The sequence below is a fragment of the Sphingomonas sp. So64.6b genome (assembly GCF_014171475.1).
GTDB classification, from domain to species: Bacteria; Pseudomonadota; Alphaproteobacteria; order Sphingomonadales; family Sphingomonadaceae; genus Sphingomonas; species Sphingomonas alpina_A.
The window spans coordinates 2,852,095-2,907,456 of sequence record NZ_CP048817.1; the positions used below are offsets into that span (position 1 = coordinate 2,852,095).

General features: G+C 61.1%; 60 protein-coding genes and 2 pseudogenes (2 of these 62 cut by a window edge). 22 read left to right on the forward strand and 40 right to left on the reverse strand.

What is annotated here, in order from left to right; all coding sequences use genetic code 11:
* On the reverse strand, positions 1–117 hold the 5' portion of the coding sequence (locus G4G27_RS13675) for a transglycosylase domain-containing protein (protein ID WP_183109172.1). Its footprint begins 2,424 nt before the window's first position; the window shows 117 of its 2,541 coding nt (coding positions 1–117); the start codon lies at positions 115–117; its stop codon lies off the left edge, out of view.
* Positions 118–498: 381 nt separating this feature from the next.
* On the opposite strand from G4G27_RS13675, the gene G4G27_RS13680 reads away from it, so the two are divergent.
* Together G4G27_RS13680 and G4G27_RS13685 are read left to right on the forward strand one after the other, a co-directional pair.
* Positions 499–1,158 (forward strand): TMEM175 family protein, encoded by a 660-nt coding sequence (locus tag G4G27_RS13680; RefSeq protein WP_183109173.1) that lies wholly within the window; start codon positions 499–501, stop codon positions 1,156–1,158.
* A gap of 30 nt (positions 1,159–1,188) precedes the next feature.
* Complete coding sequence (locus G4G27_RS13685) at positions 1,189–1,776, forward strand: DUF4126 domain-containing protein (RefSeq protein WP_183109174.1); 588 nt, start codon at positions 1,189–1,191, stop codon at positions 1,774–1,776.
* Positions 1,777–1,915: 139 nt separating this feature from the next.
* Here G4G27_RS13685 and G4G27_RS13690 read toward each other — a convergent pair whose 3' ends face one another.
* The 6 genes from G4G27_RS13690 to G4G27_RS13710 all read right to left on the reverse strand — a co-directional run bounded on the left by G4G27_RS13690 (position 1,916) and on the right by G4G27_RS13710 (position 5,625).
* The gene (locus G4G27_RS13690) at positions 1,916–3,118 is read right to left on the reverse strand and encodes a hypothetical protein (RefSeq protein WP_183109175.1); all 1,203 of its coding nucleotides are present in this window, start codon (positions 3,116–3,118) and stop codon (positions 1,916–1,918) included.
* An 82-nt stretch (positions 3,119–3,200) separates the two neighbouring features.
* On the reverse strand, positions 3,201–3,626 hold the full coding sequence (locus G4G27_RS13695; protein WP_183109176.1) for a glycine zipper 2TM domain-containing protein: 426 nt from the start codon (positions 3,624–3,626) through the stop codon (positions 3,201–3,203).
* 108 nt (positions 3,627–3,734) lie between these two features.
* Positions 3,735–4,148 carry a hypothetical protein gene (locus G4G27_RS13700; protein ID WP_244624333.1) on the reverse strand — a complete coding sequence of 138 codons (414 nt, stop codon included), beginning with the start codon at positions 4,146–4,148 and terminating at the stop codon, positions 3,735–3,737.
* 118 nt (positions 4,149–4,266) lie between these two features.
* Positions 4,267–4,476: a hypothetical protein gene (locus tag G4G27_RS24010; RefSeq protein WP_202049573.1), complete on the reverse strand. Its 210-nt coding sequence runs from the start codon at positions 4,474–4,476 to the stop codon at positions 4,267–4,269.
* Positions 4,473–5,351 (reverse strand): suppressor of fused domain protein, encoded by an 879-nt coding sequence (locus G4G27_RS13705; protein ID WP_202049574.1) that lies wholly within the window; start codon positions 5,349–5,351, stop codon positions 4,473–4,475. Before G4G27_RS13705 ends, G4G27_RS24010 begins: the two co-directional genes overlap by 4 nt.
* 10 nt (positions 5,352–5,361) lie before the next feature.
* The gene (locus G4G27_RS13710; RefSeq protein WP_183109177.1) at positions 5,362–5,625 is read right to left on the reverse strand and encodes a hypothetical protein; all 264 of its coding nucleotides are present in this window, start codon (positions 5,623–5,625) and stop codon (positions 5,362–5,364) included.
* Between the two features lie 149 nt (positions 5,626–5,774).
* Here G4G27_RS13710 and G4G27_RS13715 point away from each other — a divergent pair, with 149 nt between their 5' ends.
* Positions 5,775–7,655, forward strand: coding sequence for a methyl-accepting chemotaxis protein (locus tag G4G27_RS13715; protein WP_183109178.1), 1,881 nt, complete (start codon positions 5,775–5,777; stop codon positions 7,653–7,655).
* Between the two features lie 145 nt (positions 7,656–7,800).
* Positions 7,801–8,895, forward strand: coding sequence for a phosphatidylinositol-specific phospholipase C1-like protein (locus tag G4G27_RS13720; RefSeq protein WP_183109179.1), 1,095 nt, complete (start codon positions 7,801–7,803; stop codon positions 8,893–8,895).
* Between the two features lie 81 nt (positions 8,896–8,976).
* On the opposite strand, the gene G4G27_RS13725 is transcribed toward G4G27_RS13720, so the two are convergent.
* Both G4G27_RS13725 and G4G27_RS13730 read right to left on the reverse strand, forming a co-directional pair.
* Positions 8,977–9,438: a hypothetical protein gene (locus tag G4G27_RS13725; RefSeq protein ID WP_183109180.1), complete on the reverse strand. Its 462-nt coding sequence runs from the start codon at positions 9,436–9,438 to the stop codon at positions 8,977–8,979.
* Between the two features lie 186 nt (positions 9,439–9,624).
* The gene (locus G4G27_RS13730) at positions 9,625–11,070 is read right to left on the reverse strand and encodes a hypothetical protein (RefSeq protein WP_183109181.1); all 1,446 of its coding nucleotides are present in this window, start codon (positions 11,068–11,070) and stop codon (positions 9,625–9,627) included.
* Positions 11,071–11,133: 63 nt separating this feature from the next.
* Here G4G27_RS13730 and G4G27_RS24175 point away from each other — a divergent pair, with 63 nt between their 5' ends.
* The gene (locus G4G27_RS24175; protein WP_244624334.1) at positions 11,134–11,454 is read left to right on the forward strand and encodes a hypothetical protein; all 321 of its coding nucleotides are present in this window, start codon (positions 11,134–11,136) and stop codon (positions 11,452–11,454) included.
* A gap of 461 nt (positions 11,455–11,915) precedes the next feature.
* On the opposite strand, the gene G4G27_RS13740 is transcribed toward G4G27_RS24175, so the two are convergent.
* The 5 genes from G4G27_RS13740 to G4G27_RS13760 all read right to left on the reverse strand — a co-directional run bounded on the left by G4G27_RS13740 (position 11,916) and on the right by G4G27_RS13760 (position 14,690).
* Positions 11,916–12,746 (reverse strand): hypothetical protein, encoded by an 831-nt coding sequence (locus tag G4G27_RS13740; RefSeq protein ID WP_183109182.1) that lies wholly within the window; start codon positions 12,744–12,746, stop codon positions 11,916–11,918.
* A gap of 87 nt (positions 12,747–12,833) precedes the next feature.
* Positions 12,834–13,043, reverse strand: a complete 210-nt coding sequence (locus G4G27_RS13745) for a hypothetical protein (RefSeq protein WP_183109183.1) — start codon at positions 13,041–13,043, stop codon at positions 12,834–12,836.
* Between the two features lie 39 nt (positions 13,044–13,082).
* Positions 13,083–13,541 (reverse strand): PA2169 family four-helix-bundle protein, encoded by a 459-nt coding sequence (locus G4G27_RS13750; protein WP_183109184.1) that lies wholly within the window; start codon positions 13,539–13,541, stop codon positions 13,083–13,085.
* Positions 13,542–13,776: 235 nt separating this feature from the next.
* Positions 13,777–14,292: a DUF3237 domain-containing protein gene (locus G4G27_RS13755; protein ID WP_183109185.1), complete on the reverse strand. Its 516-nt coding sequence runs from the start codon at positions 14,290–14,292 to the stop codon at positions 13,777–13,779.
* Positions 14,289–14,690, reverse strand: coding sequence for a nuclear transport factor 2 family protein (locus G4G27_RS13760; protein WP_183109186.1), 402 nt, complete (start codon positions 14,688–14,690; stop codon positions 14,289–14,291). Before G4G27_RS13760 ends, G4G27_RS13755 begins: the two co-directional genes overlap by 4 nt.
* 223 nt (positions 14,691–14,913) lie before the next feature.
* Here G4G27_RS13760 and G4G27_RS13765 point away from each other — a divergent pair, with 223 nt between their 5' ends.
* Positions 14,914–15,414 carry a helix-turn-helix domain-containing protein gene (locus tag G4G27_RS13765; RefSeq protein ID WP_183109187.1) on the forward strand — a complete coding sequence of 167 codons (501 nt, stop codon included), beginning with the start codon at positions 14,914–14,916 and terminating at the stop codon, positions 15,412–15,414.
* 190 nt (positions 15,415–15,604) lie between these two features.
* Here the strand turns inward: G4G27_RS13765 and G4G27_RS13770 are convergent, their stop codons facing one another.
* Positions 15,605–15,973 (reverse strand): hypothetical protein, encoded by a 369-nt coding sequence (locus tag G4G27_RS13770; protein ID WP_183109188.1) that lies wholly within the window; start codon positions 15,971–15,973, stop codon positions 15,605–15,607.
* 304 nt (positions 15,974–16,277) lie between these two features.
* On the opposite strand from G4G27_RS13770, the gene G4G27_RS13775 reads away from it, so the two are divergent.
* The gene (locus G4G27_RS13775) at positions 16,278–17,189 is read left to right on the forward strand and encodes a hypothetical protein (RefSeq protein WP_183109189.1); all 912 of its coding nucleotides are present in this window, start codon (positions 16,278–16,280) and stop codon (positions 17,187–17,189) included.
* A 121-nt stretch (positions 17,190–17,310) separates the two neighbouring features.
* Here G4G27_RS13775 and G4G27_RS13780 read toward each other — a convergent pair whose 3' ends face one another.
* Positions 17,311–17,808: a hypothetical protein gene (locus tag G4G27_RS13780; RefSeq protein ID WP_183109190.1), complete on the reverse strand. Its 498-nt coding sequence runs from the start codon at positions 17,806–17,808 to the stop codon at positions 17,311–17,313.
* A gap of 446 nt (positions 17,809–18,254) precedes the next feature.
* Between G4G27_RS13780 and G4G27_RS13785 the strand changes: the two genes are divergently transcribed.
* On the forward strand, positions 18,255–20,153 hold the full coding sequence (locus G4G27_RS13785; protein ID WP_183109191.1) for a hypothetical protein: 1,899 nt from the start codon (positions 18,255–18,257) through the stop codon (positions 20,151–20,153).
* A gap of 1 nt (position 20,154) precedes the next feature.
* Positions 20,155–20,943: an ImmA/IrrE family metallo-endopeptidase gene (locus G4G27_RS13790; RefSeq protein WP_183109192.1), complete on the forward strand. Its 789-nt coding sequence runs from the start codon at positions 20,155–20,157 to the stop codon at positions 20,941–20,943.
* Between the two features lie 3 nt (positions 20,944–20,946).
* Here G4G27_RS13790 and G4G27_RS13795 read toward each other — a convergent pair.
* A pseudogene (locus tag G4G27_RS13795) lies at positions 20,947–21,311 on the reverse strand (hypothetical protein); the annotation flags it as partial.
* A 240-nt stretch (positions 21,312–21,551) separates the two neighbouring features.
* Here G4G27_RS13795 and G4G27_RS13800 point away from each other — a divergent pair.
* Both G4G27_RS13800 and G4G27_RS13805 read left to right on the forward strand, forming a co-directional pair.
* Positions 21,552–22,673: an MBL fold metallo-hydrolase gene (locus tag G4G27_RS13800; protein ID WP_183109193.1), complete on the forward strand. Its 1,122-nt coding sequence runs from the start codon at positions 21,552–21,554 to the stop codon at positions 22,671–22,673.
* A gap of 57 nt (positions 22,674–22,730) precedes the next feature.
* The gene (locus G4G27_RS13805; protein ID WP_183109194.1) at positions 22,731–23,738 is read left to right on the forward strand and encodes an MBL fold metallo-hydrolase; all 1,008 of its coding nucleotides are present in this window, start codon (positions 22,731–22,733) and stop codon (positions 23,736–23,738) included.
* 99 nt (positions 23,739–23,837) lie between these two features.
* On the opposite strand, the gene G4G27_RS13810 is transcribed toward G4G27_RS13805, so the two are convergent.
* Positions 23,838–24,113: a helix-turn-helix domain-containing protein gene (locus tag G4G27_RS13810; RefSeq protein WP_183109195.1), complete on the reverse strand. Its 276-nt coding sequence runs from the start codon at positions 24,111–24,113 to the stop codon at positions 23,838–23,840.
* 493 nt (positions 24,114–24,606) lie between these two features.
* On the opposite strand from G4G27_RS13810, the gene G4G27_RS13815 reads away from it, so the two are divergent.
* Both G4G27_RS13815 and G4G27_RS13820 read left to right on the forward strand, forming a co-directional pair.
* Complete coding sequence (locus G4G27_RS13815; RefSeq protein WP_183109196.1) at positions 24,607–25,533, forward strand: hypothetical protein; 927 nt, start codon at positions 24,607–24,609, stop codon at positions 25,531–25,533.
* Between the two features lie 252 nt (positions 25,534–25,785).
* The gene (locus G4G27_RS13820; protein ID WP_202049575.1) at positions 25,786–26,031 is read left to right on the forward strand and encodes a hypothetical protein; all 246 of its coding nucleotides are present in this window, start codon (positions 25,786–25,788) and stop codon (positions 26,029–26,031) included.
* A 76-nt stretch (positions 26,032–26,107) separates the two neighbouring features.
* Here G4G27_RS13820 and G4G27_RS13825 read toward each other — a convergent pair whose 3' ends face one another.
* The 4 genes from G4G27_RS13825 to G4G27_RS13840 form a co-directional block, all read right to left on the reverse strand.
* Positions 26,108–26,704 (reverse strand): hypothetical protein, encoded by a 597-nt coding sequence (locus tag G4G27_RS13825; protein ID WP_183109197.1) that lies wholly within the window; start codon positions 26,702–26,704, stop codon positions 26,108–26,110.
* A gap of 468 nt (positions 26,705–27,172) precedes the next feature.
* Positions 27,173–27,829, reverse strand: coding sequence for a hypothetical protein (locus tag G4G27_RS13830; protein ID WP_183109198.1), 657 nt, complete (start codon positions 27,827–27,829; stop codon positions 27,173–27,175).
* A 10-nt stretch (positions 27,830–27,839) separates the two neighbouring features.
* On the reverse strand, positions 27,840–28,433 hold the full coding sequence (locus G4G27_RS13835; protein WP_183109199.1) for a Swt1 family HEPN domain-containing protein: 594 nt from the start codon (positions 28,431–28,433) through the stop codon (positions 27,840–27,842).
* Positions 28,430–28,909: a DUF5343 domain-containing protein gene (locus G4G27_RS13840; RefSeq protein ID WP_183109200.1), complete on the reverse strand. Its 480-nt coding sequence runs from the start codon at positions 28,907–28,909 to the stop codon at positions 28,430–28,432. The genes G4G27_RS13835 and G4G27_RS13840 overlap by 4 nt, the downstream gene beginning before the upstream one ends.
* Before the next feature lie 523 nt (positions 28,910–29,432).
* Here G4G27_RS13840 and G4G27_RS13845 point away from each other — a divergent pair.
* Positions 29,433–30,092, forward strand: a complete 660-nt coding sequence (locus tag G4G27_RS13845; protein ID WP_183109201.1) for a hypothetical protein — start codon at positions 29,433–29,435, stop codon at positions 30,090–30,092.
* A 3-nt stretch (positions 30,093–30,095) separates the two neighbouring features.
* Here G4G27_RS13845 and G4G27_RS13850 read toward each other — a convergent pair.
* The 4 genes and pseudogenes from G4G27_RS13850 to uvrA form a co-directional block, all read right to left on the reverse strand.
* A pseudogene (locus tag G4G27_RS13850) lies at positions 30,096–30,560 on the reverse strand (ATP-binding cassette domain-containing protein); the annotation flags it as partial.
* A gap of 26 nt (positions 30,561–30,586) precedes the next feature.
* Complete coding sequence (locus G4G27_RS13855; protein ID WP_183109202.1) at positions 30,587–30,787, reverse strand: hypothetical protein; 201 nt, start codon at positions 30,785–30,787, stop codon at positions 30,587–30,589.
* Complete coding sequence (locus tag G4G27_RS13860; protein ID WP_183109203.1) at positions 30,762–31,316, reverse strand: hypothetical protein; 555 nt, start codon at positions 31,314–31,316, stop codon at positions 30,762–30,764. Before G4G27_RS13860 ends, G4G27_RS13855 begins: the two co-directional genes overlap by 26 nt.
* Positions 31,317–31,379: 63 nt before the next feature.
* Positions 31,380–34,445: an excinuclease ABC subunit UvrA gene (uvrA, locus tag G4G27_RS13865; protein ID WP_183109204.1), complete on the reverse strand. Its 3,066-nt coding sequence runs from the start codon at positions 34,443–34,445 to the stop codon at positions 31,380–31,382.
* 194 nt (positions 34,446–34,639) lie between these two features.
* Between uvrA and G4G27_RS13870 the strand changes: the two genes are divergently transcribed.
* Positions 34,640–35,473 carry a hypothetical protein gene (locus tag G4G27_RS13870; protein WP_183109205.1) on the forward strand — a complete coding sequence of 278 codons (834 nt, stop codon included), beginning with the start codon at positions 34,640–34,642 and terminating at the stop codon, positions 35,471–35,473.
* A 60-nt stretch (positions 35,474–35,533) separates the two neighbouring features.
* Positions 35,534–35,881: a hypothetical protein gene (locus tag G4G27_RS13875; protein WP_183109206.1), complete on the forward strand. Its 348-nt coding sequence runs from the start codon at positions 35,534–35,536 to the stop codon at positions 35,879–35,881.
* 211 nt (positions 35,882–36,092) lie between these two features.
* Here the strand turns inward: G4G27_RS13875 and G4G27_RS13880 are convergent, their stop codons facing one another.
* The 6 genes from G4G27_RS13880 to G4G27_RS13905 form a co-directional block, all read right to left on the reverse strand.
* The gene (locus tag G4G27_RS13880) at positions 36,093–36,650 is read right to left on the reverse strand and encodes a cytochrome b (protein ID WP_183109207.1); all 558 of its coding nucleotides are present in this window, start codon (positions 36,648–36,650) and stop codon (positions 36,093–36,095) included.
* A 7-nt stretch (positions 36,651–36,657) separates the two neighbouring features.
* Entirely contained in the window at positions 36,658–37,437 is a 780-nt protein-coding gene (locus G4G27_RS13885) for a SapC family protein (RefSeq protein ID WP_183109208.1), read from the reverse strand.
* A gap of 110 nt (positions 37,438–37,547) precedes the next feature.
* Entirely contained in the window at positions 37,548–38,996 is a 1,449-nt protein-coding gene (locus G4G27_RS13890; protein ID WP_183109209.1) for an FAD-binding oxidoreductase, read from the reverse strand.
* 633 nt (positions 38,997–39,629) lie between these two features.
* Complete coding sequence (locus G4G27_RS13895; protein ID WP_183109210.1) at positions 39,630–40,370, reverse strand: hypothetical protein; 741 nt, start codon at positions 40,368–40,370, stop codon at positions 39,630–39,632.
* Between the two features lie 88 nt (positions 40,371–40,458).
* On the reverse strand, positions 40,459–40,845 hold the full coding sequence (locus G4G27_RS13900) for a hypothetical protein (protein ID WP_183109211.1): 387 nt from the start codon (positions 40,843–40,845) through the stop codon (positions 40,459–40,461).
* Between the two features lie 608 nt (positions 40,846–41,453).
* Positions 41,454–42,515, reverse strand: coding sequence for a DUF4274 domain-containing protein (locus G4G27_RS13905; RefSeq protein ID WP_183109212.1), 1,062 nt, complete (start codon positions 42,513–42,515; stop codon positions 41,454–41,456).
* A gap of 234 nt (positions 42,516–42,749) precedes the next feature.
* Here G4G27_RS13905 and G4G27_RS13910 point away from each other — a divergent pair, with 234 nt between their 5' ends.
* Positions 42,750–43,382: a hypothetical protein gene (locus G4G27_RS13910; protein WP_183109213.1), complete on the forward strand. Its 633-nt coding sequence runs from the start codon at positions 42,750–42,752 to the stop codon at positions 43,380–43,382.
* Positions 43,383–43,425: 43 nt separating this feature from the next.
* On the opposite strand, the gene asd is transcribed toward G4G27_RS13910, so the two are convergent.
* The 4 genes from asd to G4G27_RS13930 all read right to left on the reverse strand — a co-directional run bounded on the left by asd (position 43,426) and on the right by G4G27_RS13930 (position 48,537).
* Positions 43,426–44,277 carry an archaetidylserine decarboxylase gene (asd, locus tag G4G27_RS13915; protein ID WP_183109214.1) on the reverse strand — a complete coding sequence of 284 codons (852 nt, stop codon included), beginning with the start codon at positions 44,275–44,277 and terminating at the stop codon, positions 43,426–43,428.
* A 357-nt stretch (positions 44,278–44,634) separates the two neighbouring features.
* Positions 44,635–45,516: a helix-turn-helix transcriptional regulator gene (locus G4G27_RS13920; RefSeq protein WP_183109215.1), complete on the reverse strand. Its 882-nt coding sequence runs from the start codon at positions 45,514–45,516 to the stop codon at positions 44,635–44,637.
* Between the two features lie 164 nt (positions 45,517–45,680).
* Complete coding sequence (locus G4G27_RS13925) at positions 45,681–46,676, reverse strand: helix-turn-helix domain-containing protein (RefSeq protein ID WP_183109216.1); 996 nt, start codon at positions 46,674–46,676, stop codon at positions 45,681–45,683.
* A 277-nt stretch (positions 46,677–46,953) separates the two neighbouring features.
* On the reverse strand, positions 46,954–48,537 hold the full coding sequence (locus tag G4G27_RS13930; protein ID WP_183109217.1) for a carboxylesterase/lipase family protein: 1,584 nt from the start codon (positions 48,535–48,537) through the stop codon (positions 46,954–46,956).
* A gap of 219 nt (positions 48,538–48,756) precedes the next feature.
* Between G4G27_RS13930 and G4G27_RS13935 the strand changes: the two genes are divergently transcribed.
* The 5 genes from G4G27_RS13935 (at position 48,757) to G4G27_RS13955 (ending at position 51,826) form a co-directional block, all read left to right on the forward strand.
* Positions 48,757–49,116: a hypothetical protein gene (locus tag G4G27_RS13935; RefSeq protein WP_183109218.1), complete on the forward strand. Its 360-nt coding sequence runs from the start codon at positions 48,757–48,759 to the stop codon at positions 49,114–49,116.
* A 39-nt stretch (positions 49,117–49,155) separates the two neighbouring features.
* The gene (locus G4G27_RS13940; protein WP_183109219.1) at positions 49,156–49,476 is read left to right on the forward strand and encodes a hypothetical protein; all 321 of its coding nucleotides are present in this window, start codon (positions 49,156–49,158) and stop codon (positions 49,474–49,476) included.
* Positions 49,477–49,577: 101 nt separating this feature from the next.
* Positions 49,578–50,042, forward strand: a complete 465-nt coding sequence (locus tag G4G27_RS13945) for a hypothetical protein (RefSeq protein ID WP_244624335.1) — start codon at positions 49,578–49,580, stop codon at positions 50,040–50,042.
* Between the two features lie 123 nt (positions 50,043–50,165).
* Positions 50,166–51,614, forward strand: a complete 1,449-nt coding sequence (locus G4G27_RS13950) for a DEAD/DEAH box helicase (RefSeq protein ID WP_183109220.1) — start codon at positions 50,166–50,168, stop codon at positions 51,612–51,614.
* A gap of 26 nt (positions 51,615–51,640) precedes the next feature.
* Entirely contained in the window at positions 51,641–51,826 is a 186-nt protein-coding gene (locus G4G27_RS13955; protein ID WP_183113797.1) for a DUF1289 domain-containing protein, read from the forward strand.
* 199 nt (positions 51,827–52,025) lie between these two features.
* Here G4G27_RS13955 and G4G27_RS13960 read toward each other — a convergent pair whose 3' ends face one another.
* The 4 genes from G4G27_RS13960 to G4G27_RS13975 all read right to left on the reverse strand — a co-directional run.
* A complete protein-coding gene (locus G4G27_RS13960) occupies positions 52,026–52,550 on the reverse strand; it encodes a TIGR00645 family protein (RefSeq protein WP_183109221.1) in 525 nt (174 codons plus the stop codon).
* Between the two features lie 104 nt (positions 52,551–52,654).
* On the reverse strand, positions 52,655–53,272 hold the full coding sequence (locus G4G27_RS13965; RefSeq protein WP_183109222.1) for a glutathione S-transferase family protein: 618 nt from the start codon (positions 53,270–53,272) through the stop codon (positions 52,655–52,657).
* A 47-nt stretch (positions 53,273–53,319) separates the two neighbouring features.
* Entirely contained in the window at positions 53,320–54,195 is an 876-nt protein-coding gene (locus tag G4G27_RS13970) for a dienelactone hydrolase family protein (protein WP_183109223.1), read from the reverse strand.
* A gap of 52 nt (positions 54,196–54,247) precedes the next feature.
* Positions 54,248–55,362, reverse strand: partial view of an MBL fold metallo-hydrolase gene (locus G4G27_RS13975; protein ID WP_183109224.1) — the 3' portion only. The gene runs 1 nt beyond the window's last position; the window shows 1,115 of its 1,116 coding nt (coding positions 2–1,116); its start codon straddles the right edge of the window (only 2 of its three bases are visible, at positions 55,361–55,362); it ends in the stop codon at positions 54,248–54,250.

The following is a 55,362-nucleotide window of genomic DNA, read 5'->3' on the forward strand; positions in this document are numbered from 1 at the left end:
AAGGATCGCAAGCGTCTTGACCCACCAGCGCGCCCATGAGCGCTGAAGGAAGCCACGAAACCCGTCGACATCGCGACGCAGGCGGAATTTGACGCGGGGGGATTCGGTTGAGGCCATATAAGCTTTCAGCCTCTAGCAAGTTTGACGCGGCTTGCCAGCCGATGATTGGAACGGCCCGCCGCATTACTTGGCGTTTAGACTGCGCCTTCTCAATCCTCCCCCGGCAACCGGGAGAGGGGGACCATTTGCTTCTTCAGCAAATGGTGGAGGGGGCGGCTTCCACAAATGCCGCGCTTGCGGCCCAGCCCCCTCCACCCCTCGCCTTCGGCTCGCGGTCCCCAGTGTTGGGTCGATCGTGCCCCCGGCACGATCTTGGACTGCCGGGGGCAGTCCAACCCAACACTCCCGCTGCGCGAGCGAGGAATAGCTTGACCGCTTGCACCCTGCCCCGCCCCGGTTAAGTAATGCGAGCGACTCTCCCGGGGGGAAAAGCCGATCATGACGACACGCGCACAGGGCGACCGGCCGAGCGGCCCCGAGCACTCGCTCGAACGCCTGATCTTCTTCTCCGACGCGGTGTTCGCGATCGCCATCACCTTGCTGATCATTGAGGTGCATGTTCCCCACGTGCCCTACGGATCGCCGAATCATGCCTATCTCGAGGCGCTCCTGCATCTGACACCGAACTTCTTCGGGTTCATCGTCAGCTTCTTCGTGATCGGCGCGTTCTGGGCGGCGCATCACCGCATGTTCGGGCTCGCCGCGCATTATTCGGAGCGGCTGGTCGGCGCCAATCTGATGGTGCTGTGCCTGATCGTGTTCATGCCGTTCGCCACCGCATTCATGAGCGCCAATACCGGCGCGCTGGTGCCGTCCGCGCTTTATGCCGCGACACTGCTGCTGACCGGGCTGCTCAACCGCCGGCTGATGTTCATCGTGACCTCGGCGCCGGTGGTCGCCGCCGATGTCTCGCCCGAGATGATCGCTTATGTCCGCGCGCGCAGCGGGACGGTGATCTTCGGCGCACTGTGTGCGCTGCTGATCGCGTTCATCGACCCGCGCTTCAGCCAGTTGGGGTTGCTCACCATCCCGATCTGGCAGCGGCTGTTCCTGCGCCGGGTCGACCGGCAGGTCGCGCGCAAGGCGGCGGCGGCATGAGCCCGGCATGAGCTCGGCATGGGCCCCGGCATGAGTATCGTCGAGATCCTCGGCGTCGCGGCGAGCGTCAGCCTGCTTGCCGGGTGGCGGCTGTATCTGTGCGTGTTCGCGGTCGGTGTGGCGATGCGCACTGGCTGGGTCGCGTTGCCGGGTCATTTGTTGCAACTCGATGTGCTGGCCAATCCCTGGGTGCTGGGTGTCGCCGGCCTGCTCGCGGTGATCGAATTCGCCGCCGACAAGGTGATGTGGATCGATAGCGCGTGGGACGCGGTGCACACGCTGGTGCGGCCGGTCGGCGGTGCACTGCTGGCGCTGGCGATCGTCGATCCGAGCAAGCCCGAATGGCAAGTTATCGCGGTACTGCTCGGCGGCGGCGCGTCGCTGCTCACGCACAGCGCCAAGGCGGGAACGCGCGCAGTGGTCAATGCCAGCCCCGAACCGGTGAGCAATATCGTGGTATCGACCGGCGAAGATGTCGCGACCGGCGGACTGCTGGTACTCGCACTGGCCAATCCGATCGCGGCGGTGGTGATTGCGGTGGGAATATTGGGCGGCGCGATAGCGGCGCTGGTGGTACTCAGACGGATGTTGAGGAAGCTGATGCGGCGGGCATCCTGACTCCTCTCCCTGCAAGGGAAGGGTAGGGGGTGGGTCAGCGGCGGACGGGGCTCGAAGCCCCGTTCGGCGCTTTGCGCCGAACGACACGCTTCGCGATCGCACCCACCCCTACCCCCTCCCTTGCAGGGAGGGGAGAAGGTCAGGAACAGCTCGTCCCGCTCAGCACATACCGATAGCTCACCTCTTGCTTCCCCACCGTCCCGCGGAACCGCGTCATGTCGGTGCGGGTCGGATCGCACATGTCCGAGCCCTCCGCATACCACAGGTCCATATCGCGACCGCGCAGATGGCATTGGCTGACGAAGGGATCCGCGCTCGCCGCGCAGAGGCGCTGGCCCGCTGGTGTCGCTACCACGCTCGACCAGCCTTTACGGGGAACGAAGATCACGCCGGCGGGCACCGCAACCGGCGGCTTCTTCGCCGCTTCGGCGCGGGCGGCGACACGCTGGCGCAGGCCGGTCAACGCGTCGTCATATTTACGGCCGACCCAGCCGGTCAGCGTGACGCGATCGGCCTGAGCAGCGGCAACCAGCGCCTCGTCCTCGGGGGTGAGCGCCTCCCCCGCCTCGATCTTGACGCGGACGATGCGGAGCTGTTCGGCACGCGCCTGGTTGCGACGCTGTTCCAGCGCCAGTTCGATCCGGGCAAGCTCGTCGTCCTGCGGGCGCGCCGCGCGTAGCCAGGCGGGGATGCCGAGACCGGCGAGCGTGCTTTGCGGCACGACCATGTTGCCGATCGCCAGCGCCAGCGCGGCAAGCGGGACGACCAGGAACACCAGCCGCTCGAGCCTCGGCGCGGTGCGGCCGAACAGCCACATGGCGAGCAACGCGATCGGCGCGAGCAGGATCAGCCGCAGCGAGGGACCAAGCGAGATGTCGCCCTTCCCTTGTGCGAACAAGAACAACGGCAGCAGGAACGCAAGAAAGGTACGACCGAGCAGCCGGGCATAACCGAGCAGCGCGTCGCGCGCGCCATCGACGCCCTTCACCACGCCGACGCCGCCGCTGACCAGCAACATGCCGACGACATGAACCGGGCTGAGAAAGGCATAAAGCGCGCCCGCACCGAACAGCGCGATCAACCCATAATTGAGCTGTGGCCAGCCAAGGCTGCGAAAGATCGCGCCAACCAGGAGGATCGCGAACAGCGCCACGATCACCAATAGCAGCCGGCGATGTACGCTTTGTATCGAAGCGCCGGCGGCATCGAGCCCGTCGGACAGACCGGTACGGGTCTTGCCCCATAGCTCGACCGCGCGTTGTTTGATCGGACGCGCTGGAATGCGCCCGGTGGTCTGTGGCACGACTGCGCCGCTTCCGACGCTTGCTGGAAGATCGCTCATGTGCCGCACCCCTGCCCTGCCCCATCCCGTAATAGTACGGGACGGGGCAAGGGGTCAAAGCGCGGCTAGCCGAGCCTTAGCCTCAGCGGCAGCGAGCACCATTGCTGCCGCTCTTGTCGATAGCCTGGCCGGCAACCGCGCCGCCGATCGCGCCAAGCACGGTACCAAGCACTTCCGAACCACCGGGAGCGATGACGTTGCCGAGCACGCCGCCAGCGACGCCGCCGACGATCAGGCCAGTCGTGCCGTCGTTGCGGCGGCAATAATAGCGGCCGTCCTGGCCACGATAGACGCGGTCGTTGCGGGTCAGGCGGCGCTCGCGATAGCGGCGATTGTCCTCGCGATAATAACGCCCGGCATCATAGCCGTTATAGGCGGGATCGGGGCGGTTATAATCATACTGGCTATAGCTGCTGTAACGGGGGTCGGCCCCGCCATCGCCATAGGTTTCGCAGCCGGATACCAATAGGGCGCCCGCGGCGACCAGACCAAGCGTAAGTGCGCGCATGTCGTCTCTCCTGTTGTTATTATAGGCGTAATGCACGGTAAACGAATTCGTTGCGGGACGATCACATTAGCTGCGCGGGTCAAGACGGGCCGGACAAGTATCGGCGGTTCAGTTCGCCGCGCCGGTCTGTGAATTCATACCGCCGCGATCCTCGACCAGGCTTGGCGCGGAACCGGTTGCGGGGCGCAGCGCCTCGCGCTCGGCGGGAGATATGGGCGCATCCATATCGGGACGGAAATCGACCGGTGCCCGCGCATCACCATTCGGGCGCGGCTGGTCAAGCGCGAGGTCGGGCGCTTCATGCTCGGCCGAGCCGGGCGCTGCCCAAGCGGAGATCTGACGCCGCGCCAGCCAGCCGGCAACCGCCGCGCCGACGGTCAGCACAGCGGCGCCGATCGACAACATGGTCGATGTATTGAGCGCCGATCCGCGGCCTGCGGGCTTGCGCGCGGCCGGCTTTCGTGGAGCCTTGGCGCTAGCGCGTGTGGGGGTACGGGGTTTGGTCGTCTTGGTCGCGGCCATGATCGGGCTCCGGATCGTTCGAGGTTATCGCTTCAACGGGCGACAAGCGCGGCTGTTCCGGAAAAGAAACTCGCGCTGCTGGAACGGCCTGCCCCGATAGTGGATGCGTCCCGTCCGTCTAACCGATAGTTTCCACCACCTGCCCCAGAGCATCCTTGATCAGCGTCTGGCGGATGTCCCAGCGTACCGTTTCCAGGCCCGGCACGGTATAGGTGCCGGCGCTCGGGCGCAGCGTCGCGGCGAGTGCGTCGAGCGTCGCGCCGGTCAGGGACAGGTCGAGCTGTTCCTCCTCCGCGGTCACGGCATTGGCCTCACCCGGCGCGATCACGATGCGTTTCTCCGGACGAGCAGGCGCAATGGATTGCCGAACGGCAAGCGCAACCGGAGCAGCGCAACGATATTCTCGACATGTCCCGCGCCGATGGTGATGGTGGTGAGGTCCGCACGCAGCAAGCGGCTTTGCCGCGTCCAGCCAAGCGCGTCGTTGAACAACATGCCGGTCGAGGAACCGTCGCGCGCGGAACCCGCATCAAGCGCGGCACGGATCTCGGGCTGGTCGAGCAGCGACGCGCGCGACACATCGGTAATCCAGAGCGGCATGTGCGGCAGGAAAATGTCCAGCATCTTGCGCGCATTCCAGCGCTTGCCCGCCGCCTCTTCATCGACGGTCAGGCCGACCACCTGGATGAAGGCGACACGCCCATGCGGTGTCTCGATCGGCGGCACTTCCGGGTCGAAGACAAAGGCGAGCGAACCGATCAGCGTATCGGTCCCCAAGGCGATCGGGCCGTTGAGGTTCATCCAATGGCCGTCCTCGAAGACATTGCCGCTCTGATAGACATAACGCGCTAGGTTCTGCAGCAGGTTGAGCGCCCAAGCCGGTGGCTCCGTCTCGGCCGGATCGCAGGCGAGGCGGAAAGTCAGTTCGAGGCCATAGCCGCTGAACGCAGGGTCGTCAGACGCCTTGTCGTAAAGCTCGGACAGGCCGTAGCCGACGAAATGCCAGTGCGGCACCGGGTCGAGCCGCTTCCACGCACTGATCCCGTCGAGCGGGTCCTGCCCGCCCATCATCCAGCGCACCAGCGTGCCGTAATGCCTGGGTTCCTGGTCGGGGTAGAGCGGCGCGAAGGCGGCGGTGATCGCGTCCCAGCCGGGCGCGCTATCGTCTTGCAGGGTGTCTTGCGGGTCGTCCGGGGTGGTCATTGGCGCGGCCTCACTGATTGTCGAGCGGCCAGCGCGAGCGGGTCGCCTTGGCGCCGAGCGCGATCAGATCGTCATTGGGACTGTTCGCGCGGCTGAGGCTGACGCCGTCTGCGGAACGGATCGGTTCCTGCCAAGGCTCCTGATGGGCCACGGGCTCGCTGCCCTCATAGCTCTGGTTGCGCACGCGCTTCATGCGCCGCCACATCAACGGCATCGCGACAAAGGGAAACGCCACGCAGGCCACGATAATCAACAGCTGAAATACGTCGCCCATATCCGTCCCCGCTCGGTTGCAGCCGGAGGCTAGCGGGGGCTTGGGCGGTACTCAACGAGTGTTTGGTATCGCCGTAGTTGGCGGCGACACCGTAGTTCCCCTTGGCCTTCCATCGAACTGCATTAACCAATCGGGTGCAGGGATGGAGGATGTACGCAGCAGCCAAGGTCTTCACCATCGCATCCGCAGTCCGGCTGAGCAACGCTATGATGAATCGCGTTCTGGTCGGCGCGTTTGTCGTCGCGCTCGCCGGGTGCGCGCTGCTCGTCGGCGCGCTTGTCGGCCGCATGAACGACAATGCCGCGATCGCGCTTCACGATATGGTCGCCGGCACACTGAAGGCCAAGCTGGCCTCGATGGAGCAGAGCACTTTCTCGACCTCGCATTGGGATGCGGCGGCGGTCAATCTCTATGGCTCGCTGAACCAGCCCTGGGCGGTTTCAAACATCGCGTTGAACGCTTCGGTGCCGGAACATATCTATGTCACCGACGAGCGCGGCAATTCCCTGTTCGCCAGGCGATGGGACAAGGCGCGGGCATCATCGCTGGCGCAGGCCGCGCCCGCCGCGACCAAGGCGCTGATGGCGCTGATGCCGCACGACGCCAGGGCGTTGCGGTCGTTCCGGCGTGGCGTCGGGATCATCGCCAGCTATCACGGACGCCCGGCGATCATCGCCGGATCGGTCATCATGCCGGAATCAGCGGACATCGCGATGCCCGCAGGCCAGTTTCGATATCTGGTCAGCGTGCAGGAGATCGATGCCGATCTGTTGCAGGAATGGCAGCGGGCGTTCCGGATCGCGGGACTTTCCTGGCAGCGCGCGCCCTATGGCGCCGCCGGGGAATCGAGTCTTGTCGTCGATCCCGGCGGTTCGCCGGCGCTGGGGTATCTGACCTGGCGGCCCCCCACACCCGGTCGGGACGCGGTCGTGCAGCTTTGGCCGATGGCGGCCGCGGTGGCGCTGCTGTTCGTGCTCGCCGCGACGATCTCCACAACGATAATCTCCAGAAACCGCCATGTCCTGGAAGAGCGGAGCCGTGAGGCGCGTGCGAGTGCGCGCCTGGCGGAGGATGCGCGGCAGCGCGCCGACGCCGCGCTCGCACAGGCACATGTCGAGCGCGGACGGGCCGAGCATCTGGCGAAACGGGAAGTGGAGGAGCAGGTCCGCCACCAGGGCCAGCTGCGCGACTCCAATGCGCGCACCGCCGACCAGATCGAAGAGATGGTATCCACTCTGGCCGGCGACCTGATGCAAGCCGCGCGCAACCTGAAGGCCAGCGCCGACACGACGCTCGGCAGCGTTCATTCGCAGCGTGGGCACGCGCAGCGGATCACCATGAGCTCGCGCGCGGCGGCGGACTCGATCGGGGTGGTCATGGCCAGTGTCAGGGTGATCGGCAATGTGCTGAGCGACATCAGCGCGGAAACGGCGCGGACCCGGGATTCGATCCAGGATTCGGCCGACCGATCGGCGGTGGCGCGCAATGCCAATCAGGCGATGCGCGATCAGGTCGACATGATCGCCAAGACGGCAACGCAGATCGCCGGGATCACGACTCGCACCAAGCTGCTCGCCCTCAACGCCACGATCGAAGCGGCACGCGCCGGCGAGGCCGGGCGCGGCTTTGGCGTTGTTGCGGACGAGGTGAAGGCACTGGCGATGCAGACCGACCGGCTCAATGCCACGGTCGAAGCAAGCGTGTCGCAAATGGGCATGGCGGCGCGAGCCAGCTCCGATCTGAGCGACGGCGTTCGCCTGTCGCTCGAGGCACTCGCGCGATCGGCGGCGGCGACGTTGCAGATCGTAAACGACCAATGCGCGATGACCGAAAATGTCGGCCGCGATTCCCGCACCGTCGACGAGCAGGCGGACACTGTGATCGATGGCGCCGGCGCGTTCACCACGGCGCTCGACGATATCGGCGACCAGGCCGAGCTGACTCGCCGGAACGCCGGCCTGGTCCGTGACGGCGCCGAGCGACTGACCGCGACGCTGACGCAGTTCGTCGCTGAGTTGCGCGCGGCATAAGGCTGCCGCGGGGGCGGTGGGCAGATCGCGGACTTGAGGGCTGCTTGACCGACGCCGCCTGTTTGTGGAGGAGCGGTAAGAGAGAATTCGGGCATTGGCCCGGCGCATTGGCCCGGCGCACTACTATAGTCGGCGGAGAGAGCGGATGATCCTGTCCCTGATGTCATTGCTGGCAGCGGATGCGGCGCAGGCCGATGCACGCCCCGCCGGCGCACCGCCTGTTGCCATACGCAAGGGGCCGTTGCGGTCGAACGATATCAGCGTGGTCGGCACGCATAACAGTTACAAGCTGGCGATGCCGGCAAAGACCATGGCCATGGTCCGCGCGATGGATGCCAAGCTCGCGGACGCGCTCGATTATGCGCATCGGCCGCTGACCGAGCAGCTCGACGCGGGCGCGCGGCAGATCGAGATCGACGTCAATTACGATCCGCAGGGCGGGCATTATGCCAGGGGCTCGACCGACCCGGCCTTGCAACGTCCCGGATTCAAGGTGCTGCACATCCCGGGGATCGACAATTCGAGCAGTTGCGTGCTGCTGACTGAGTGCCTGACGATCCTCAGGCGCTGGTCGGATGCGCATCCGCGGCATGTGCCGATCCTGTTGTTGTTCAACGCCAAGGACGAGCAACTCGCCGCGCGCGGCGGGATCGACGCGCTGCCGTTCGACGCCGCGGCGTGGGACGCGCTCGATGCCGAGATCCGCTCGGTGCTGCCGGCGGACAAGCTGATCGTGCCCGACCAGGTGCAAGGCAAATACCCGACGCTGCGCGACGCGGTGCGCGGCGGCAACTGGCCAACACTGGACAAGGCGCGCGGGAAATTCCTGTTCGCGCTGGACGAAACGCCGGCCAAGGTCGCGGCCTATCGCGGCGCGCGGGCGTCGCTCGAGGGCCGAGTGTTCTTCATCAACACCGATGAGGACTCGCCCGCCGCCGCCTATCTGACGCTCAACGATCCGGTCGCGGAAGGCCAGCGTATCGCACGCGACGTCGCGGCGGGCTATCTGGTGCGCACCCGCGCCGACGCCGACACGAAGGAGGCGCGGGTCAACGACACGCGGCGGCGCGAGGCGGCGCTGGCGAGCGGGGCGCAATATGTCTCGACCGATTATATGTGGCCGGATGCGCGGTTTGCCGGTGGGTATGCGGTGCGGGTGCCGGGCGGGCTTGTCGCGCGGTGCAGTCCGGTGCGGCGAAAAGCTGACTGCACGGACAAGGATCTGGAGCGAAAGCGATAACGTCCGTCGATCATTACGATGGAGTTGTGATGTTGCCATGGCCAACGCATCGGGAATGGACAGAAGTATAGATAAATTACACTACGGACAATAATCATTCGCATCCGTCAAGACGATGACGCCAGCAATCGTTAGCCGCTTCATACCTTTTTTCGACATCTTGTAGTTCCTCACGTCTAAACGTGAAAAGCATATTGCCTTGTCAGTAAAGGTCCAATTGGAGCCGCCGTGTAATGGCTCGTCTTCAACATTATAGTTATCGCCCATCAGATAAACGCTCCGCCCAACATGCGGCTTCAGCGGATGTCCGGCCATGACCATGATGGCGGTCGTCTTTTTAGGCGTGAATTTTCCCCACAGCACTTCCTCGACCTCAAGCGCCACGAGCGTCTCGATACTGTGGCTGAGCAAGATGGCATCGTCAGCCCGGTCATCGGCATGATAGCCCAGAATCGCTACTATTTTTGCTTTGAGTAGAACATGATCACTATCCGCCGCCCGCGCCGGTGCCGAATGCAGCATCAATCCCGTTAGCAATGCCAAGATGCCAATCGATCGCCACATGGATTGCACAGTCCCAAAATGATCAAACCGCGTTAATTTATTGTTCCCGTTTTGTCCAGCGCTTATATTGCGCGGCCAGCTTCGGTCGTTATAGCCCGAAGCTGGCCACGACTTGGTCGAATCGCGACGCCATGAAGCGGGAGTCACAAATTCCCTGATCAACCCCTATTGATTGCCGGGACTGTATTGATCCGATTTGATCTGGAATCGTTCATAGCGGGTCTTGCCGTTCGGCCGCAGGCGACCGACTTCCACGGCCTTGAGCCGATCCCGCAAATTCTTGGGGTTGATGGCAATGCTTTCACGGTTGCGGCGCACTTCCCAGACTTTCGTGCCATCCGCGTTGATCACGTAACTCACTCTACCGTCGAGCGCGGAAGAGAAATCGGACTGGTTGGGCGCCTGCTCCTTGCTGGCCGGATGAACATGAACGATGACATCGCCGGGGCTGGTCGCGGGAATCCTGCCACCGTTTCGGCCCATCAGTCCGATCCATTTGACCCTGAAACGGCCGGGCCTGGCCGGGTCCGGGCCAATGACCATGGCTTTTTCCAGATCGGACGACTTGTCTTGCGTCTTGGCGGTTGCGGTCGCTTTGGCGATGCGCAGGACATAATCGGCGATGGCGGGATTGCGTGGATCATAGTTTGTAGATCCCGGCTTTTTGAGCTGCCGGGTGAGTTCATCATCAAGATCACGCTGCTCGAAGCGGCTTTTGGGCGGTGGTGGTATCTCCGGCAGGCCTTGCTTTCTGCGATCCCGGTTTTCCCGTTTCCGTTCATCCTTCTGTTTTTCCTCGGCATCCTTTTCGGCCTTGGTCTTGTCAGGAGGTGGTGCGAGCGGATTCCATGGACTGCCGTTAGCCAGCGCGAAATCCTCGTCCGACATATTGATATCCAGCGATTGGGGGCTGGTCTTCGGGGCCAGATCCGCAGCATCGGCTGCCTTCGCCTGTTGTCGCGGATCAGCCGGTGAGGCCGGAATGGCAATGTCAGCCGGCCCGTGTCCCGCAACGGTCGCCTGTGCCGGCGTTTCATCGGCAAAGCCGTCGAGATTTTCAGACTCGAACGGATGCGCGGATGATGTGCTCAGTGGATCGCTCTCACCGGATGCCCCCGCGACAACGGGCAGACGATGCGCCGGATCGGCCGGATCATAGGACGCGAAATGCGGCGTGGGTTGCGCTCCGTTCGCAACGCTGCGCCACACGGCATCATGACCTGTCGGCCGCCACACGCCCAAAGCCCTCACCGCGCGGTTCAGCGCTTCGTCGATCTCCGCATCGGTCGGGAGGCGCTTATCGCCGGTCAGGACCTTCAGGTCGGTGACCATCCGCGAATAGAGCTGCATGGTGATGCGCCGTTGCACCGCGCCGGCGTCCGACGCGACCGCCGGCGTCGAGAGCGGTGTCACGGACGGCGCGACAGCATCGTACGGCCGGTTCGTGATGGGTGGATCGGCTGGCCCGGCGTTAGCCAGATCATTGGCGGGCGGATCCTCGGTCGGCATGGACGTGCGGGTATCCGCCGTCGCCTGATCGGTCGGCTCGATCGGGTCGGCCGGCCTGTCGTGTTCGAAAGGTACCCGCATCAGTGTCTCCTGCAACTCCATGCGCGAAGGCGGCCGATCGGCTCATCCGGCGTGGTCTGGTGCAGCTGTAGCGGCGGGGTGGTGATGTTGAATCGGCACGGAGAACCGGCACGAAGAACCTGGCGTGGGCTTGGACACCATCACCATCATGCGCACGGTGATGCGATCGCCGGCGGCGGATTTGCCGAGCCGCGTCGCCTCGGCGAAATCAGGATAGGCGGCGCGCCAACGAAAGATCGTGTTGCGCGCGACGCCGAATACCTCGGCAAGCTCGCGATCGGCGAAGCCCTGGGCGTAGAGTTCGCGGACCTGGCGGACGTAATCGGGTTTGAAGGTCGAGGGGCGGGTTTCATGACCGCCGCGATAGCCGCAGTTAAACGGCGTTTGAATCTAGCGGCGCGATGAAGAGCAAGGGAGATATGAAACACCTCTTGTGTCGTATCTTCGGCGCGCGGCGGGCCTGAGAGATATAGGACACCGCATGTGTCATTTCTCCAGCGCGAGCGCCGTCACAGAATATTTTTATAATCAATATGTTATGCCGATTTATTGGTCGTTGAAGCAGAAGCGACAGGCGGCGGTTCACGATGATTGCAGTGATAGCATTGATTACAGTGCAAGACCTCGACTGTATCATCTCAGATCGCCGCTGATCAGTTGGCGAGGTGTGTTCGCCACCCCCCGGACGAAAGGTCCGCTGATCGTTGCGGAAGCGCTCGCTGCCTGTGCTCGGTCTTCGCGCCTTCCTGGGCGAAACCGAGTCCGCGCGTGCGTTGCTGCTGAGCGCGCTGAACACATCGGGGGCAGCCTCCGCACGGTAGGCTAACTGAATGGAGGGGCGGCACGGACGGTTTCGTAACGGAGCATCAGTATCGCTCGATTGTCGTATAGCCCATAGTTCGAATGAGGTGACGTTCGACCCGATGCTCGGCAACTGGCTTGCCGTCGCGACCGACCGCAGGTGTAAAACGCATGGCGGAAACATTTTTGCAGATGGACCGATCGGTGTCAGCGCTGCCGCCGCTTGATACGATCTTGCACTGATTCACTTTGCCATTAGTTCCGATCAAATAAAGCGAAACAATCTGGTACTCATTTTCAAGTCGGGCGTCGGACGGTACTTTCGGATAGGGGTTCTTTCTCTCGGAAGCTGACGGCACATAGGGCAAGGCAACCGCATGCGTCTGTATGAGATCCGCTTCCGCGGGATCGATGCCCCAAGTAACCAGCAGATCGTCATTGCATTTTTTCAACGCCGCCAAGCCCTTGGCGACACCGCCCAACGGCATGACGATCGGCGACGCCTTGCCCAGCGCCACGGCGACTTCGGCCGAAGCCGCCAAGCTCCGCAAGGTTTGGTTCCCCATTATGATCAGCGTGACACGTCCTCCTTTGCTGGACGGGCTGGTCGTGAAATTCTGCGTCTGGGGTATCTTGTCCGATGAAAATGTAAGCGTTGCCGATCCCGTCTTCAGCGAGCGACGGTGAACGCGATCGATAATGGCGAAATCAATGCCGTCACTCAGCGGCCAGGAACGGATAGCCAGTCCCAATTGCCCCTCGGGGCCAACATAGTCGCGGGTAAGTATGCAAGCCTGCGCCGCATAGTCCACGGTCCATTGCCCGGCCGGCCGCAAAGGCGCCGTAGGTTGGGTTGCGGCTTGCGCCAATAGCATTGCGATCGCTGCTTGAAGCATCCTTGTCCCCCGAGCCCTTTTGTTACAAGAGCTTCAGTCTTCATCGAGGATCGGATGCTGCCAGTCAATTCCGTACGGCTGAACCACTCACAATGCCGGACAAGGTGAATCGCGTCGCCGCGGCGAAATCAGAACAGGCGGCGTGCCAACGCGCGCCAACGAAAGATCGTATTGCGCGCGGTCGGAAATTTGAAACAGCGCGAATATGGGATGGGCGCACTCGGATTGATCAGCGCGCTCATTCTTCTGCTGGCGCCGGTCGAATCTCATGATGCCTGACGCATCGACCGGCAGCATGGGTGGTCACCCATGCCGCCGATCCGGGCTGGTTACGACTTAGTTGGTGCCCTGCAGCGCATGCTTCAGGTCGCGCATTTCGTCATGGCCCTGACGCACCGAGCCATAGGCGGTCTCGATCGCCGAGCGGGTTTCCGGCGACAGATCGGTATCGGCACGGGCGTCCTCGAACTTGGCCTTGATATGATCCTCGCCGCGTTCGACTTCGTTGACGATCGCCTTGTCGTCATTGCCGGTGACCGCGGCCTTGAGATTGAGGAACATGCGATGCGCACCGGCCAGGATCGTGCCGTCATCCTCCGGGTTGCCGCCGAGGCGCGAGACTTCGCCCTGCAGCGCGGTAACGACCTGGCGGCGCTCGCCGGCGCGCGCGGTGAACATTTCGGCATAGCGGCTGTTCTCCGCATCCTTCGCCGCCTCGGTATAACCATCGACGCTGTCGAGCGTGGTGGCGATCAGGCTGTTGAGGGTGCGGATGTCGTGGCTGGTATCGGTCATGAGGGTACGCTCCTAAATACTGGGAGCAGGGTTAACTGGCGGGCAGCGAAAAAGGTCCGGTTACAATGACATGCAGCGACGGAACGTCTCGTTTAGGGGTTACGCGTGCCACGATACAGGCAGGAAGCGCATACAAGCCTGTGATCGAGCGATCGCCGACATTACAGGCCTAGTATCAGGTAAATCGTCGCCGTAATTCACTTTCCTCCGGCGCCCTCGTCGTCGCACGGCAAGTTCAAAGAAGCTGATAGATCCGCCAGTCGATCCGGCCCGGCGACAATTCGTTATAACCGACAAGGGCGAGTTCGTTGACCCACGTGTAACGCTCGTCGGACGTCTCGAGCTTCGGTGTGGTCCGCAGATAGGTTTCGGCAAAAGGTAATCTCTCGCCGTTCGCCAGGCGCTGGCGGCCGTCGGGCGGAAATTTCGTGACCCCGCGTGATTCGAAATAGATCAGCGCGTCATCGTCGGTGCGGATCGCCCCGCGGATATCAAGCCGGCCGATCCCGTCGGTCCCGTGCACCGCCCAGTCGACACTGCCGGGCAAGAACGCGCCGCGCAGCCGGGGTCCATCGAGGCGCCCGCCTTTCCCGACATAGGGCGCGAGCGTGCCGCGCGGGGTCGGGATGATGAGCGGACGCTCCAGATCAACGCTGAGGTCGCAGAGATGCTCGACGGGAAGCGCGCCGAGCAATGGCGTGTCGAAGAGCGCTGCGGTGATTGGGGCGGCAGCGTTCGGGGCGGCGCTCATGCTGCGATCTCCATCGCGGCCTTCACCTGCGCATAATCGAAAAAGGTATCCTTGCGCGTGACCAGACCGTCATCGTCGATCTCGACGATATCGACGGCGCGGAATCCCCGGCGATCCTGGCCGGGAGGCTGAAAGGTCAGGGTCCAGTCGAGCGTCCAGTGCCGATCCCCAAGAAGGAGCCGATGGATCGCCGCGTCGAAGCCCGGATAGCGTTCGAAGATGCCGGAGAATTCGGCGAGCAGTGCGTCATGGCCGCGCACTTCGCCGCTGCGCCCATGCGCCTCAAAGGCCGACCCTTCGGCGTGCAGTGCGAGAATGGCGGCGGGGTCGTGCGACGTCCAGGCCGCGGCATAACGCTGTGCGATCGCGGCGACGTCCAGATTGGTGAGTTCAGGCACAATGACCTCCAGTTGCTATGGAGCCATCATACTGACTATGATTTTCATAGAGTCAAGTTGCTATGAAATTAAAAGAGACCCGTACGCCGCGCGATCAGCGCGTATTGCCGACGGTTGGTGACAGGACGGGGCTATCTGCTGATCGCAGCGCATTGCTTGCCAACACCGTGCCGCATTCCTATGATTTTCATAGATTCCGTGAATATGGAAAAGAAGCCAGGCGATGAAGCATGATCCGGCCCCATCCGACCGCACCCTGTGCCCGGTGGCGCGCGCACAGATGATCGTCGGGGATCGGTGGACGGTGATCGTGCTGCGCGAATTGTTCATGGGCAACAGCCGGTTCGAACAGATCCAGGCTCAGGCCGGCACCACACCGCAAATGCTCGCCGCCCGGCTCAAGAAACTTGAAGCCGAGGGGCTGGTGGAGCGGCGCCCGTATAGCACGCGCCCGCCGCGCCATGAATATTTCCTCACCGAGATGGGCCTTGCATTCCATCCCATACTGCTGGCGCTGCGCGCCTGGGGAGAGACCTGGATCAAATCCGCAGAGGAAGAGGTCGCGATACGCTATACGCACATCCCGTGCGGCGAAGACCCGGGCCTGGGGCCTGAATGCCAGAGTTGCGGGAGAGTGATGCGGCGGGAGGAGCTGAGGGCGTCGCTGAATGACGGTTTTGCCGCAGAGCGCGACGCGAGGTGGGCGGACTTCAAGGGGAGGTAAACTGCGAAGCGCTGCCGTTGCCAATCATCGCGTGTCGTGCGCCGAGCCGCGATATCGTCCGTTCCAGACGCTGAATTCCCCGCAGGGTTTGGGGTCAAGTAAACCGGCGCCACAATCCCGGCGCCTCATTCGGGGATTAAGCAAAAGTCGCTGCTATTTCGGAATGACCCAATGAAATCGGCAACAGCCATCAAATCTTGAAGCCAATATAGGCGATAAGGCCTTCGATCGATTCCGGCAGCACGCCCGCTCGCACTGCCTCACCGAGATAAACGCGTCTCCATCGTTTGCCGGAACGGTGGAGGCGAGCGGCAAAGACCGCCTGCGCATTGTGCCGCAGACAAGCGGTGATCAGTTCCTCGCCCCGATCATGAGGTTCCCGGCGATCGACCGTCACATAGCCGTGCATGTCGGCGACGATGACAAGCTTCTCACCGGATGCAGAAAATACCGGCAGCTCCAGTTCATCCGCCCAATGCTCGAGATAGGATCGCGCATCATCGAAGTTACGGAAAATCAGCACGTCCCCGGGTTGATCCATTTCGGGCGCGTCATTCACAATGACGACATCGGCAAGCCAGGTTCGAATGGACATCATCCATCGCAACAGATCGGATGGCCTCCGCGAATGCCGTCATGGCCAGAAGCGGGCGGTCACCTGGCCAAATGTGCGGGCCGGTGCGGTCGATGACCGTGCCAAGGAGCGCTCGCGGCGCGGGCTGAGTTTAGTGGACTTGCCGTAATATCATGATTTTGGTTCGGCGGTGCCAAATCCATCGCGGTTCTAAATTCACTTGCGCCGCCCTCCCCCTCTCGACACGATGCCCGTGTCGCGGTGGGGACCGCGTGATTGGGGGAATATCATGGGCAGGCGATCGATAGCGACCATCGCGCTGATTGGCGTGGCGTTAAGCGGCTGCGCGACGACGAGCTTCGCGCCGCCGAGCGTCAATCTGGAAAACGAGATGGCGGTGCGCGGCAGCAATTACAGCTTCGGCCAGCGCTGCATGCCGAACGAGCGGCTGAACGCGGGAAAGCCGATACCGATCGTGCAGACCGTGGCGGGCACTCAGGCGCTGATCAACAATTTCATCTATCTTTACCGCTGCCGCGCGCACAGCGCGGCGAATGGGCGGCAGGCATTCGAAGTGCCAGCGCTATTGGTCGGGCTGGGCACGGCCACGGCCATGGCGTTCGGCGCGCCGGCCGATGTGGCGATCGGCGGCGGCGCGGCCACGGCGGGGCTGAACGCGGGGAAAGACTATTATGCCCCGAAAATGAAGGCCGCGATCTATGACAGCGCGCTTGACGCATTGCTGTGCATCAAGACCGAGGCGGTCGGGGTGGACCCGCTGACCCTGGGTGCGATCAGCGCGATGGAAACGGGCGGTGCGAACGGCGTGGCGCTGACGGGCACGGGCGGCGTCGCCGTGACAGCCGAGCAGCGCTATTTCGCGATCGTCTCGGCCAGTCTTTTGTCGGTCGAACGGGTGCTGGCGCAGCGGCTGAGCAATGTCGGCTCGTTCGACCCCGCCGGTGTGATCGCGGAGATCAAGACGCTGTCAGAGGAAGCGCGCAAAAAGACCGAGGATGCCGAGGTCACCGCCGACGGGCAGGCGCAAGCGCTGGTCGCGGACGGATCGAAAGGCACGGCGACGCTCAAAGCGAAAGCGGCGGTGGCGGCAACCGACGAAACCAAGATCGCGCAGACCATCGTGCAGATTGAGACGCTGCAACCCAAATTGCAGCAATGCGTGGTGCGCGCGAAGATTTAAGCGCGCGGACGGTGCCGCTTGCTCGCGGTGCGGCTTTTGCCGGTGTTGCGGGGGTGTTTCGATGCCGGTGCGCGTCATTTGGATGCATATGCGCTCGCGCCCTGGCGGCGACGCCGAAACCCTAGCGCGGCGGCGCCTCACTGGATGGCGTGGACGCCTTGCCGGCATCCTTTTTCACGGACTGCTGCTTCATGACCGCCCGCCAGTCCTGCTCGGATTGTTTGCGGCCGAGACGCGGCCATTCATCGCGTGGACCGCAGGCAAAATCGGTCAATGCCTTGCCGGTCGCGCCGTCATCGGCCTTTTCCCATTTGTCGCCATCGCTCGGCATCGCATCGGGCGTTACCTTGAAGTCTGAATCATAGACCAGGGCTTTGGTCACCCGAACCTGTCGAGCGGCACAGTTGAATTCGACATGCAGCTCCGCGAAGCGCCGCTCAGCGAGCATGCCATCCATATAATAGACCGCACTGGTCAAATCGCCCGCCTTGCCGAGTTGATCGCCGTCGAACAGGATGGTGAACCCATCCTCGGACTGAACGCTCCAGAGATCGGCGGCAATGGCCTGGGTGGCGGTGAGCGACAGAGTGGCCGCGATGGCGAGCTTCAGGAATGTCACGCTGTTACCTTTCCGCGGGTTGCAGGGTGCAGCCGGTTTAGCGATCGGTGGATTAGGTGGAAAACCGGGGCTTTGGAACCCTTCAACGCTGGGTTGCCGCTAAATTACCTGCGCGTGCGATAATCCCTAGCTATCACACTGTATAATTAAGGGATCATTGCGCGGGTACACTCCTGCTTACCGGGAGCGGAGATAACTGGTGGGAGGCGGAAAGGGTCTGATTGAAGGGTGACGGTTGCAGCTAGGGAGCCTTGGCCCCTTTTCGTCTGGGCTATTGCGCGGGTCACGGTCATCGGTAATCGACGCGCCATCCAAATCACGATCGCCGTTAAGAACGCATCACTGTCAATTTTACAAAAAATCTGGCATCGTCCGCGCGAACAAAATGGTGATTCGAGATGGCAAACGGGACGAGAGCGGGCAGCGAAGATGGCCAAGAGCCATCGATGCCGTTGATGGGTCCTCGTGGGACGAAGCCTATTAATACCCAACCGTCGACGAAAGCGGAGCGGCAGGAATTTTTCCTGCCTGTAAACGGCTTCGTGTGGTTCTACCCCGAAGAAGTCGCGGTCATCGATCATCCCGCTTTTCAACGACTTTCTAAAATAAATCAACTCGGGCAGGCACATTACGTCTACCGCGGAGCCACCCACAAGCGCATCGAGCATGTTATGGGCGCTGTCGGCGTAGTTCAGAAAATGATCTCCGCAGTAGCGATTAATGCGGAGAAGGCGCGCGTCCGCCAAGAAGCAGATCGTCGCGCACCGCTCAACACATCTGAAGAACGGTTTGTCAGGTTAGGCGCCCTACTTCATGACATTGGCCATTTAGCATCGGGCCATACGCTGGAGGACGAACTCAACCTCTTCGACAAACATGATGAAGATGAAAGATTGAGTCTAGTTTTTGGCGAGGTGAATTGGAATACTGGGGATCAAACTGAACGACTCGCGTCAGTAATTGATCGAAATTTCGCCAATTACGTACCGGACGATCTCAAAACCCAAGGCGTAACGCCAAGCGAGATCGTAAGATTGCTAATTAGAAAGAAACCGAAGAATTCTATTGGTAAATACGACCCTTTGAAAGACTCCTATTTAAAACAACAGAAGATTCTCGAAGGTTCACGTAGCATTCGTTTAGATGTGTGCACCAACATGATCGGCAACACAATCTGCGCCGACCTGCTAGATTATATCTATCGTGATTGGTATCATGTGGGCAAGATGCTTGTCTCCGAAGATCGGATCTTCCAGTATATGGAGATACGTAACTTGGAACCAGTCAACCTTCACGATGAAGTACCAGAAGAAAGTCGCCGCGACCACAAGGATGTATTTGTTCTTGCGTTGGGTACTAATGTGGGGCCATCGGCTAAGATTAGGACTGACGGCATTTCAGCTATCTTAGGGCTCCTGGAACGACGTTATGAGTTGGCTGAGATGGTTCTCTATCACAGAACCAAGTTAGCAGCAGGAGCCATGCTCGGTCGGGCGCTCTATGAGCTTTGGGCAGACGAAAACATGAGCGACCTGCCAAAAACATTGCTATGCTTAAGCGACGAAGAGTTGCTGGATTTTGCGCTGAAAAAGGCGTCTCTAACAGCTAAGGAGCCTCAGGCTAGCACCCGACTGGATGCACCATTGCGCTTGCTACATTCGCTACGAGGACGCTCCCTCTATCGCGCGCTGTATACCGCTCGTCATTGGGCACTCGCCACTGATCAGCGGCTTCGGTTAAATAACCTCTTTGCGCCCGCAAACGATGCCGAAGGTCGCGGCGCGCGCAACCGAGCTGAAGCCGCTCGGATGCTGGAAGCGGACTTTGAGCTATCGCCCGGCTCGATAGTAATCAGTTGCGCGGATATCAAACCAAAAATAGCAGAAGTGCAGATTCGTGTTAATGGGTTGGTTAAAACATTTAGCGCTTACGAAAAACAAGCGGAGGAAGATGGAAAGCGAGGGCTGTCAGGCGGGCACCTTAACGCTCAAATAAAGCGATTTGCAGATCTATGGCGCTGTGATTTCTTTATATCTAAAGATACTTTTGATGCCCTGGAATCCGAAGCGCCTGAAAAATTGATGTTATTGAAAGACACTATTGAACAGGTATTTATTAACCCTCCGCTGGAGGGCAGCAGCGCCGACCGCACCACCGAGCGACTGGCTCGCTCGTATGTCGGGATCGAAACCGCACGAGGTCGCAATTCGCTTCAAATGCTTGAGGTTGAACCTCATCGAATAGCAGCCCGCGGCGATCCGTCGGTAGGAACAAGCGAACCCACCCGCTATCCCGGTGGATCGAGAACCCTCTCATCCTACAGGAAACGTCGACAGGCGAAGTGAAATGCCACAACCGGCGACCTTGCCCAACGATATAGAGACTTATCTAGAAAATGTTGCGCACGCACTTAACGCAGCACACAGCGGCACCCCGATTCTTTTGAAAGATATCTGCGCGTCTTTAAATATAACCGTTTTGCGCCGACAATCGGTGCCGAAGGGGAAAGCATACCTATCTTGGGATCGCACATCTTTAGAACGCCCGCAAATTCACTTACCCCTTACCCGTCACAAGACTTGGGATCGGTTCTGTGCGGCCCATGAAATCGGACATTTTTTTCTTATAGATAAGTTTGACTACATTCCCACAAGTCGAGAATCTTATTGGAAAACAGAAGAGCTCTGCGATTATTTTGCCAGATCGCTTCTAATACCAAAAGAATTGATAAAAAACGACCTGGATTTAAATACGCACGAGCAAATAATTTCCACCTGCGATCACATTTCAGAGACTGCTTATGTCCCTTGGCTACAAACGGCTAAACGTATAAGTGAAAATGTCCCAAGAGTCGCGTTATTCACTTTTAGATGGGAAGACTCTGTACTGAAAACCACGGGATCAAGCCTCAAAGGACATAAGGGAAGATTTAGAGAGCTCTCTCAAGAGACTGAAGCTTATAGGCGCATTAAATGGGTATTTGAAAGCACCGCTCCTGCAAATATCTTTTCTATCGACCTGAACGAATTTAATGGAAGCAAATTTGGTGACTTCTTAAAGAAAATCGGCGCGGGCTCCATTTCGTTTCGCGTGTCCGCAAGAAATGGCACGGCCAGAGCAGTGGCTAATATTTGAGGGTTAATTAGCGACGAAGGTCGTTAATTCACTCCTCCTCCGCCACCGTCTCCACACGCACCGACCCTTCGCCCGCGACGGCGCAAGATAGTGCCCGGTAAACGACCCTTTCGCCTTGCCACCTGCTCAGGCGTGCCTTCGGCGACGATCTCGCCGCCCTTCACCCCGTCCTCGGGCCCAAGGTCGAGCACCCAGTCGGCGGTCTTGATGACGTCGAGGTTATTCTCGATCACCACGACCATATTCCCCTGTTCGACCAGCTGGTGCAGCAGTTCAAGCAGCTTGCGCACATCCTCGAAATGCAGGCCCGTCATCGGTTCGTCCAGGATGTAGAGCGTCTGGCCGGTCGCGCGGCGTGACAATTCCCTGGGCGAGCTTGACGTAACCCGGGTCGGCCTCCGGCGGCGTCGCCGGGAAGCATGGCCTTGCCGGGCATAATTATTACTATTGCGATGATTGTTAATATCAATATCATGGCCGAATCGCAGGCTGGATCGGGCTGATCCGCGAGGCGCGTCAATTAGGAGAGCATGTATCGAAGGCAAGGGGTCAGCCCGCTGCCTGGCTCGTTTTTGGGCTCGTTTTTGGGCTCGTTTTTGGGGGATTCGATGACGCAACGCCCGGTTTCCAACCCAGCCCCGGCCAATAACCCCGCCCCGGCTTATAACCCCGCATTATCCGGCAATCCCCAGTCCGCGACGGGACGCGCCTATCCCAACGGCAATCCCGATCTGGGCTACAACCCGCCCGGCGTCCGCAACACCGACAGTGCGGTGCCGCTCCGTCGCGACAAGCCGGTCATCCATAATTATGCCTGCAAGGACGCGGCGCCGGGCAATCTTGCCTTTCGCTGGACCTATGGGTCCAATGTCGCCGCCAAAAATCGCGATCCGCGCGTTCAGGTGGTGCAGTATAACGAGGACAGCTTCGTCCTGCGCCAGAATGTCTGTGTGCATTGGGAAGCGCCGTTCACTTATCTGCTGTTCGGGAACAAGGGCGCGTTGCTGATCGACAGCGGCGCCACCGCCGACGCGCAGCACTATCCGTTGCGCGCGACGGTTGACGCGATCATCACGCGCTGGGCGCAGGCGCGGGGGCGGCGCGCGGTGCCCCTGACCATCGCGCTGACGTCCGGTGAGGATGTCGCGCAGAACCAGGGGCTGGTGCAGTTTGCGGGACGGCCGGAGACGACCATCGTTCCGAAGCCGCTGCACGTCATGAAGCGGTTCTACGGTCTCGCCAACTGGCCATCCGGCACCGGCGCGATCGACCTGGGCGACCGCGTGATCGAGGTGATCCCGACGCCGGGCACGCACCAGGACGGTGTGAGCTTCTACGACCCCTATTGCGATTTCCTGTTCACCGGCGACCTGCTGTTCCCGGGCAAGATCAATATCGGCAATGACCGCGATTTCGTCGCGTCGCTCGAGCGCCTCAAGGCCTTTGCGGCGGACCGGCCGGTGAAGTGGTTGCTCGGCGGCCATATCGAAATGATGTTCGTGCCCGGAAAATACTATCCGCGCTTCGCGACCTACAAACCCTATGAGCGCGTGCTGGAGATGCTCCCCGCCGTGATCGACGAGGCGATCCAATATGCCCGCGACGTGCAGGGCAAGGACATGATGCTGATCCGGCCCGATTTCGCGCTCTTCAATGGGGTCAGTCCCGATCAGCGAACGCAGGTCTGGCCCGTGGGCGTGCCCAATATCAATGCCCCCCGTCCCTTCTGACGACAACCAGCCCTTTCTGACGATAACGCGTCCTTGCTGACGATAAGGAGAGCATCCGTGGATCGCCGCACCTTTCTGACCTACAACGCCGCTGCCGCCGCCATCCCGCTGTCCGGTATCGGGCTTATGGGCGTTGCCGACGCGGCGTCGGCGGCCGTTCGACCGGTCGATTTCAAGAGCAATCTTCCCGCCACCGGCAGCTTCCCCGCGAAATGGGACTGCGGCTCGTCGTCCTGCATGGACAACAGTGATCCGCCGGTGCAGGTCCATTGGTATAACCCGCACACCGCGATCCTGCGGCAGAACAAGGCCTATAGCTACGAGGCGCCGTTCGCGCCGCTCTATTTCGGCAATGACCGGGTGCTGCTGCTCGACGAAGGTTTCGTGCAGTTGCGCAATGACTGGGACCTGCGCGGCGTGGTCGACCAGTGTATCGACGACTGGTGCCGCCGCAACGGCCGTGATCCCGCCAGCCTCGAATTGCTGGTCGCGTTCAGTCACCTCCACGCCGACCATTATGCCGCGACCAACCAATTCGCGGACCGTCCCAACACGCGCTATATGGGCCTGACCCATGAGGAGATGGTGGGCTTCTGGGGCATGACCAATTTCCCGGAAGAACGCGTGACGCTCGATCTGGGCGGCCGCGATATCCTGATCTGGGGTTCGCCCGGTCACGTCGTCTCGGAATTCGCCTATTACGACAGCTATACCCAGATCCTCTACACCGGTGACATGTTCTATCGCGGCCGCTGCTATATCAGCTTCTGGCAACCCTGGTTCGACAGCATGAAGCGCCTGATCGACTTTTGCGACACGCATCCGGTGACGCACGTCATGGGCTGTCATGTGGAGATCAGCAGGGGCGGTCAGGATTATGCCTATGGCATGACCTATCAGCCCGATGAGGCGCCGGTGGAGATGACCGTGCAACAATTGCGCGAGGCATTCGCCCATGCGCAGACGATCACCGAGCCGGGCATTTACTTCACGGGAACGGTATTTCTCTGCAACCAGACACGCGGAACGACGACGATCGACAAGAACCCGTATCGGTATGGTTGACGCATTACTTCGCGCATGGGCTGACGCTTGCAGAATTATCATATGATTACACGTAGTTCCCGTGACACATGTAATCACTCCCGATTACCGATCGGGCCATCAAGGGCGTGCGGCGGGGACCAGATGCACGGTCACCCCGGTTCCCGGCATCATCGTGCGCGGCAGCGTAATCCTTATCGTCACCCGGTCGCCGGCGGCGGATTTGCCGGCTCGCCTCGCCTCGGCGAACTCGGGATAGGCCGCGCACCAGCGAAAGATCGTCACGCGTGCGACGCCAAGCGCCTCAGCAAGCTCGCGATCGGTGAAGCCCCGGGCGTAGCGTTCGCGAGCCTGGCGGACATAATCGGGTTTGAAGGTCGAGGGGCGTGTTTTCATGTCTGCCGCGATAGCCGCGATGAAGCGGTGTTTGAATCGAGCGGCGCAATGAAGCGCGGGGGAGATATGGGACACCGGTTGTGTTGTATCTTCGGCGCGCCGGGCGCCGGGGAGGCATCAGTATTTACCGTTTAATATCAACTACTTCGTCCACATATTGTGCAAAGTCCCGCGAGCGCCGCGCATTCTGCGCGTGACGATGACAGGTTGGGTTTGAGGGTTGGGTAAGCTGTCACCGTAACCCCCAATCCTGACCGACCGGACTGTGCTGATCAATCGAGAAACCTCTAGTTTAGGGGTTGTTGCACGTGTCACCGTAATATTGTCGTCATTGCCGGTGACCAAGGCCTTGAGATTGAGGAACATGTGATGCGCACCGGCCAGGATCGTGCCGTCAACGGGAGTTCCGCATATGCTGCGTTCTATCGGATTACCGTGACAGCGTCCGTCACGGCGAATACGATATCGTTTTATGCCAAATTGGAGGCTCATCTTGTCCGACCGCCAAAGCCTCCCCACTCTTCTGTGCGGGCTGGCTGTGCTCTGCATGTTCGGTTCGGCCGCCGCGGCCAAAACCGATCTAATCGAGCCTTTTCGCGAGTTGCAGATCGATCCGGCGACGCTGACGCTCGAGAGCAAGCTTTATCACCAAGGGGATGTGGTAGTGCGCGCGTCGCTGCGGCGACCGGCAACGACGCGGATTGAGGAAGATCGAAGGATAGACCTGAACGGCTTCACGTTAACGATCCCCAAGGACACATTGCTGACTGAGCGATCTTTCGTCCGCGCACCCAAGTCACGCTTGTTGAGCGACGCCGGTCGCTTCGGCATGCCATCGACCGGCATTCTGTTTTGCAACGCGGACCGGTTAGCGCTCGGGCCATTTTCTTCGGGCGATAATCTCAAACCGTTCAAGGGACTGGCCTGCCTTATCGATGACAATCGCGACGGCAAATTTGAAGCCGTTACGTTCATCGGGTTTTTCTCGGCACGAGAGGTTGGACCGGTTTCGTTATCGCCACTGGCTTATGAAGCGATGCCAGGCGCCATGGTACCCGATCATATCGACATGATATTCCAGCGATTCAGCGGCAATTATCTTTATCTGAAGCCAGTGCTTTATGGTAAGGATGGCAAGCAGGGCTCAATCCGCATGTACACCGACGAGCGGGTCAGCGCGCTCACAGACTATGCCGATGGTTGCCTGATTAACGCGCCAAGCGATGCGACCACACCATCAACCATTTTAGGCACCATCCTGACGGTCAAGGATGCCGATGCCGTCGCACAATCTTTTCGGGCCACGATTGCTGCACAGGCCTTTGCCAAACCTCTTACCGCGCAGGTCAGCGGCCATCAGCTGATCAGTGACTGGATACCTGAAACCCTGTCTCGGTGCGGAGACAAACAAAGACGGTGACCGGGGCGACCCATCGCTCGAGATAGTGGTATTGTGGCACCGCAACGAAACAGGGGCTGTTTTCACCGTAACTCGCAACTCCGCATAATTGCTAATAATCCGAAATGGTCCACACGCTGAAATCTCTCACGCCATGGGCACGAAAGGACCAAGCAGATAATCTGTCGCACCTGGCATGGTTGGACGACGCGGGAAAACGCCGCCGCCTATGAGGACGTCGTCCGCAACATCGTCATCCCGGGGATCGAGCGGATGAAGATCAAGGGATTCCAGCACATCGATCTCATGAAGCGCGATTGCGGGAATGAGTTCGAGTTCCAGACCATCATGTGGTTCGACAGTTTGAAGTCGATCGTCGATTTTGTCGGGGAGGATCCCGAGCGGAGCCACGTTCCCGATCAGGCTCGCGCGGTGCTCTCGCGCTTCGATGCACGCGCAACGCATTACGACGTGATCGATCGGCGCCCACAGGGTTTGGACAACGAGAGTATCGGGTAAGACGGCTCGTTGAACCGCGTTATCTCCCGGGTGCGGCTGGAGTGGCGCTGACCGTGCGCCATGGGGCAATCGCCGCTCAGCCGAGCCGATCGTACCAGGCGAAGAAGAAAGCGAGTTGCGCGAGGATCGCGAGATAGGCCAGGCCGATCTGAAAACGGCGCGCGGCGATCGCGGCGCCGAACGCGCAGGCGACGATCGAAAGCAGGGCGCGGGCGATATAGACCGGCCCGAGCGCGTGCGCATAGGCGGTCCCTTTGAGCAATGTATCGCCGATATCGAGCGCGAAGCTCAGCGCGACCAGCCCGAAGAACCATTTGCGCCGGGAGAGGAAATAGCCGGCATATCCGTCATAATCGTCGAGATTGCCGGGGAACAGCATCGCACAGATGAGGAAATAGCAGGACGCATAGGCGAAGATGAACAGATAGCGGCCGAAGGTCCAGTCGGTGATGTGGTTGAGGCTGAATTCCCACCACCAGTAACCGATGACCGAGAGCAAAGCCCAGATCACCCAGCCGAGATGGATCGCGCTGACCCTGGGTTTGCCGGGATGCTCGATAAAACCGGCCAGACCCTGAAGCAGGCGGCCGATGCTCAGGCCGAGGATCACGCTGATGATGACGCGGACATGCAGGAAAAGGTCGTTTGCCTGAGCGAGCGCCTGTGCCGTCACGATCGGATCCCCGAGCTGTTCGATGGGCCGTGAGTTGGTGATGGAGGGTGGCAGATGTGGTGGGGTCGGGCAATGGTGGGTGGCGAGGTAGTTTGGGTTGTTGCGAGCGGCGCTTTCGGAGGTGCCAGCGCGACCTGTCCGATCGCGGATGGGCGAGATGGTCGCAACCCGAGTTTAGGGGTTGTTGCACGTGGCACCGTAACTCCAAAACCCTGGCCGTGAGATGGTCGATCGGTGGATAGACGCGGGGCGTTGTGGCGGTGCTTCCGGGTTTAGTATTGTGTCCCCGGAACTCTGGTGTCCCCGGAACCCTTTGCATCGTCGATCCGGCCCAGGTCGATTGGCATGAGCTGAATTCAACCGCCGATCGCGATTTTTGTCAATCACCGTCGGGGGCTAAGTGCACTGTCACCGTAACTCACTGTCACCGTAACTAAAGCGACTATTGCGCCTTCACCGAAATCAACACTACTCGTCAGGCTTTCGACTAAAGTCTGCCTTTCCTTTAATTTGATAGTCCGCCAATATTTTGACTCTCCTATATATGCTGAGCAGTATCTTCAATGAAATTAGTGGATTTCTTGTACGAATATGAATATCCTCAGCGCTACTAAGGCTGAGAATCTCCGCCATCTGCTCCGCGTATTCTCTTATAAGCTGAACCTCATCTCGGGCAAGCCCAACCTCGGCCCGCTCCAGTTCAACCTTCAAAAGTTTTCTCCGCATGAGATCTGTAATAATAGCATTATAGGCTCTATTGCAGCGTTCTATTGATCCAGATACTCTATTCACTACAAAACATAGCGCTAAAGCGTTCGATAAATAGAGAGTAAGCTCAATCCATCCCGGAGACGCATATTGGATTGAAGCAATGCGAGGCTGCTCATTCCTTGGGGTCGCATACTTTAGCTGGTTATAAAAATTTACCGCGCTGTAGCCGCCTTGCCATGGAAAAGCTCGAAATGCGCGTGAAACACGATCTTCCGCCTCTTCATCGAAAGAGGGAAGTATTGCATCGAGAGCAAAGTACACCTGCTCAAAAGCTCGAGGAAGTTTGTATAGATCTTTCAAAGACCATTGACCGTCTATCGGAATTCCAAAGCGTCCATAGTTTTTCGCGACCATCTATAGAGCCTTATTCCATGAGTTTATACCAATCACGTACCGCAAGTTTTAATCTAATCGCTTCTTCTTCTGGCAAAAAATTACAGTGCGCGATCGGCCCTCGAACTAAGTTTAGACGGTTAACCACCCGTAATACTCTATTTCTTGTTGCATTAGAGAACATTCCGGAAAATACGTCCCAGTTCTCTTTAATTATTTCTCCAAGTTCACCGAATGTTGTATAATCTAGCAGGCGATCTGAGCGAGGAGGCAGGCCTTCAGACGCCTCTCTATCAAAATTCTTGCGGGCGTTTTCTTTAACAAATGGCGGGACTGCGCTTTCCCACCATCCTCGACCGACTATATCAGACATTGCGCCTTCAATTAAATTGCGTATGTCATTCTCAAGAACGTAAAATAACTTATAGAATTCGCTCATTCTATCTGCGTCGGCAACGATCTGAAATTCGATTTGCTTTATATAACCCGACACTAAAGAGTCGGCTTGCGCTTCAAGTGCTCCACGCGATCCGTATATCTTCTCTGCGGCCATCACCTCGCGCAGGGAGCGCGTGATAACAGCACATTTTAGTACAAATAATTCCAGGCTAACGCCGGTATTCAACGCAACAAATTCTCTCTTAGGCTTCGGAATATCGCATTAAAAACGGAAATATTTTCCGTTTCCGGAAGGACTATGCTTATTTGATACGAAAGTCCGAGAGATTTCAACCGGCCGACACTCTGATCTCGCTTCTTGTTATTATCGCCGTCATCCCCGTCTGCGTTATCATCATCCTCCGAAGATTCACTCGATACATCGGCAGTTATGAATCCTTTAACTGCGTCAAATGTCTGATACATTAATCGAACAATGGGGTCCGCCTTCTTGAGGCCCGTAATTTCAACAATAACATCCCTGATGGCGCTGTCGTCAGCTTTATGAATGTACTCATTGCGCTTAAAAAGTTCTCCAAACGCGTTCCGAAGTCCTTCAAAAGCAGCTTGAGATCGGCCGCTGTCCGTTTTAAACTTCGAATATAGCAAGGTGGGGGCGCCATCGGGACCAATAAACTGCATCTTTTTCAAAAATGGAGGCACCGTTCTTGCACTGCCCCCCCGACATTTTGAGAATCGTCGACATAAAATCGCTGGAGAATTTATCCGGGCGCTCAGCGGCAATAATTAGATCGAGTGCCTTTTTTACAGTCGCTGGCGCTATAGAGTAAGGAATCCCTCCTTTTATCTCCCGTCGCTCCGACTTGCCCTTATCAACAGGCGGCTGTGATGCCGCAGCTTCCCCTGAAGTTGCCATTCGATCATCCCCCGAGTTCCACTCGCAATTCCACTAAATGGATGGGCGCAATGAATGAGATACTCGCCGAGGAGTCAAGCACATTACCTGATACTCGTTAGGTTAATTATGGAGATCAATACAAGCTTCTGCGTGCCCCGTAGTGCCAGCGCAGTGTTTTCCGTCTCGCTCGAGGGAAGGTCAACTAGCCTTCTATCCGATACTGTGCCACTGAAATCAGGATTTAGTGCACTGCCATTGCCTTCTTGAGTCATCAAAATCCTGTTATGTTCCCTCTTAATTCATAGTATGTTTTTTCCGGAGGTAACTATGGCCCTTGATCGAGTGCATTTGCGCAAATTGCTCAAGCTATTCTTAATGAAAGACAATCTTCGATCCACTGCGATTCGCTCTGATGCGCGTGAGGTCATGAAAAAGCGAGATGAGGGCGCCGGGCCAGGCGGCGACTTCCACGTCCCTTTTTGGCATGACGCTAAGGCACATGCTGCAGGTCGATCTGACTTGCGCGAAGCAACTGATATTCAGATCGAGAAAAATTGGCGGAGGAAAAATCTCTATCCGCGCTTGCGAGACGGGTTTTTGCATTGGTGGAATGAGAAGCGGCGCTGGATTAACGAAGCAATCAGTGAACTTCCTAAGACTATAAAATCGACTTTCGGTTTTATAGAAATCGATGGAGTCGTAAAAGTCGAAAACCTCCTATCGCTGCGGTTAGGGGGCGATAAGTTTCGATATATCTACCCGTATTTTGCGGATAAACCAGCCCTTACCCCGGAAGGGGCTCGGCTGGGCCTTTGGCTAATGAGCAAAGCGTTACCGCAGTTTGATATCAAAGACATGAGAATACTTGATGTTATTCGAGGGGAATCTTTCTCCGTTGATAGATACCCGCTTAATGGCAAGGAGGAGGATCTTTTCCATCTTCGATATCGAAGCATTTTGAGAGAGTGGCGCGAACATTTCCGATAAACACTACTCCGCCGCCACCCTCTCCACACCTCTGCCCTTCGCTAACAACGGCGCCAGATAATTCCCCGTAGAGCTCCCCTTCGCCTTAGCCACCTGCTCCGGCGTCCCTTCGGCAACGATCTCGCCGCCCTTCACCCCGCCCTCGGGGCCAAGGTCGAGCACCCAGTCGGCGGTCTTGATCACGTCGAGGTTATGTTCGATCACCACGACCGTATTCTCCAGCTCGACCAGCTGGTGCAGCACCTCGAGCAGCTTGCGCACGTCCTCGAAATGCAGGCCGGTGGTCGGCTCATCCAGGATATACAAAGTCTGACCCGTCGCGCGGCGTGACAGTTCGTTGGCGAGCTTGACGCGCTGCGCCTCGCCGCCGGACAGGGTGGTCGCCTGCTGGCCGACCTTGACGTAGCCGAGGCCGACTTCCGCCAGCATCGCCATCTTGTCGCGGATCGGCGGAACCGCCTTGAAGAATCCTACACGGACTTCTCCAATATAACCTACCAGCGGCCGCCGGACTTCTCGATCGCCGCGAGCAATGCCTTTTTGCTCGCCGTCCGGTTCTTGCCGGCATTGCGTGGCAAATCAGTCACCCCAGCCGCGCCGCGCCGCGCCGTCAGCCGTTCGACCGCATCGGCATGCGCGATGCGCGGGCCCGTCCAGTCGGGAGCGAGGTCAGTCTGTGAACGCTTCGAGGCCATGATCGCCAAATGTTTCCTGCCGGATACGGCGTTCCAGATAGTCCAGATCGACATCGGGGTGAAGTCGGAACAGGGCGCGCGCCTGATCGAGCCGATCGCGCGCGGTGCCCGATGCATATTGCCCCATGCGATCGGCGATCAGATCCTCGACCGCAATGATGGCGAAGGACTGGCCGTCGGCGACATCCTCGATCAGCAGGATATGATCGCGGTCGACATTGCCGTCGAGCGGTACGCTGCCGACGATTTCGAAACCGAGGCGCAGTTCCGGGTGGATCCAACCGCGCGTGGACAAGCCCGGGCCGGATGGCCCCACAAAGCCATGCCGCTGCATTTCGGCCTCAAGTTCTGGCTGCACTGTCGAGCAGAGGTCGAAATCGCCGGTGGCAATCGCGCTGCCAGAATAATATTCGACCGCACCGCCGCCGACCAGGATCGGGCGGGACAGGCCCTGACGCGCCATCGCCTCGCTGATCCGGGCGAGGAGCAGCAAGGCGGCTTCGAATTCCGGGCGGTATGGTGATTTCATTTAGTCCCCCTCACCCTTCCGCCGCTTCGCGGCTCCTTCCCTCTCCCACAGGGGAGAGGGATTTTATTCCGCGGCGACGCTCTCTTTCGCGCGGCTTTTCAGCAGCGGCGCGAGATAGTGGCCGGTGAAGCTGCCCTTCGCCTTCGCCACCTGCTCCGGCGTGCCCTCGGCAACGATCTCGCCGCCCTTGACCCCGCCCTCGGGCCCAAGGTCGAGCACCCAGTCGGCGGTCTTGATCACGTCGAGGTTGTGTTCGATCACCACCACCGTATTCCCCTGCTCGACCAGCTGGTGCAGCACCTCGAGCAGTTTGCGCACGTCCTCGAAATGCAGGCCGGTCGTGGGTTCATCCAGGATATACAAAGTCTGACCCGTGGCGCGGCGTGACAATTCCTTGGCGAGCTTGACGCGCTGCGCCTCGCCGCCGGACAGGGTCGTCGCCTGCTGGCCGACCTTGACGTAACCGAGGCCGACCTCCGCCAGCATCGCCATCTTGTCGCGGATCGGCGGGACCGCCTTGAAGAATTCCACCGCGTCCTCGACATTCATGTCGAGCACGTCGGCGATCGATTTGCCCTTGAACTTCACCTCCAGCGTTTCGCGATTGTAGCGTGCGCCGTGGCACACGTCGCACGTCACATAGACGTCGGGCAGGAAGTGCATCTCGATCTTGAGCAGGCCGTCGCCCTGGCATGCCTCACACCGGCCGCCCTTGACGTTGAAGCTGAAGCGGCCGGGTTTGTAGCCGCGCGCCGCGCTTTCGGGCAGGCCGGCGAACCAGTCGCGGATCTGCGTGAAGGCGCCGGTATAGGTTGCCGGGTTGGAGCGCGGGGTGCGGCCGATCGGCGACTGATCGATATCGATCACCTTGTCGAGATATTGCAGCCCGGTGACCTTGTCATGCTTGCCGGCGAGCATGCGCGCGCCGTTGAGGCTGCGCGCGGCGGCGGCGTAGAGCGTGTCGATGGTGAAGCTCGACTTGCCCGATCCCGACACGCCGGTGATGCAGGTGAAAGTGCCGAGCGGCAGGCTGGCCGTGACGCCGCGCAGATTGTTGGCGGTGGCGTTGTGCACGGTCAGTTTCTTGCCGTTGCCCTTGCGGCGCTTGTCCGGCACCGGGACTTCGCGCGTGCCGTTGAGATAGTCGGCGGTGATGCTGCCCCTGGTCGCGAGCACCTCCGCGAGCGAGCCTTGCGCGACGACTTCGCCGCCATGCACGCCGGCGCCCGGGCCCATGTCGATGACGTAATCGGCGGTGCGGATCGCGTCCTCGTCATGTTCGACGACGAGCACGGTATTGCCGAGATCGCGCAGGCGGCGCAGCGTCTTGAGCAGCATGTCGTTATCGCGCTGGTGCAAGCCGATGCTGGGTTCGTCGAGCACGTAGAGCACGCCGGAGAGCCCTGAGCCGATCTGCGACGCGAGGCGGATGCGCTGGCTTTCGCCGCCCGACAGGGTGCCGCTGGTGCGGTTGAGGTTGAGATAGTCGAGCCCGACATTGTTGAGGAAGCCGAGCCGTTCGAGGATTTCCTTCAGGATGCGTTCGGCGATCGCGTTCTGCTGACCGGTCAGGTCGGCGGGGACATTCTGGAACCAGGTCAGCGCATCGACCACCGAAAGGCGCGTGACGCTGGAGATGTCGCGCATGCCGATCTTGACCGCCAGCGCCTCCGGCTTGAGGCGCGCGCCGTGGCACACTTCGCACGCGGCGCTGCTTTGGTATTTGCTCAGTTCCTCGCGCATCCACGCGCTTTCGGTCTGCAGCAGGCGGCGGTTGAGGTTGCCGATCACGCCCTCGAACGGCTTCTTGACGTCGTAGGATTTGCGGCCGTCGACAAAGGTCAGCGTAACCGGACGCCCGCCGGTGCCGTGGAGGATGATCAGTTGCACCTCGCCGGGCAATTCCTCCCATGGCGTATCGAGGCTGAAGCCGAATTCGCGCGCGAGACTGCCCAGCACCTGCATGTAATAAGGCGATGGCGGGTTGGACTTGGCCCAGGGCACGACCGCGCCCTTCTTGATGCTGAGCGCGTGGTTGGGGACGACGAGATCCTCGTCGAACAGCATCTTTTCACCCAGGCCGTCGCACGCCGGGCATGCGCCTTGCGGGGCGTTGAAGGAGAACAGCCGCGGTTCGATCTCGGCGATGGTGAAGCCGCTGACCGGGCAAGCGAATTTCTCGCTGAACACGATACGGTTGGCGGGGACGCCGGCGCCTTTCATCGCGCCGCCGTCGGTGGTGGCGGTTTCAGCGATGAACTTCTGCGGCGCTTCCTTGACGCGGTTCTTCTTACCCCCCTCCCCTTCAGGGGAGGGGTTGGGGGTGGGGGAGTCACTGGCGCCGGCGTTTGAGGCACTGCCCCACCCCAACCCCTCCCCTGAAGGGGAGGGGCTTAAGGAGGCGACCGTACCGTCCACCAAATCCACATAAGCCAGCCCATCGGCGAGCTTGAGCGCGGATTCGAAACTCTCCGCCAGCCGCGTCGCGATGCCCGAACCGATCACCAGGCGGTCGACCACCACCTCGATGTCATGCTTGTATTTCTTGTCGAGCGCGGGCGCTTCGTCGATCTCGTAAATCTCGCCGTCGATGCGCACGCGGGTGAAGCCGGCTTTCTGCCACTCGGCCAGTTCCTTGCGGTACTCACCCTTGCGGCCGCGCACCACGGGCGCGAGCAGGTAAAGCCGCGTGCCCTCCGGCAGAGTCATCACGCGGTCGACCATCTGGCTGACGGTCTGCGCGGCGATCGGCAGGCCGGTGGCGGGCGAATAGGGAATACCGACGCGCGCCCAGAGCAAGCGCATATAATCGTAGATCTCGGTCACGGTCGCAACGGTCGAGCGCGGGTTGCGGCTGGTGGTCTTTTGTTCGATCGAAATCGCGGGGCTCAGGCCCTCGATATGGTCGACGTCCGGTTTCTGCATCAGTTCGAGGAACTGGCGCGCATAGGCGCTGAGCGATTCGACGTAGCGGCGCTGACCCTCGGCATAGATGGTGTCGAAGGCGAGGCTCGATTTGCCCGATCCGGACAGGCCGGTGATCACGGTGAGCGTGTCGCGCGGGATGTCGACCGACACGTTCTTGAGGTTGTGTTCGCGCGCGCCGCGGACGGAAATGTGAGTCAGCATGCGGTGACGTGTTCCATATTTGTTCGGATTGGGCAAGACCGTACGCGGCAGCACATGGCATGTGGGATGCCGATGCGTGACTCGCAACGGCCGGATATCGCCGACTTTATCGGGCGGCCCGATTTTACCGAAAGGCGCTTGCCCGGAACGGCGCCGGGCGCGAGAGTTAGGGCCCACCGATCGATGGAGCGCGCATGAGCAGCTTGTTGACCATCCTCCTGCCAATGCTGGCCGTTGCCGCGCCGGCCCCCGCCGAGCCGTTGCAGGCAGACCGGGCGGGTAACCGGATCGAGGCGTTCGCGGCAATCAAGCCACAGCCAGGCGGAAAGGCGGTGGACGAAGCCAGTACGTCGGCGCTGCACTGTACCGCCGACCGCAAGCGCTGCGCGCAGCTGAGCCGCGACGTGGATGCGAATGTGTGGACGCTTCATGTGTTCGACCGCATGCCCCCGCCGCAAGGCGCAACACCGATCACCAGCTTCGCGCTACCGGGCGAGAGTGGCGACGCGCAAGTCGCGATCTGGCCGAAGCTTGTCGTGCTGGCGCAATCGGGCAGCGTGATGATCGGTGTCGAAACCACGCTATCGACCAGCTTTTCGGGCGGTGGGGCCAGTTCCACGACATTGCGGCTGATCGCGCTCGACAGCAAGCTGGGCAACGCGCTGTCAGTGCTGAACGTGCCGTCCGGCGGATCGGCGATGATCCGCGCCTGTTTCGGTGAGAAGGACATGAAGCAGCGTGCGGGCGCGTGCCATGATGAATATGCATTCGACGGGACGCTGGCGATCGATCCGACGGTGAGCAGTGGACCGGCGCGCTTCATCTTCACGACCAGGGCGAAGAGCTATCCCGGCCGCGTCACGCGCCAGGCGGATTCGCTGGCGGCGGCGGCGCTGCGCAAGAAAGACCTGAAATGGGCGGTCGATCCGGTGTGCAGCTATCGCCGCGTCTTCGCGCTTAATGACGAAAGCGGCGACTATGTGCCGGACAAGCCAATACCGCCATGCGACGATTACCGAGTGGAGTGAGTTGTAGCATCAGTACATATCGTGTATTATGCAAACAACACACTCAATCAAGGACGGGTCATGGCCAAGAAGGACAAGGCGGCAAAGGCCGGCGGCGGCGCCAAGGCGGCGAAGCTGCCCAAGCGGATCGGCGGGATCAAGCTGCCCAAGGAATTGCGCAAATCGGGCGCGGCGCTGCTCGAAAAGGCCAACAGCCCGATCGGGCGCGAAGTGATCGCCGCCGGCATCACCGCAGTCGTTGCCGCCGCGGCACGCAGTCAGGCGGGGCGCAAGGCGGCAAGCAAAGCGGCCGAAACGGCTACCAGAACGGCTGAGGTCGGTGCGCAGGATGCCAAGCAGATCGCCGATGCGATCGGCGCGGCGGCGGGTGCGGTGATGCAGCGCCTGTTTGAGAAAAAGGCCAGCTAAGGCGCGCCTGAATGAGGCGACGCTACCCCAAAACCGTTCGGGCCCAAACCGTTCGGGCCCAAACTGTTCGGGCTGAGCTTGTCGAAGCCCCGGTGCAGCAAGTGAGGTCCCATATTTGGGCTCGTGCCCCCTTCGACTGCCTGCCAGGGCAGGCGCTCAGGACGGCTTCGACAGGCTCAGGGCGAACGGAGGTAGGGGTGCCAAAGCGGCCCTAACCCCGGACGCGCACCCCGGGCAGCATCCGCGCCAGCACGCCGTCGCGCAGCACGAGATGGTGGCGCAGTGCGGCGGCGAGGTGGAGCATGATCAGTGCGAGCATGAGCAGGCCGAGCGGCTCGTGTAACGACCGCGCCGCGCCAGCCACTGCCTTCGATACCGGCAAGAACGGGATGTCGAACAACCCGAACCAGTTGAGCGGACGCAGCACCTTGGCGCCGGACACCAGCAGCCAGCCGGTCAGCGGCAAGGCGATCATCAGCAGGTAGAAGGTGAAATGGACCGTATTGGCAGTCGCCCGTTCCCAACCGGGCATCGTCACGGGATGCGGCGGCGGGCGATGCCCGAGCCGCCAGGCGATCCGGGCCAGCGTCAGCGCCAGAATCGTGAAGCCGAGCGACTTGTGCAGGGGGATTACCCCCTTGATCCCGTCGAACAGCGATTCATGGAGCAGGCCAAGCGCCAGATTGACGATCAGCAGGATCGCGATGATCCAGTGCAGCGCGATCGCGCCCCTGCCGTAACGGTCGGTTCTGGCAAGGGCGCTACGCATCGGTCCTTCAGACCGCCAGCTGAGGAGCCGGCATCTTGCCGAGCTGTACCTGGCGCGCGAAGATATCGCGCATCAGCGAGAGCGAGAAGAGGTGCGCATAGAGCAGCGGCAGCATGCCGTTCTTCTGGATCTTGCGCAGCTGATCGCCGCGCATCTCGTTGAGCTTTTCCTCATTGACCATCTGGAAACCGCGATAGAGGAACGGCTGATCCGCGCCGTCCGGCTGGATCGAGACTTCGCCGTCCATCAACAGGTCCAGTTCCTTCAGCTCGCGCATGAAGTTGTTGGTGCGAGCGCCGGCCTGTTCGAACGATTCGTTGAACGACAGGATGTCCTTGACGAAAGCGGTCGGCTGGCCGTCCTCGAACATCGCCAGGCCGTCTTCGAAATTGCCGATCGCTTCCGAGGTCGGATCGAAGCAAAGCGACAATTCCTGCGCATCGGGGCGCAGTCGCGCGAGCATCCATGGGTAACGGCGGACATAGGCCGGTACGTAGAAATTATTCTCGATCAGCTTGCCTTCGTCGTCGATGAAGACATTAACGCCTTCGTTCAGGCCCATCAGCGCGATCGGAATCGAATCGTCACCGGCGGTGAAGACGATCGGCATGAAGCGCTGCGCCAGCGGGAATTCGTCGACCGTGACGGGAATCGCGTGCTGATTGATCAGGAACGGCGCGCGATCCATCTGCTTCGAATGGAACGCGGCATGGGCCTCCGAGGACAAGGGCTCGAGCGCGTTGTAGAAAAGCGGCAGTTGCGATTGCTGTTGTGGCGCGCTGGCCATCGGACTCTCCATCGAAAATTATAGTGCTGAACTGGCACGCCCCAGACCCCCCAGAGGCGATTCCTTTCCCAAGACGACTCTGGGGCGCATGAAACGAATGGCTCGTGGCTCTATGGTGTGGCGGGCGTGGGCGCAAGCGTCACGAGCTTTCCGGGGTTGAACAACCCGTGCGGATCGAGCGCGCGTTTGATCGCGCGCAGCGTCGCCATCCGCGCGGGTGAAGACAGGCGTTCGAGCTCCCCCAGCTTCATCTGGCCGATGCCATGTTCGGCCGAGATCGACCCGCCACTGGCGACGACCAGATCGTTGACGAAGCGCGTCACGCGCGGTGCGTCCTCCGCATACCAGCGCGCCGGGTCGATGCCGATCGGCGCGCGGACATGGAAATGGACATTGCCGTCGCCGAGATGACCAAAGGCGCTGGCATGCGTGCCGGGGAATGCCGCCTCGCTCGCCGCCGCCGCCTCGATCATAAAGCGCGGCATGGTCGCGACCGGCACCGAGATGTCGTGCTGCACGGCGGGGCCGGCGCCGCGTTCGGCTTCGGAGATCGAATCGCGCAGCCGCCAGAACGCCTCGGCCTGCGCCTCGCTCGCGGCGATCACCGCATCGGCGGCAAGGCCGTCGGCAAGTGCCGGCGCGAGCAGGCGTTCAAGCAACGCGGCGGGCGGCTCGGCGGCCTGGTCGGTCGCGACCGCCTCGATCAGGACGTGCCAGGGATGGTTTCCATCGAGCGGTGCGCGAGTGCCGGGAATATGGTGCAGCACCAGGTTGAGCGAATCCGCGGGAATGATCTCGAAGCTCTCCACCGCCTGCGTCGCGGCCTCGAGCCGGCGCAACAGGTTGAGCGCCACTTCCGGGCTGGCCACGCCGACCCAGGCGACCGCGCGGGCGGCGATTGCCGGCACGAGGCGCAGCGTGGCGGCGGTGATCACGCCAAGCGTCCCCTCCGCCCCGATCAGCAGCTGATCGAGATCATAGCCGCGATTGTCCTTTTTGAGCGCGGCGAGCCCGTCATGGATCGATCCGTCGGGCAGCACCGCCTCGACCCCGGCGACCAGCGCGCGCATCGTGCCGAAACGCAGCACCTGAGTCCCGCCGGCATTGGTCGAGACCAGCCCGCCGATCGTCGCACTGCCACGGGCACCGAGCGTCAGCGGGAAACGCCGCCCCTGTGCCAGCGCCGCGGCATGGAGATCGGCGAGGATCACCCCCGCCTCGGCGATCACCAGATTATCGGCCGGCGACAGGCTTCGGATATGGTTGAGGCGGCGCAGCGACAGGATCAGCGCGCTGCCGTCCGCCGGCGGCGTCGCCCCGCCGACCATCCCGGTATTGCCGCCCTGCGGCACGATTGCGACGCCATGGTCACTGGCGAGCGCGACGATCGCCGCCACGCCGTCACGGCTGTCGGGCGCGAGGATCGCGGGCGTGGTACCGTGATAGCGGCCGCGCCAGTCGTGCAGCCAGGGTTCGATATCGGCCGGATCGGTCAATACCGCCTTGGGGCCAAGCGCGGTGCGGACGGCGTCGATCAGCCGGGATTGTGCGGGCGTCATGGCAAAGCGCGCTATCACGTGCGGGGATATGAGCCAAACCCGGTGTTTGGGCGGGTGTGGAGCGGCGCGTCTACGGGTGGCGTTGCGGATCCATGCAGCGCCGCGCCAAGGCGGCCTCGCCCGGCGGTTCGCCCTGTTCCCGCAATACGGGATCGTGACTGTTTCTCGTCATGTCAAAGAGCGGATCGGCCGGCGATGAAATGCCGTTGGGAGTGGTGCTAACCGCCAAACCGATGGCGTTGAATCGGTGGGTCAGTTCAGCCGGCGCCGTGGCGTGGCCGGGGCATGGCGTGAACGTCCCAAAATCCCGTAGCTATGGGAACCGATACGGGAAGATGCATTTTCGGGCGTTCCACGGGAATTTACGGGAAATCTTACGGGAATTCCGAGGCAGCGGCATGGGAATTTCGCGGTGCGCTTACGGGAATATCGGGAAATCTCGTGGGCAATGTTCACGGTCGGCTCGTTTTCGGATGAGGCGATTTAAAGAGGTTTGTCTCTCGGGCTTTATTCGGGACGCCTGAATAAGACACGATGGACGCGTGATTTGAATCTTGCCGGATGGCTGCGCAGGGCAGTCCCGAAAGCTGCCGGGCCTCATGCATTCGCGAAGGGTGGCGTAATCTTATGTTTTCATCCCGCCCGACGCGCGACCAAGTTTGCGAGATCCACATCAAGACGCGGAAGGTCGGACGATCTGAGGTCGTCAAGCGCTTGCGACACTGTCCGCAGCCAAGGGGGATCGAACGCCGTATCCGGCGGCGTGTCGACGAACCTGAGTTCAAGCCCCGTCACGCTGAACCCGGGTCCGAGCATTTCCTCGCAATTTGCCAGCTCAATGCGTCGTATCGGTTTTGCGTTGGCCGGGTCGAGGACGACGATCGTGGGATAACGCGAACCCGCAGACGGCGTCTCCCGGCGACGCATGGTTGCCGCATCGACATTGATATGAGGGCGCTTCGCCTTCAGCCGTGACCAGATCTGGTTGGTGGACTTGCGGCGTTTCCAATCCGAGATGAAGGGTATGACGTTCGTATCCTGAGCGGCAAGTTCAGGCAGCGAGACGTTGCCGGAACCGCCAAGCAAGGCGAAAACGAGCCGCCCGTCCGGCAGCTCGACCATGGGTGCATTACCCGTGACCGTGTGATGGATACCGTTGTCGCCCCAGAATGGAACCGATCGTTCGATCGTCGCCTGAATGATCGAAGATCCGCGTCGGACCCCTTCCGGCGTTTGGATCGCGATGGTCAGTTCGTATCGGATGTGCCGATTGCGAAGGAGACGGTTGCCCACGAGAAAATAGGTAACCACAAACAGAGTGACGCCGAGACCGGCGAGTTTCCGCAGCCAAAGCCTAGGTGTGGAAAACGTCATGCATCGCTCCAGCCATGTGCTTTCGAAAAGGACGAATGTCGATCGCGCCGCGCCGCGCAACAGATGGTTGGTTGCCCTTCGAAAAGCCTCAAATGGAGGCGGATGAAGGCCACACCAAAAGGCTCAGAAGACTCCAGCTCACTCCCATGATGAAGGCGAACAGGCTCATTGCCTGTTGCACTCCCTTCCATCCGCTTGGGAGGGATGCACCGGTCAGCCAGGCCGCACCGGAAATCAGGACTGGGTAGAGAATCGCTCCCGCAAATGGTGACATGCTGCGGGTAATCAGCAGCGAGAGCGGCAGGGCGATCACCAACGCAAACAGCAGCATGGGCAGACCCATCACAAGCGCGATCCCAAAAAAGCCGTCCCATGATGGCTGCGAGGCGCTGCGCCCGCGTGGTAGGCCACCAATGACCGTCATGCCGCCGATCGCGAGCAGCCAGGCGACGCATATCTTTACAAGCCAGATCATCACCATGACCTCCTGCGCCCCGCCTACCCGCATTTTATTTCACAAACCGCTAATGTTCCGATGTTGTTGAACCAGCACCCGGCGATCAGCACGGGCTCGGGAGCGTTTGCCCGCCGCCCGAAAGCCGCCGAAGAAGGAGGGCTCTCTCGCCCATGAGAGGACTCAATAATCGCCTTTCACGAACGGTCCGTCGCAAGAGAAGTCGACCACAAGAGCCAGGCCGTTGGAATCCCGTCCGCAGTTCGAAACGGCAGGAAGGACGCTCATGACTCCGTGGAAGTGTGTCGCGCTTGTCGGTGCATTGGGAATGTCCGCCACTGCACAGCCTCAGGACGGCGTGGATTGGGGCGGCCTCATGCAGACCGAAGCCATGGGCAGCGCCATGGAGGAAGCCGCGCGTGAGGGATTGCCTGAGGCTGGGCGGTCGCGTTCCCGGACCAGTTCCGCAAACCCGAAAACCCAGGCGAACTGCGCAAAGGCGCGGCGTTGGCTGGCGGACGGCGTTAAGGACGCTCGACTTCCACGTGTCGCCAAGCTCTGCGCGCAGCTCGGATACTGACTCCGCATCAAACAAGCCGCGTGTGTCCGTCCACGTTTCGGGCTGCCGGCTAGTCAATTACAAATGAGGGCGACCGCAATCCTCCAAATCTGTTTTCCCGATCTATCCTCCTGCCTTCATAAACCGGCTTTATATTTTTGGGCAGGACGGCATCCAATTGCCGTTGGGTTGGCTTATATTTCGCGATGATTCTCATATCATTTTGCGTATCGAAATAAATTTCCGATCGCTCGTAGAAGCCATTTTCCATGCGATCCTTGGCCTCCATCATCAAGTCAAAAGCCTCGATCGAATGACTTACCCGGCTCCGATCGCCTTCAAATTCAAGGTGATAGGCAGGGTCACACCCGAAGAATACATAAAGCGCGGTCGCGATATCGCAGTCATCCTGTCGAACGATCCAGATCAGGGGAGCCAAACCGTAATCCCAATTGCATAGAAATGCAGCCATATGGCGCTCGTCGGGACCGGCAGACTTCAGCCAATTGGCGAATTTTACGAATTCGCTTTCAGAATAGTCGTCCCACGGCTTGCTATGGCTTGCCCAATCCATAAGCATAGCATCGTCATCATCCGTAATCAGCTTCCAGGCGTTGGCCCTGTCCGTCCTGCTTTGTATCTCATCGGTAAGGCGTTGATGCAGGGCGGTTCGCCTTTCCAGGAAACCTTCAGGGTAGACGCGCGATAACGTTATGTGCGCAATTCGCGTTTCATCAACGGATGCGTTCTCATCGCCTGCGACAAAATGAAGGGCTATATTGAAACTATCCGGCGTCATTCCAGAATAGCAGCTTTGTTTTGCATTGGTTGAATCGCATCGCAGACCCAATGACGAGATTTGCTTTGCCGCTGCTGCGAATGCCATTCCGATATGAAAGCCGTAGAATTTGTGCCGGCTCGGGAACGGATGCTCGACGCTGATCCTTTCGATTACGTCCTTGGTGCAGATGCCGTCAGGATGCCGATCGACCGGATCGCCAAAATAGAGGCTGAAGCCTCTCTCAAATATGCATGGAGCATTGTTCGGCCGGGCGAGTGCTTTTTCCGCAGCCTGCCGATTGTCGAGCGGCCGCAACTTTGCCAATCGAGACTCCGCGCTGGTGAAAGGCAAGAGCATAAATCCTGCAGTCCCGAAATCATGGACGATTCCGCCATCTTAGCGATGGAGTGCTAACGAAATGGCACATTGAGAATTCCAGATCCGCCGCCTTGCGTCGTTCAGCTCAGTTGCCGACTCGACCTGAAGCGGTCATTCGTCCAATCGGCTGCGGAGCGTCCATCATCGCGGTGCGTTCGTGGCCAATGGCCGCTGGCCGGTAGACTCGCCGTGGAGATCAGGTGTCGAATGCGTGAACTCGTCCATCCCCGGTTTCGGTCGACCGTCCGCTCGATAGTCATTCCGTTCGCTTTGTTCGCCGGATTGTTCGCCAGCGCCACTGCGTCCGCCCAGATATATGCCATGCAGAATGTCAGCGGCTGGACGGTGGCGGCAAGCAAGGACAAAAAAGGCTGCTTCCTGACCAAGACATACGACGGAGCCGGGGAAACGACCCTGCTTCTCGGTGTTGATATCGATGGCAGCAACCATCTCTCGGTTCTGAACGACAATTGGTCGATCAAGGCAAAGGACCGGCTCAACCTGAGCTTTCGGTTGTCGAATGGCGGTTATTCCGACCACCCGGTCGTCGGCATGGTATCGGAAGAGAAAAAGGGCTTCGTCACGACCTTCGAGACGAAATTTCTCTCCTATTTCGCCACATCCAAGGCGCTCCATATCTATCGCGGCGATGTGCCGGTCGAGCAGCTGAACCTGGAAGGAAGTGGTGCGGCGGTTGCCGAGCTGCGGCGCTGTGTCGAGATCTACAAGGCAAGGCCTGTGACGGGTCCACGAGAGAAAGAGCGTTCGGGCCTGATCCCCAGGGATCCGTTCGCGCCTGACGCGGGGCGGAAATCCCAGAATCCGGCGGGCGAGCGGTAGCGGTCTGCCATGTTCGTCGGACGTGCGCTATCCCGGCAGACGCTCAGCCCAGGCTATTGCCCATCATTTCGCCGAGGCGTACCGGCCGTTCGGGTGCCCAATCCCGGTTGAAGGCGATAGTGTTCGGCCTGAACAGCATCACGATCGTCGAGCCGAGCAGGAAGCGGCCCATTTCCTCGCCCTTTTTCAGCACGATATCCTGATCGGCATAGCTCCATTCGGAAATCTTGCCGGTGCGTTTCGGATTGACCACGCCGTGCCAGACGGTCGCCATGCTGCCGACGATGGTCGCGCCGACCAGCACCATCACGAACGGACCATATTCGGGCGATTCGAATAGGCACACCACGCGCTCGTTGCGCGCGAACAGGTTCGGCACGCCGCGCGCCGTGGTCGGATTCACCGAGAACAGCGCGCCCGGCACGTAGATCATGCGGCTGAGCTTGCCGTCGCAGGGCATGTGCAGGCGGTGATAATCCCGGGGCGACAAATACAGATTGGCAAAGCTGCCGTGGCGAAACAGGCCCGAGAGCGCGGTGTCGCCGCCGATCAGGTCGGTGGTGGTAAAGCGATGGCCCTTGGCCTGCACCATGCGATCGTCGTCAATCGCACCGAACTGGCTGATCGCGCCATCCACCGGGCAGATGAAATCGGCCGTGGCCGGAGGCCGGGCGCCGACCCTGAGCGGGCGGGTGAAGAAATCATTGAAGCTGTTGTAGCTGGCGATGTCGGGATTGGCGGCTTCGTTCATATCGACGCGGTATTTGCGAACGAACCAGCGGATCAGTGGGAGGGTTATCGCGCTTCCCTGCGCCCCCGCGACCCGGCCAGCGAGGCTGGTCAGGTGCTGCTTGGGCAACAGATGTTGAAGCAGAATCTTGAGGCGATCGGACATGGTCAGGCTCGAATAATGGACATTACGGCACAAATGTCATGGAGCGCGCGGTGCGCTTTGCGGGAAGGGTCGTGCGGTTCCTTAGACATGGTTGATGCGGTTGGACAATTGTCCTGCGGGCTGACTTTGCGGGCCGTTGCCGCCCGCAGACCTTTAGCGCCGAATGGCTCAAGCCGGGGTGCGAGTTGCAGTGTCGCTTCGCGCCCCGTTTCGGCCGTCTGATTCAACCCGGCAGGCCCTAATAGGCGCCATTCGAAGTCATATTTTGATGCCCAGGCTCGCGGCGGTCAGGCAGTTTGAGTCTGACCGGCCTCCGGGCGGTATTCTGTCACCGCTCGGGGGGGGCGATATCGGGATTCACGCCGGCCGGCTCATCAGCGAGATGATCTGCGCCAGACGCGGCGTCAGCGGAGAGCTGAGCATCATCTCCCCGCCCTGCTCGGCCGCCTTCGGGCCAAAGTCGCGGAGCAGGTGATCCCGGACGATGGCCGGCACGCAATCGTCATCGACGAACTCCGGTTGGGCCATCAGGGTCGCGACATGAGCGTCGTCGGCTTCGCGGTTGCCGGAGAGGTCGCCGATCCGTTCGAAAATGATCGAATAGGCGGACGGGATCCGGAGCGAGCTGCTCGCGGCGATCAACAGGCCGTCGAGCAGCGCGATCCTGGGCATCGCAACGACGTTCAGGATCAGAAAGGATGGTACGTGGCGTACGCTGTCGCTGGCGATAGCGAACACCTGGCCTTCGACCGGAAACATCGAGCCACCATAGCGGATATCGTCGGCGCCCAGCTCGAAGCGCAATCCGCCACTGCCCTCCTGGCGAATGATACCGTGCTGCTGGCAGAAGCGGCCGGGTTCGAACACCGAGGCATGCGTCGTACGCCAGAATCCTTCATAGGCTTCGGCCCGGGAATCGATCGAGTTGCGCACAAGATCGAGCAATTGGCCCGACAGCGTGGTGCTGGGCACCTCTGCGCCCGGCTCGGTGATTTCCTCGCCGAACAGCGCCGCGAAATCGACCATGTCGCGTTCCCAGTCGAGCAGCGTCAGTCCGGGACGTTTTTTCGCCAGGAAATGAGTCAGTCGCTCCAAATTATAAGCCGAGGGGCGAACGCTGCCCGACGCCCAGCGGCCGACCAGCGACTTGTCGACCCCGAGTTCCGATGCGAGGCGCCCGCGGCTCATCGACAGAGCCTTCAGCCCGAAGTTGAGGCGATCGGCAAAATGGTCAGCCATGTTGCTTGGTCTCCATTGCCCAGTGTCGACCGCGTACGGAGATGCGGACCGTCGTCCGTCATGGCTGTCGGTCGGGCCGAGACAAGCAATAGTGGCGCATGGCGTGCGAGATGTATCCCCAGGCGCACCATCTGTATCGTTGCGGCCAGCGCTGGGCTCACCGGTTAGCGAAGCATTTGAATCCATTCCCACATGTTCTGGCCGGATACATCGCCCTGAAAGGCCGGCAGGCGTCGGGCGGCAAGCGCGCGAGTTTCCTGTGGAGTCATGCCGTAGCGGCGCCGAAAGGTGCGCGCGAAATTGGTGCGCCAGGCGAAGCCGCAGCTCTGGGCTACATCGGCGATCGCTGTGCCACGCTGTGCGGGATTGCGCAGCATGGTATAAGCAAGATGCAGGCGATGCTCGCGCAAGCAGGAAGCGAAGCCGCCATGCGGCTCCATGAGATAACTCAGCTTGCGCTGCGATATGCCGAAGTGCGCCGCGACCTGCTCGGCGGTTAGGACCGCGCTGGCCGCCTCTTCGCTGAGGAAACGGCGAATCTGTGCGGTCAGGATCGGATCGAGACCAGCCGCATGTTCCAACGGGGTTTCCGAATTGAGCACCGCCGCCGCGAGCGCGAGAGTCGGGCGCACGACCGCCTCTGCCTCCCGCCCGCTCATCAACGGGGCCGATTGAAACAAGCCGATCAGATGGTTGCGGAGCAGCGCCGGCAGCGGGCCGGTGCCTGACACGCGGCGCAGATTCTGTTCGTCGGGCGCGTCGAGCAACGGCGCCAGCAAGCGCCGTGGTACGGTGAGATTGAGGCTGTCGAAGTCGCTCGTTTCGGTCGCTTGAGGCTGGGCGAGATCGGCGACGAGCAGATCGCCGGGCCCGGCGTCGCGGCCACCCCATCCATCGCGTCGGCCGTGCCGTCCCGACAAGCAGAATTGCAGAGTGATGTGATCGATCCCGTCGCGCCCGATGCGCGCGCGGGACCGGTCGAAGGTCTGCGCGGAGCTGCGATAGGCGGTCAGCACGATCTCGCCGAAATGATAGGCCTCGGCGCGAAAATGAAAGCGCGCAGCTTCACCCGCGCAGGCGCGCACATCGTAGAGTGCGCCGATGCTCTCTCGCCAGAGCGTTAGCGCCGCGGCCGGGCTGAGCCGCGCGGTTTCCAGCAAGCTATGCGGGATCCTAATCCTGGCTTGCTGGGCATTCCGATGCATTTCGTACCTCCGCACATGACAAGCGACGGGCTGGAAAGTCAGCGCTGAGGGTAAAGTCGTCAAGCATTTCATGTCCGGGGTCAGTATGGCGAGGTGCTGGCGTAGCTGACGATCCGGCAGCGCATCATCATCCGCATTCCGCGCCCGCCGGTCGCCCGACGCCCGAACCGCCCGTGCCGGGAAAGCGACGCCGGGACGACATTATGTTCGCTTTTGCAGATCGACAGTCAGATCAACGCATATAGAGAAGGGGATCGGCACCGACGTAGCGGCGCTGCTCCGCAAACGGTACGCTGCGAGTATCGACATCAATGATCTGTCGACGAATGCCGGCCGCATTGAGGGACGCTTTCGGCCAAACCGGCAAAGCCCCACCATTGGGGTCACCCGTCTTGATGAAGTTGGCGAAGTAGCCGTTCATGGTGGCCGACACCTTCCGGTCGTCATCCGTCCACGCGTAGAGTGGGTTGGTGTCGAGATTGCCGAGTGCGTATTCGATCTCGGCGCTGTGCACAGCGCCCCAGGGAGACGGGTTGCCGGATTTGTCCGTCACGAAACGAGGGCGGACGCGGGCATAATAATAATAATAGGTCGGAGCGCCGGCCTGCCGCTGCAGATCGAACCATTTCCACGTCGGCAAGGCGAGAAAGTCATCGCTCGCGACCGCCGTGGCGGCTGGCAGCACGTCGGCGTCGGTTTTTGCTGGATACAGCTCGAAAATGGCCTCTGCCTTGTCGCTCAGCGTGCGCGTCAACCCGAGGCGATAGCTTGCCACGGTAGGAGCACCATCGCCGAACACCGCTGATCCCGGCGCCTCCTGCGAATTCGAACCGACCAGCAGCGGCACGCGCGCGGCTTTCCCGCTCGAGAAGGTCAGCGATGGCGGTTCTGTCAGGAAATAGCCGTCGATCACCGCGTCGAAAGGCATATTAGCCTTGCCCTGCGCGTCGAGGAGCTTGTCCGCCGGCATGGCGCGAAGCGCGGCGGTCGTCGGGGCGCCGAGACCTTGCGCGAAGGCGAGAGCCTTTTGCTCAAGATCGGCACGCGCCGGCGGTGTCCATTTCTGCATCATCGCGCCGCTTTCACCGATCGCTCCGGCGATTGCGTCGCGCGACAAAGGCGAGGCCATCAATGCGCTGACCGCCATGGATCCCGCGGACTCCCCGCCAATCGTGATGCGGTCGGCGTCGCCACCAAATGCGACAATGTTGCGCTTGACCCAATTCAACGCCGCAACCTGATCGAGAAGGCCGTAATTGCCCGACGCATGATACGGCGAGGCTGCGCTAAGCTCGGGATGGGAGAAGAAGCCGAAGATACCGAGCCGATAGTTCATGGTGACGACGACGATGCCCTGCCTTGCCAGCGCGGCGCCGTCATAGCGCTTCTCCGAACTATCGCCCGCCATGAACCCGCCGCCGTAGATATAGACCAGCACGGGCAGCTTCCGTTTCGGCTGACGCTCCAGTTTCGCGGGTGTCCACACGTTGAGGTACAGACAATCCTCGCTGATCCCGGGCGACCTGAACATCATGTCGGAGTAAAGCGGCTGCTGCATGCAGCGCGCGCCGAATTCGGTTGCCTGTCGGACGCCCGACCATGATCGCGCGGGCTGCGGCTCCCGCCAGCGCAGGTCGCCCAAAGGCGGAGCCGCGAAGGGAATGCCGCGGAAAATTCGAACAGGCGATACGCCCGGTTCGATCGCGCCCTCGAGCTTTCCGCTCTCGATCACAACGGTCGGCCCTATGCCGCCTTGCGCTGGTGCGGCCAATATCGTCAGTGCACAAGCCAGTGCGAACCTTGTTGCCGATCGCATCGTCTCATTCTCTCCGACAAGCCCTATCGAACCAAGGCGTAGGCGATCACAGGGGGCGATCACAGGGGGTGATCAACGGGATCGTGTTTCGAACGCTTGGGAGCCATATGTCGATCGAGCTGGCTTGATTTCGTTCAGCCTATCGCGATGCAAACGGCGGCATCACATTGGTAAGTCGGTAACGCCGGCCCTTTGCTGCGAATCGACTGGGAAAATATGATGAGCAATCCGTCAAAACCGTGGGATGGAGAACTGGTCCGCAAATGGCTTGAGCGTCGTTTAGAAGCCTCGCGGCTGGATCAGGCGGCGGCGGACCGGCGCGGCTATGAAGCGCGGGACGACTATGACAAGGCTGCTGCCGAGGAATGGGCTTGCCGGGCGCTGAAGGGCGCCGCTTGCACAAACGACCAGACTGCGTTCGCGACGCGCCTCAAGGAGCTTATCAGCCAGGACGAATATCAGGCGACGGGTATCTATGACGATACACGATTCGAACGGTATGTTCGCACGCATCTCAGGAAACTGACCAAGATGACGAAGGCGAACGAGGGATTCGAGAAGACCCTGCGCCACCAGTGAGATGGGTGAAGTGTCGCCGTTGGCATGCTAAGTCATGACATGCTTCATTCGCGCGGCCCTGGCGGCACTGTCGAAATCGACGGTTTCAAATATGACTGGGAACTCCAGAGCGAGCCCCAACAATCCTCTGCCGATGGCTGGAAGGGCATGACGGTCTCGTTGCGTCAGAAAGATATGCCGCGCGAGGCCGTGCTGGAATTTCCGACGCCGAAGCGGCTTCTGAAAGGATTGCCGAAAGGGCGCTCTCACATCAACGACGCAATTGCCTCAAAAGGGGTGCGGGCAGCGTTATCGGCAGGATGGGATCCAGCGTCGCGAGGCAAGACCATGGTCTTCATGGTCGATGCCAACGGCGACTAGGGGTCGTTCGCAGCCGGGGCAACACCAACACCTCCCCAACACCCCCTGCGCCCCAACCTAGTTCATCGACTGTTCAAGCATTTGCGCTACGGCTGGTGGCAATGCCGAATCCGATCGTTCCCACCCTGATTCTGTTGCTTGCCGCGCCCGCCCCGACCGAAGGGCCAGGGCGCGTCGATGGCGTGGTGCTGGCGCAGCTGACGATCCGGCAGCGCATCATCATCCGCATCCCGCGCCCGCCGGTCGGCCCGACGCCGGAACCGCGCGTGCCGATCGAGCAGGATGTGCGGCGTATCGCCGAAAAGAAGGGGCCGAAATGCGTGCCGATGCAACGGCTCGCCGGCTCCGCCGTGGCGCGCAAGGACAGTGTCGACCTGATGATGGCCGATGGCGGCATGATCCGCGCGAAGCTCGACAAGGATTGTCCCGCGCTCAACTTCTACAACGGCTTTTACATCAAGCCGACGCCCGACGGGATGCTGTGCGCCGACCGCGACGTCATTCGCTCGCGCTCCGGCCGGGTCTGTCCGATCTCATCGTTCAAGCGGCTCGAAACGAAGCGCTGAGTTCGATTAGCCCCCGCATCGGGTATGTGCCGACGCGTTTACCTTGACTTTTGCGCTCTTATCCGCAAGCGCAACATGGCTGGCCGGTGGCTTTTCCCGAGCCTTATTTTTTCCGGATACCGCATGACTTTTGCCGATCTCGGCCTCTCCGACGAACTTCTCAAGGCCGTGAACGAGTCCGGCTATACTGAGCCGACTCCGATTCAGGCGAGCGCGATCCCGAGCATCCTGATGATGCGCGATATCGTCGCGATCGCGCAGACCGGCACGGGCAAGACCGCCGCCTTTGTCCTGCCGATGATCGACATCCTGGGCGAGGGGCGCAGCCGCGCGCGCATGCCGCGCTCGCTGATCCTCGAGCCGACGCGCGAACTGGCCGCGCAGGTCGCGGAGAATTTCGAGAAATACGGCAAGTATCACAAGCTTTCGATGGCGTTGCTGATCGGTGGCGTGTCGATGACCGACCAGCAAAAGGCGCTGGAAAAGGGCGTCGACGTGCTGATCGCCACGCCGGGCCGACTGATGGACCTGTTCGGGCGCGGCAAGATCCTGCTCAATGGCTGTTCGCTGCTGGTGATCGACGAAGCCGACCGCATGCTCGACATGGGGTTCATTCCCGATATCGAGGAAATCTGCACCAAGCTGCCCAAGCAGCGCCAGACATTGCTGTTTTCCGCGACGATGCCGCCGCCGATCAAGAAGCTGGCCGACAAGTTCCTCGATAATCCCAAGACGATCGAGGTCGCGCGGCCCGCCACGGCGAACATCAACATCAAGCAATGGATCGTGCCGGTCACGTCGTCCAAGAAGCGCGAGAAGCTGACCGAGCTGCTGCGTGCCGAGGATGTGCGCACCGCGATCATCTTTTCCAACCGCAAGACCACGGTGCGTGAGCTCAACAAGGCGCTGCAGCGCCAGGGTTTCCGATCGTCGGAGATCCATGGCGACATGGAACAGTCACAGCGCATCGCCGAACTCGACCGGTTCAAGGCGGGCGACGTCAACATCCTGGTCGCGTCCGACGTCGCCGCGCGCGGGCTCGACATCAAGGGCGTGAGCCACGTCTTCAATTTCGACGCGCCGTGGCACCCGGATGATTATGTCCACCGCATCGGCCGCACCGGCCGGGCGGGCGCGACCGGCATCGCCTTCACGCTGGTGACGTCGGAAGACGCCGAGAATATCCAGAATATAGAAAAGCTGACCGGGCTGAAGATCGACCGTTACGAAGGCGCGACCGATATCGCCGCGGCCGATGACGACGGCGAAGGCAAGCCACGCGGCCGATCGCGCGCCAAGCCGGCTGCGAAGGGCCGTGCGCCCAAGGTCGCGCCGGTCGAGGCCGATGCGCCGGCGGATGAGGCCCCCGCCCGCACGCCACGTGCGCCGCGCGAGGCACGCCCCCCGCGCGAAGAACGGGCGCCGCGTGAAGAGCGTCCGGCGCGTGAAGCCCGGCCTGCTCGTGAAGAACGGCCGGCGCGCGACAACCGCCGCGAGCCCGATGATGGGCCCGATGACGGCTGGAACGGCCCGATGCCGAGCTTCCTGAGCGCCAAGCTCATCATCGACTAAGCGATATGGGCGGCATTTTCGAAACAATGCCCGTGGTTCGGATCGAAAGTCCGTGCATCAATATCTGCGAGATCGATGATGTGACCGGCCTGTGCGCGGGATGCGCACGGACGATCGACGAGATCGCCGGCTGGACCAGCGGGTCGGCCGAATGGCGCGATGCGGTGATGGCGGCGTTGCCGGGGCGGGTTCGGGACGAGCGCGAACCGTAGCCACGAGCATTGCGTCATGCTGAACTTGTTTCAGCATCCAGGCGCGGCCAGTGGCCAAAGAGACGACACCCGAGGGGCAGATGACCGCGCCTGCGTTCGAGCGAGACTATGTCCCCCGGACATGGTCTTGGCTTGCCGGGGGCAAGCCAGAGCTCGAACGCTGAAACAAGTTCAGCATGACCCCGGTAATAGTCCAACCCTACCCCACCGCGCCCTTGCTGCGGGCAGACAGGAAGTCGGTCAGCGCGGACAATACCGCGGTGATGACGAAGGCGAAGTGGATGATCGTCATCCACATCAGCGATTCGCCATCGACCGGCTTGCTGGTGATGCCCATAAAGGTCTTGAGCAGCTGAATGCCCGAGATCGCGACGATCGAGGCGTAGAGTTTCAGCTTGAGGCCAGCGAAGCTCGTCGTGCCCATCCAGCCCGGACGATCCTCATGACCGGCGGTGTCGATCTTCGACACGAAATTCTCGTAACCCGCGAGGATCACGATCACCACCAGGTTCGCCGCGAGTACCAGGTCGAGCAGCGACAGCACTTTGAGGATCGCCGCCTCGACCGACAGGCCCATCATATGAGGCACGGAATAGACCAGCTCGCGCGCGAACACGCCAAGCAGGATCAGCACCGCGACGACCAGTCCGACATAAAAAGGCGCGAGCAGCCAGCGCGACGCAAACAGGCCGTTTTCGAACCAGCGTTCCAGATTAGCGAGCATCCAGGTGTTCCCGTACCATGATGTCCGGTTCCTGCCGCCCGCCCCTCGGCTTGGCAAGCTATCTCGACTGGCCGCGCAGGATGGCCCAGGTCATCAAGCGGGGATCATGCAGCGGGCGCCGGCATCAATGCATCGTCCTTGGCACCGGCGCGCTGATAGGCTTCGCGCGAGACGAGCCGCGCGACATAGGCGTCGAACGCGTCGCGCTTGGGCAGCGTACCGAACTGCGACCCCCAGGCGACCTGCGATCCGACATAGACGTCGGCGGCGGTGAAGCTGTCGCCGGCAATATAGGGATGCGCGGACACGGCCTTTTCAAGCACATCGACCATCAGGTCGTAAGTGCCGTAACCCGCCGTCATCTGCTGGCGTTCATCGGTGGTGACGCCAAGCGACCGGTTGGTGATGGCTTGTTCGGTCGGCCCGGCGGCAAAGAACAGCCAGCGATAATAATCGGCGCGATCGGTGGTCGGCGGGGCGAGACCCGCATCCGGAAACACGTCGGCGAGATAAGCGCAGATTGCCGCCCCTTCGGTCACGACATGGCCGTCATGGACGATCGCTGGCACCTTGCCCATCGGGTTGATCGCGAGATAATCGTCGCTCTTCATGGTCGAGGCGAAATCGAGCACGACGGTTTCATAATCGGCGCCGGTTTCCTCGAGCATCCAGCGCGCGATCCGGCCGCGCGACATCGGGTTGGTATAAAAGACCAGGCTCATCGGACTCTCCTCCGCTTCATTGGGAACATATATGGAACATTCGCGCGTCAGCCGTCAAGATGGCTGTGGAAGAATGCCACTGTGCGATCCCAGGCGAGCTTGGCGGCCGCCTCGTTATAGCGTTCCTTCGACGTGTCATTGTTGAAGGCGTGATCGACGCCCTCATAGGTATAGGCGGTGACTTGCTTGCCCGCGGCCTTGAGCGCTTCGGTCCAGGGTACGCCGGTGGCGGCGACGCGTGTGTCCTTGCCGGCATAATGGAGCAGCAGCGGCGCCTGAACCTTGACCGCTTCCTCCGGCGCGGGGGCCAGGCCGTAATAGGACACGCCCGCCGACAATGCGTCGCCAGCGGTGATCGCGACGCGGTCGACCAGTGCGCCGCCCCAGCAAAAGCCGATGATCCCGGCCTTGCCATTGCCATGCTCGCGCGTCTTCAACCGCGCGATCGTACCGATCGCATTGGCGATGACCGCGTCATAATTGGCCTTGCCGATCAGGTCGCGCGCGGCATTCTCGTCAGCCGGCGTGCCGCCCTGATCGGACAGGAAATCGGGCGCGACGGCGAAGTAACCGGCGAGCGCGACGCGTCGCGCGACATCCTCGATATGCGGGGTCAGGCCGCGATTTTCGTGCACCACGACGACCGAGCCCGCGCCCTTGGCATCGCGCGGCGCGGCGAAATAACCGGTCATGTTCCGGCCTGGGCCGATATTATAGACGTCCTTTCGCGTGACCAAGCGCGGGTCGGTGGGGTCGATCATCGCCGCGGCGGCGGGCGAGGCGGCGATCCCCGCGATCAGCGTTTCGGCGGCGGCAACCGATCCGGCGAGCACCGCCATCTGACGCAACAAAGTGCGCCGATTGCGGTGTTCATGGGTGAAGGCGTCATAGATCTGGACGGCGCGGTCGCGGATGTCGGACATAGGTGGCTCCGGATACGAGTCGCCCCCCGGCGTATGAGCGAATCCTAGCGCGTCAGATGGCGCGATACCACCATACGCCATCGACCACATGCTTGACTGCCCGGCCCTCGACCTCGAGCCGGCGGAGGTGCGCCTGCGCCTCGCCGGTCGCCATGCCGAGCATGTCGGGGCCGATCGCGCGGCGAAACAGGCGACCGAACACATCGACCGCGCGGCGCGGCTCGGCGAGGAAGACTTCGAGTTCGTCGAGCCGCTCGCGATGCTCGCGGTCCATCGCATCGAGCCGCGCATGAAGACCGGTGAACGGGTCGCCATGTCCGGGCAGCACGAGCAGATGATCGGGCAGCAGTTTGAGCTTGGCGATCGAATCGAACCATTCGCCGAGCGGGTCGGCATTGGGTTCGGTCACGCCAAGCGAGACATTCGGGCTGATCCGCGGCAACACCTGGTCGCCCGCGATCAGGATCCCGGCGGCTTCGTCGTACAAACAGGCATGTTCGGGGCTATGGCCGGAGCCGACCACGATCCGCCAGTCGCGCCCGCCGATGGTCAACGTGTCGCCATCCTTGATCCGCGTGAAGCTGAGCGGCATCGGCGTGACGATACGGCGGAAGCCGGCCCAGCCGCGCTCCGCCGCATGTGCGATCTGCTCCTCACTCCAGCCGGCCGCGACACGCATCGCGGTAACCTCTGTCGGAATCGCGTCGCGCGCATCGGCGACGAGCATTTGCGCGGTGAGCCATTCGCCGCGCGTCATCACCAAAGGTGCGCCATGATGATCGCACATCCAGCCCGCCAGGCCGATATGATCGGGATGGAAATGCGTGCCGATCATTTTCGTGATGCGCACGCCGGCGAGCGGCCCTTTGAACACTGCCTTCCACGCGGAGCGCGCTTCGGTCGTGTTCATGCCGGTGTCGATCAGCGCGACGCCGTCCCCGCCTTCGGGAGTGGCGTCATCAAGCAGCCAGCAATTGACGTGCTTGAGCGGCCCCGGAACCTTGAGCCGGACCCAGCGCACACCCCCGGCCACGGTCATCACATCGCCATCGGCCGGCTCCGCGCCGCCGAACGGGTAAGTCAGCCCTTTATGGCTGGTGGGCACGAAGCTCTCGTCGGGGACGAAGGCGGCATCGGACTGGGGTGGGGACTGGGGTGCGGTCGACA

Excerpts from the sequence above, each read along its gene's own strand:
- G4G27_RS13680 (WP_183109173.1), top strand. The coding sequence starts at position 499 with ATGACGACACGCGCACAGGGCGACCGGCCGAGCGGCCCCGAGCACTCG.
- G4G27_RS13685 (WP_183109174.1), top strand. The coding sequence starts at position 1,189 with ATGAGTATCGTCGAGATCCTCGGCGTCGCGGCGAGCGTCAGCCTGCTT.
- G4G27_RS13690 (WP_183109175.1), bottom strand. The coding sequence starts at position 3,118 with ATGAGCGATCTTCCAGCAAGCGTCGGAAGCGGCGCAGTCGTGCCACAG.
- G4G27_RS13695 (WP_183109176.1), bottom strand. The coding sequence starts at position 3,626 with ATGCGCGCACTTACGCTTGGTCTGGTCGCCGCGGGCGCCCTATTGGTA.
- G4G27_RS13700 (WP_244624333.1), bottom strand. The coding sequence starts at position 4,148 with ATGGCCGCGACCAAGACGACCAAACCCCGTACCCCCACACGCGCTAGC.
- G4G27_RS13705 (WP_202049574.1), bottom strand. The coding sequence starts at position 5,351 with ATGACCACCCCGGACGACCCGCAAGACACCCTGCAAGACGATAGCGCG.
- G4G27_RS13710 (WP_183109177.1), bottom strand. The coding sequence starts at position 5,625 with ATGGGCGACGTATTTCAGCTGTTGATTATCGTGGCCTGCGTGGCGTTT.
- G4G27_RS13715 (WP_183109178.1), top strand. The coding sequence starts at position 5,775 with ATGTACGCAGCAGCCAAGGTCTTCACCATCGCATCCGCAGTCCGGCTG.
- G4G27_RS13720 (WP_183109179.1), top strand. The coding sequence starts at position 7,801 with ATGATCCTGTCCCTGATGTCATTGCTGGCAGCGGATGCGGCGCAGGCC.
- G4G27_RS13730 (WP_183109181.1), bottom strand. The coding sequence starts at position 11,070 with ATGGAGTTGCAGGAGACACTGATGCGGGTACCTTTCGAACACGACAGG.
- G4G27_RS24175 (WP_244624334.1), top strand. The coding sequence starts at position 11,134 with ATGTTGAATCGGCACGGAGAACCGGCACGAAGAACCTGGCGTGGGCTT.
- G4G27_RS13740 (WP_183109182.1), bottom strand. The coding sequence starts at position 12,746 with ATGCTTCAAGCAGCGATCGCAATGCTATTGGCGCAAGCCGCAACCCAA.
- G4G27_RS13745 (WP_183109183.1), bottom strand. The coding sequence starts at position 13,043 with ATGCTGCCGGTCGATGCGTCAGGCATCATGAGATTCGACCGGCGCCAG.
- G4G27_RS13750 (WP_183109184.1), bottom strand. The coding sequence starts at position 13,541 with ATGACCGATACCAGCCACGACATCCGCACCCTCAACAGCCTGATCGCC.
- G4G27_RS13755 (WP_183109185.1), bottom strand. The coding sequence starts at position 14,292 with ATGAGCGCCGCCCCGAACGCTGCCGCCCCAATCACCGCAGCGCTCTTC.
- G4G27_RS13765 (WP_183109187.1), top strand. The coding sequence starts at position 14,914 with ATGAAGCATGATCCGGCCCCATCCGACCGCACCCTGTGCCCGGTGGCG.
- G4G27_RS13775 (WP_183109189.1), top strand. The coding sequence starts at position 16,278 with ATGGGCAGGCGATCGATAGCGACCATCGCGCTGATTGGCGTGGCGTTA.
- G4G27_RS13785 (WP_183109191.1), top strand. The coding sequence starts at position 18,255 with ATGCCGTTGATGGGTCCTCGTGGGACGAAGCCTATTAATACCCAACCG.
- G4G27_RS13790 (WP_183109192.1), top strand. The coding sequence starts at position 20,155 with ATGCCACAACCGGCGACCTTGCCCAACGATATAGAGACTTATCTAGAA.
- G4G27_RS13800 (WP_183109193.1), top strand. The coding sequence starts at position 21,552 with ATGACGCAACGCCCGGTTTCCAACCCAGCCCCGGCCAATAACCCCGCC.
- G4G27_RS13810 (WP_183109195.1), bottom strand. The coding sequence starts at position 24,113 with ATGAAAACACGCCCCTCGACCTTCAAACCCGATTATGTCCGCCAGGCT.
- G4G27_RS13820 (WP_202049575.1), top strand. The coding sequence starts at position 25,786 with ATGAAGATCAAGGGATTCCAGCACATCGATCTCATGAAGCGCGATTGC.
- G4G27_RS13830 (WP_183109198.1), bottom strand. The coding sequence starts at position 27,829 with ATGGTCGCGAAAAACTATGGACGCTTTGGAATTCCGATAGACGGTCAA.
- G4G27_RS13845 (WP_183109201.1), top strand. The coding sequence starts at position 29,433 with ATGGCCCTTGATCGAGTGCATTTGCGCAAATTGCTCAAGCTATTCTTA.
- G4G27_RS13855 (WP_183109202.1), bottom strand. The coding sequence starts at position 30,787 with ATGGCCTCGAAGCGTTCACAGACTGACCTCGCTCCCGACTGGACGGGC.
- G4G27_RS13860 (WP_183109203.1), bottom strand. The coding sequence starts at position 31,316 with ATGAAATCACCATACCGCCCGGAATTCGAAGCCGCCTTGCTGCTCCTC.
- uvrA (WP_183109204.1), bottom strand. The coding sequence starts at position 34,445 with ATGCTGACTCACATTTCCGTCCGCGGCGCGCGCGAACACAACCTCAAG.
- G4G27_RS13870 (WP_183109205.1), top strand. The coding sequence starts at position 34,640 with ATGAGCAGCTTGTTGACCATCCTCCTGCCAATGCTGGCCGTTGCCGCG.
- G4G27_RS13875 (WP_183109206.1), top strand. The coding sequence starts at position 35,534 with ATGGCCAAGAAGGACAAGGCGGCAAAGGCCGGCGGCGGCGCCAAGGCG.
- G4G27_RS13880 (WP_183109207.1), bottom strand. The coding sequence starts at position 36,650 with ATGCGTAGCGCCCTTGCCAGAACCGACCGTTACGGCAGGGGCGCGATC.
- G4G27_RS13885 (WP_183109208.1), bottom strand. The coding sequence starts at position 37,437 with ATGGCCAGCGCGCCACAACAGCAATCGCAACTGCCGCTTTTCTACAAC.
- G4G27_RS13890 (WP_183109209.1), bottom strand. The coding sequence starts at position 38,996 with ATGACGCCCGCACAATCCCGGCTGATCGACGCCGTCCGCACCGCGCTT.
- G4G27_RS13895 (WP_183109210.1), bottom strand. The coding sequence starts at position 40,370 with ATGACGTTTTCCACACCTAGGCTTTGGCTGCGGAAACTCGCCGGTCTC.
- G4G27_RS13900 (WP_183109211.1), bottom strand. The coding sequence starts at position 40,845 with ATGATCTGGCTTGTAAAGATATGCGTCGCCTGGCTGCTCGCGATCGGC.
- G4G27_RS13910 (WP_183109213.1), top strand. The coding sequence starts at position 42,750 with ATGCGTGAACTCGTCCATCCCCGGTTTCGGTCGACCGTCCGCTCGATA.
- asd (WP_183109214.1), bottom strand. The coding sequence starts at position 44,277 with ATGTCCGATCGCCTCAAGATTCTGCTTCAACATCTGTTGCCCAAGCAG.
- G4G27_RS13920 (WP_183109215.1), bottom strand. The coding sequence starts at position 45,516 with ATGGCTGACCATTTTGCCGATCGCCTCAACTTCGGGCTGAAGGCTCTG.
- G4G27_RS13930 (WP_183109217.1), bottom strand. The coding sequence starts at position 48,537 with ATGCGATCGGCAACAAGGTTCGCACTGGCTTGTGCACTGACGATATTG.
- G4G27_RS13935 (WP_183109218.1), top strand. The coding sequence starts at position 48,757 with ATGAGCAATCCGTCAAAACCGTGGGATGGAGAACTGGTCCGCAAATGG.
- G4G27_RS13940 (WP_183109219.1), top strand. The coding sequence starts at position 49,156 with ATGCTTCATTCGCGCGGCCCTGGCGGCACTGTCGAAATCGACGGTTTC.
- G4G27_RS13945 (WP_244624335.1), top strand. The coding sequence starts at position 49,578 with ATGCCGAATCCGATCGTTCCCACCCTGATTCTGTTGCTTGCCGCGCCC.
- G4G27_RS13950 (WP_183109220.1), top strand. The coding sequence starts at position 50,166 with ATGACTTTTGCCGATCTCGGCCTCTCCGACGAACTTCTCAAGGCCGTG.
- G4G27_RS13955 (WP_183113797.1), top strand. The coding sequence starts at position 51,641 with ATGCCCGTGGTTCGGATCGAAAGTCCGTGCATCAATATCTGCGAGATC.
- G4G27_RS13960 (WP_183109221.1), bottom strand. The coding sequence starts at position 52,550 with ATGCTCGCTAATCTGGAACGCTGGTTCGAAAACGGCCTGTTTGCGTCG.
- G4G27_RS13965 (WP_183109222.1), bottom strand. The coding sequence starts at position 53,272 with ATGAGCCTGGTCTTTTATACCAACCCGATGTCGCGCGGCCGGATCGCG.
- G4G27_RS13970 (WP_183109223.1), bottom strand. The coding sequence starts at position 54,195 with ATGTCCGACATCCGCGACCGCGCCGTCCAGATCTATGACGCCTTCACC.